The sequence below is a fragment of the Pseudomaricurvus alcaniphilus genome (assembly GCF_011440395.1).
Lineage (GTDB): Bacteria > Pseudomonadota > Gammaproteobacteria > Pseudomonadales > Cellvibrionaceae > Pseudomaricurvus > Pseudomaricurvus alcaniphilus.
The window spans coordinates 171,822-229,492 of sequence record NZ_JAAOIX010000005.1 but is presented as its reverse complement, the minus strand read 5'-3'; the positions used below and the strand labels follow the sequence as shown (position 1 = coordinate 229,492).

Here is a 57,671-nt window from a genome sequence, read left to right as displayed (position 1 = left end):
CGTACTCTTAAAAACGCCATTCGGGCCACCGGTGTGGGCCTGCACACGGGTCAAAAAATCTATTTGACCCTGCTGCCAGCAGCCGTGGACACGGGTATCGTATTTCGCCGGGTGGATCTGGACCCGGTCGTGGAAATCCAGGCCAAGGCGGAGAATGTGGGTGATACTACCCTTTCGACCACCCTGGTAAACGGCAACACCCGGGTATCAACGGTTGAGCACCTGCTCTCTGCCATTGCCGGTATGGGCATCGACAACGCCATTATCGAAGTCAGTGCGCCCGAAGTCCCGATTATGGATGGCTCGGCAGGTCCGTTTGTGTTCCTGATCCAGTCCGCGGGCATCGAAGAGCAGCCAGCGGCGAAGAAGTTTATTCGCATCAAGAAGCCGGTAGTGGTGAAAGACGGCGAAAAAACCGCCAGTTTCCTGCCTTTTAACGGCTTTAAGGTGTCTTTTTCCATTGAGTTCGACCACCCGGTATTCCGGGGCCGAACGCTGGAAGCGGCGGTGGATTTCTCCAGCACCTCCTTTGTTAAGGAAGTGAGCCGTGCGCGCACCTTCGGCTTTATGCACGAAATTGAATATTTGCGCTCCAAGGGCCTGGCCAAGGGCGGTAGTGTCGACAACGCCATCGTGGTGGACGAATACCGGATCCTTAACGAAGACGGCCTGCGCTACGAAGATGAATTTGTGAAGCACAAGATTCTCGATGCCATCGGTGATCTCTACCTGCTCGGCAATAGCCTGATTGGCGAATTCAAGGCACACAAATCGGGTCATGGGCTGAACAACAAGTCCCTGCGCCAGTTGATTGCCCAGAAAGATGCCTGGGAAGTGGTGACCTTCGAGGACGATGCAGAGGCGCCAATCCGCTATATCAAACCGGTTCTGGCCTTGTCCTGAGGTTGCTGCCCGCGCACGCGCTGTCGCAATTGCGAGGCGCGTCGCAACTTATTGGTTGGCAATATTCAAATCCTGTGCCATATTTAATGAACTCTGTCGGATTATTTGACACTTCCGGCAGAGTTTGGCGTGTGTGCCAGGCTACTACCTTAAACAGTTTGTGCTTTAAATAGACTGACGATAAAGAGTGGTGTTTAGCCTGAGAGAAGGTCCTGGGACCTGAGATAGGGTGCTGCCGCAGCGTTGGGCGACCATAGACAGACACGTAAACACTAATTTGATGCCAAAACAATAGTAACCCGATAGCCCATGAAGATTATTCTGGTCGGAAAACATCACGGTCGCAGTCGCAGTTTTACCCTTAGCGGGTGGACGCGATCACTGCTGTCGGTGTGTCTGCTCGGAATTCCGTTTGGGTTGGGGGTGCTCACCAGCGCTCAATTTGAAGGCCAGGATCCGGACGGGTTTCTCACAGAAGATGTGGCCAAGTCCTGGGGCAAGGCGCTGGCAGAACAGAATAGTCGCGTCGCGACCACGCGGCAGAACGCCGAGGAAAAACTGGCCGCACTGACCCTGCGCCTGGCAGAACTGCAGGCCAAGGTACTGCGCCTCGATGCCCTCGGTGAGCGCCTGACCTCCATCGCCAAGCTGGACGAGGGAGAGTTTGATTTCAGCCAGCCGCCGGCGGTGGGTGGCCCGGAAACCGCAGAGCTGGGCGAAGCTTACCTGGCACCGGATTTTATCCAGGTGATCGACCAGTTGACCGAACAGATTGCCGACCGAAAATTGCAGCTGGAAACCCTGGAAACCCTGCTCGCCAGGCGTAAAATCCAGGAAGATGTGTTTTTGGCCGGGCGACCGGTCAAGAAGGGCTGGATGTCGTCTCGTTTCGGCCGCCGCACCGACCCTTTTAAAGGTCATGTGGCCTGGCACAACGGGGTCGATTTCGCCGGTAAACTGGGGTCCGACGTGATCTCGGTGGCCTCCGGGGTTGTGACCTGGTCCGGGGAGCGCAGTGGCTACGGCCAGATGGTCGAAGTCAACCACGGCAATGGTTTCAGCACTCGCTACGCTCACAACAGTGAAAATCTGGTGAATGTGGGCGACGTTATCAAAAAAGGCCAGGTGTTAGCCCTGATGGGCTCCAGCGGGCGCTCCACCGGGCCCCACGTCCATTTCGAAGTCTACAAGCACGGCCGCGCGGTTGATCCCGCCTCCTATATCCACCGCACCATCCGCTAAATCCTATCTTTTGCTTGCTTCCGCGAGCACCTTTCGGTTTACTTGTGCCCTTTGCGCGCCGCCACTGTCGGGATGCAGGGTTACAGCCAGGCAAAATTTATAATTCGGTATTTTCATGTTACAAAAATTGGTTAAGTCCGTATTCGGGTCAAAAAACGACCGCGAATTGAAGCGTATGGGTAAGCTGGTCAAGAAAGTCAACGAGCTTGAGCCAGCCATGGAAGCACTCACGGATGAACAGCTGCGGCAAAAATCCGATGAGTTCAAGGAGCGCTTCCAGAAGGGGGAAACCCTGGACGCGCTGTTGCCGGAGGCCTTTGCTGCCTGTCGGGAAGCCAGTCGCCGGGCCCTGGGAATGCGCCATTTCGACGTCCAGTTGATCGGCGGTATTACCCTGCACGAAGGCCGTATCGCTGAGATGCGCACCGGTGAGGGTAAGACCCTGATGTCCACCCTGGCCGCCTACCTCAATGCCCTCTCGGGGCGCGGTGTACATATCGTCACTGTGAACGACTACCTGGCCAGTCGCGACGCCGAATGGATGCGACCGCTGTACGAGGCGCTCGGACTGCGGGTGGGAGTGATCCAGTCGATGCAGCCGCCGCAGGCCAAGTACGATGCCTACCGCGCGGATATTACCTACGGCACCAACAACGAATTCGGTTTTGACTACCTGCGCGACAATATGGCGTTGCGCAAGGAAGACAAGATGCAGCGGCCACTGAATTTCGCCATTATCGATGAGGTGGATTCAATTCTTATCGATGAGGCGCGCACCCCGCTGATTATTTCCGGCGCCGCTGAAGACAGCTCCAAGCTCTATAAACAGATGAACTTGCTGATTCCCAAGCTCAAGCGGCAAGCGCCGGAGGTGGAAGGGCAAGAAACCGAGCCGGGCGACTACGTCGTTGATGAAAAGAGCCGCTCGGTTGAGCTGACCGAAACCGGTCACCAGAAAGTCGAGGACCTGTTGATCAGCAACGGCCTGCTGCAGGAGGACGACAGTCTCTATGCCGCGGGTAACCTGGGCCTGTTGCACCATGTGTACGCCGCTTTGAAGGCCCATACCCTGTTCCAGCGCGACGTGGATTACATTGTGCAGGATAACCAGGTGGTATTGATTGACGAGCACACCGGCCGCACCATGGCGGGACGGCGCTTGTCCGAAGGCCTGCACCAGGCGATAGAGGCCCGGGAGGGAGTGTCGATCCAGCACGAGAGCCAGACTCTGGCCTCCACCACTTTCCAGAACTATTTCCGCCTGTTTCCCAAGCTGTCCGGCATGACCGGCACCGCGGATACCGAAGCCTTTGAATTTCACCAGATCTACGGTCTCGACGTGGTGGTCATCCCCACCAATAAAGAGATTATCCGCAAGGACTACAACGACCTGATCTACCTGTCGGTGGAGGAGAAGTTCCAGGCCATCGCCGAGGCGGTAAAAGAGCTGCAACAAAAGCAGGCGCCGGTGCTGGTGGGTACCGCGTCCATTGAAGCGTCAGAAGAAATGTCGCGCCGCTTGCAGAAGGCCGGTATCAAGCACCAGGTACTGAACGCCAAGTTTCACGAAAAAGAAGCCCACATTATTGCCCAGGCCGGTCGCCCGGGCACCGTCACTATCGCCACCAATATGGCCGGTCGCGGTACCGATATCGTGCTCGGCGGTAACTTCGAGGCCGAAGTGGCGGAAATGGATAACCCCACTGAGGAGCAGGTCGCCGCGGCCAAAGCGGAATGGGAAAAGCGGCATGCGTTGGTGCTGGAGGTGGGCGGTTTGCACATTATCGGCACCGAGCGGCACGAGTCGCGCCGCATCGACAATCAGCTCCGTGGTCGTGCCGGGCGCCAGGGTGACCCGGGCATGTCGCGCTTTTACCTGTCGATGGAAGACAGCCTGATGCGCATCTTTGCCTCCGACCGGATTCGCGGCTTTATGCAAGCCCTGGGTATGGAAAAAGGTGAAGCCATCGAGCACCGCATGGTGACCAATGCCATTGAAAAGGCCCAGCGCAAGGTGGAAGGGCGCAACTTCGATATTCGCAAACAGTTGCTCGAGTTCGATGACGTTGCCAATGACCAGCGCCAGGTGGTGTACCAGCAGCGCAATGAACTGCTGGAAAGCGAAGATATTGCCGACACCATAACCGCCATTCGCAAGGACGTCGTCGCCGACATCATCAGTGGCTTTGTGCCACCGCAAAGTGTCGAGGAGCAGTGGGATATTCCCGGCCTCGAGAATCACCTGGAAGCCGAATTGGGTGTCTCTCTGCCGCTGGCCCAGTGGTTGGCGGAAGACAAGAAGCTGCACGAGGAGACTCTGCGCGAAAAAATCCAGCAACAGGTGCAGCAGGCTTACGACGCCAAGTGCGATCGTTTTGGCCCGGTGATGCGCGAAGTCGAGCGCCAGGTCATGTTGAATGTGCTGGATATGCTCTGGAAGGAGCACCTGGCCAATATGGATCACTTGCGCCAGGGCATCGGCCTGCGGGCGTTTGCCCAAAAGAATCCGAAGCAGGAGTACAAGCGCGAGTCGTTCGAGCTGTTCCAGCAGATGCTGGACAATCTCAAGTCGGAAGTGATTCGCATGCTGGCTCGGGTCGAACCTGTGACCCATGAAGAAATGGAGCAAATGGAAGAGCAGCGCCGGCGGCAGATGGAGCAGCAGCGCCTGCAGTTGCAGCACGCCGAGACCTCGGCCCTGACCGAAGCGGAAGCAGGCGAGAACGGCCCGGCGGAAGCGCCGCAGGAGCCGGCCAAGCCGTTTGTGCGCGAAGGCAGCAAGGTCGGCCGCAACGATCCGTGCCCCTGTGGCTCCGGTAAAAAATTCAAGCAGTGTCACGGCAAGCTGGGTTGACACAATTACTCTTAAGAACCACCCGTAAGGCGGCAGGCAGGTGTAAGCAATGGCTGTAGGCAGTTATCCGTTTCCAAACATGAGTCCCGTAGCCGGGGTCAAGCTGGGCAGTACCAGCGCCGGCATCAAGAAGCCCGGGCGCCAGGACGTGGTGCTGATGGAATTGGCGCCGGGCAGCCGGGTCGCCGGTGTGTTTACCCGCAATGTCTTTTGTGCCGCGCCAGTAGCGGTTTGCAAACAGCATTTACAGAGCGGCGCCATACGCTACCTGCTCACCAATTCCGGCAATGCCAACGCCTGTACCGGCGATGAGGGGCTCGCTGATGCCATCAAGTCCTGCCGGCAGTTGGCAGAACTGGCCGGGGTCGAAGCGGTGCAAGTACTGCCATTTTCCACCGGGGTTATCGGTGAGCGACTGCCCATGGCGCGCTTGCTGGCCGCCCTGCCCGCGGCGCTGGAAAGCGTCAGCGATGACGGCTGGGAGCGCGCCGCCAAAGGCATTATGACCACCGATACCCGTGCCAAAGGCGCCACGGCGCAGTTTCAGCACGACGGTGAAACCATTGTTGTCAACGGCATCGCCAAGGGCTCGGGTATGATCAAGCCCAATATGGCGACCATGCTCGGCTACGTGGCTACCAATGCCCGAGTCAGCCAGAGTTTGCTGGAGCAGTTGGCGAAAACTGCGGCCGACCAATCTTTTAACCGCATTACCGTGGACGGCGACACCTCCACCAACGACTCCTGCGTATTGATCGCCAGCGGCCAAACCGCGCTGCCAGAGATCAGCGACGCCAGTTCGGAGCTGTTTGCCAAGCTCTCGGCGGCGGTCATCGACGTGCATCGGCAGTTGGCCCACTGCATCGTGGCTGACGGCGAGGGCGCAACCAAATTTGTCACCATCCAGGTCGAAGGGGCGAGAGACAGCCGCGAGGCGGTCACTGTCGGTTATTCGGTGGCGCACTCGCCGCTGGTAAAAACCGCCCTGTTTGCTTCCGATCCCAACTGGGGGCGTATCGTCGCCGCCATCGGCTACGCCGATGTGGAAGGCTTAACCGCGGAGTTGGTCAATGTCTGGCTCGACGATGTGCAGATCGTTGCCAGTGGTTGCCGGGCCGACTCCTACACCGAGGAGCAAGGCCAGGCAGTGATGGACAAGGAAGACATCCTGATTCGCATTGACCTGGGCCGGGGCAGCGCCGCGGAGACGGTCTGGACCACCGACCTGTCCCACGACTACATCAAGATCAACGCCGAATACCGTTCCTGAATGAGCGCCAGCAACCGTAAAACCGTGCACGTGGCCGCCGGGGTTATCGTCGACGGCGGCGGCCGGATTTTGATTGCCAGGCGGCCCGATCACACCCATCAGGGCGGCTTGTGGGAGTTTCCCGGTGGCAAGGTCGATGCCGGTGAAACGGTGGCCGAGGCCCTGTGCCGGGAGCTGTTGGAAGAGCTTGGCATCAATGCCCGGGAGTATAGCCCGCTGCTCGAGGTGCGTCATGACTACCCGGATAAATCCGTGTTGCTGGATGTGTGGCAGGTGACGGCCTTTAGTGGCGAGCCCCACGGTCGCGAGGGGCAGCCGGTGCAGTGGGTGCCGGTAGACGCCCTGGCGGATTATCGTTTTCCCGAGGCCAACATGGCAATTATTGAAAAGATTCTCGCCGGCTAGAGGGCGCCGCCCAGCGGTCCCGGCCACTGCAATTTTTCTTCAACTCTTTAGCCGCTCCTCCTCAGCGCCCCGTTAACGGTGCCTCAATCCGGTTGCTCCAGGTCATCAGACAGCAGGTCGTCGTAAATGGAATTGCCTTCGATCTTGTGTTTTTCGCTGGCCCATTCACCCAGGTCGATCAATTTGCAGCGCTCACTGCAAAATGGTCGGTGCGGGTATTGGTCGGAATATTCGATCACCCGGGTACAGGTCGGGCACTTGATTTTAGGGGCGCTCACGCTGTTACTTTACCTCCGCGTTGGCGAGTTCAAGGTATTTACTGTGCAGGGCTTCCACCTTCGCCTGCATTTCTGCCAGTGATCCATCGTTGACTATAACATCGTCGGCATACTGCAGGCGCTGCTGGCGCGAGGCCTGGGCGGCCATAATGGCTTTGACCTGGGTGGCGGAATTGTGGTCCCGGGCAACGGTGCGGGCCAGTTGCAACTCTTCCGGCACATCCACCACCAGGATGCGTCGGGTCAATTGATTCTGGCCGCTCTCTACCAGCAGTGGGGACACCAGCAGGGCGTAGGGGGAGCTGGCATTTTCCAGGCCGGCGGCAATCTCGGTGCGAATAAGCGGGTGAGTCAGGGCTTCCAGCCAGCGCCGCTCGGCCGGGTCTTTAAACACGGCGGCGCGCAATTTGGCCCGGTCCAGGTTGCCGTCGGCCAGTAGCATGTCGGCGCCAAAATGCTCGGCGATAGCGGCCAGGGCCGGGCGCCCTTTTGCCACTACCACCCGGGCTGCCACGTCCGCGTCCACCACACAGATGCCGAGTGCTTGAAAGTGATCGGACACCGCGGTTTTACCGCTGCCGATGCCGCCGGTGAGGCCTATTACGTAAGTCATAGTCTAACTGCTTGATCAGGGAGGTCAGTATAGGGCGTCAGCTCAGCCCGGCAAAGCCCAGGTAGGCGTCGATCAGGGTGTCACCCCAGAGGAAGGCAATCCAGCCGGCGATGGCAAGGTAGGGGCCAAAGGGGATGGGTATATTGCGGTCCCGCCCCAGGGCCAGGATCATGGCAATACCGATCACCGCCCCAACTACCGAGGACAGGATAATTACCAGCGGCAGGACCTGCCAGCCCATCCAGGCGCCCAGCGCGCCCAGCAGCTTGAAGTCACCAAAGCCCATGCCCTCCTTGCCTGTGAAGATTTTAAACAGCCAGTACACCGCCCACAGTACCAGGTAGCCGGCCATGGCGCCGTACACCGACGACTGCAGGTCGGTAAACAGGCCCTGGCTGTTGACCAGGATACCCAGCCACAGCAGCGGCAGGGTAATGTTGTCGGGCAGTAACTGGTGGTCGACGTCGATCATGGTGAGCGCGATCAGGGCCCAGGTCAGCAGCAGGGCGGCGGCGGCGTGCTCGGAAAAACCGAAGGCGAAGGCGATATAGCCGCTGAGCAAGCCGGTAACCAGCTCGATAATGGGGTAGCGGACGCTGATGGACTGTTGGCAGTTGGCACACTTGCCGCGCAGCAACAGGTAGCTGAGCACCGGAATATTGTGCCAGGGTTTGATCGGGGTGTTGCAGGCCGGGCAGTGGGAGTCGGGTTTCAACAGGTCAAAGCGGGGCTGAGCCGGCTCCGCCTCCATTTCCAGCATCTCGCAACAATCCCGGCGCCAGCTGCGCTGCATCATTTCCGGCAGGCGATAGATCACCACGTTGAGAAAACTGCCCACCAGCAGGCCGAGGACGGTGATGATCGCAATAAAAAAGCCGGCTTGCTCGCCGGCCAAAAAGTCTGGACTCATAGGGATGCTTCTTTGTGGGTGGTTACCGGTACGGGCCTGAACCTCTTGTTTGGTTCATCACACTACTTGGCCGATCTGGAAAATAGGCATGTACATGGCGATCATCAGGCCGCCGACCAGTACTCCCAGTACTGCCATGATCATGGGTTCCAGCAGGGAGGTGAGGCTATCCACCAAATTATCGACTTGCTCCTCGTAGTAATTAGCGACCTTTTCCAGCATCTCATCCAGGGCGCCGGACTCTTCCCCAATTGCAGTCATTTGAAGCAGCATGGATGGAAAAATACCTGTTTTGCGCAAAGATGTATTGAGTTGGATGCCAGTTGTGACATCGTCTCGAACTGTATAGACAGCCTTTTCATACACCGCATTGCCCGTGGCACCCGCCACCGAATCCAGTGCATCGATCAACGGCACACCGGCGGCGAAGGTGGTGGAAAGAGTGCGGGCGAATCGGGCTACGATCGAGTTGTAGACAATGATACCGACAATAGGCAGTTTTAATGTTATTCGGTCGACAGTGGCAGCAAAGCTTTTGCTTTTTCTTCTTGCTGTGGAGAAAGCATAAACAGCCGCAATTAGGCCTAAAACTATCACAAACCACATTTTTTGTACGAATTCTGAGAGGCTCAGTACAAAAAGCGTAAAGGCAGGCAGCTCAGCACCGAAGCCACTGAAAGTTTCTGCAAATTGCGGTACTACTTTTACGAGTAAAATTCCAGTAACGACTACTGCAACACAAACCACCGCGATAGGGTAGGTCATCGCTTTTTTAATTTTTGCTTTTATCGCCTCTGTCTTCTCTTTGTATGTTGCAATTCGATCGAGCATGGTTTCCAGAGCCCCCGATTGCTCTCCGGATTCCACCAAATTACAGAAAAGATCATCAAAATACTTGGGGTGCTTCTGCAATGATGAGGCAAAACTTGTTCCCGAGGCCACGTCCTCTCGAATGGATAAAATCAGTCTGCGCAGTTGCTCACTTTCCACCCCCTCGGCGACAATATCAAAGCTCTGTACTAGCGGCACGCCCGCCTTCATCATGGTGGCCATCTGTCGGGTAAATATGGCAATGTCCTGGGGCTTGACCGCTTTGCCACCGCTGCCAAACAGCGGTTTGGGCTTCTTGCGAACGGTCTTGGGGTTGATGCCCTGGCGCACCAGCTGGGCTTTTACCAGAGCTGAGCTGGTGCCCGTAACCTCGCCTTCGACCTTGACGCCCTTTTTGTCAGTGCCCTTGTAGATAAACAGCGTACTGGTTGCGCTGGCCATAATGTTTTAGTCCTTGGTCACTCGGTTGGCTTCCTCGAGGCTGGTCAGCCCCTGGGCAGCTTTGCGGAGCGCTGAAATCCGCAGGTTGTTAAAGCCCGCTTCGCGGGCGGCATCGGCAATCTGGATGGCATTGCCGCCTTCCATTATAATGCGGGAAATCTTGCTGGTGATGCGAACCACTTCGTACACACCCACCCTACCTTTATAGCCTTTCGAGCAGCTATCGCAACCTACCGGATGAAAAAGCTGGATTTCTTCCCGGGGAATACCGGTCTCATCGAAGCCCTCTTCAGTGAGAATTTCGTCGGGAATGTCGGTAGCGGGCTTTTTGCATTTGGGGCACAGGCGGCGCGCCAGGCGCTGGGCGATAATGATGCTGACCGTAGTGGCAACGTTAAAGGCGGGTACGCCCATATTGAGCAGGCGGGTCAGGGTTTCCGGGGCGCTGTTGGTGTGCAGGGTCGACAGTACCAGGTGGCCGGTCTGGGCCGCTTTAATGGCGATTTCGGCGGTTTCCAGGTCGCGAATCTCACCCACCATCACGATGTCAGGGTCTTGCCGCAGGAATGAGCGCAGCGCCTCGGCGAAGGTCAGGCCCACCTTGTTGTTGACGTTGACCTGGTTGATGCCCTCAAGATTGATCTCCACCGGCTCTTCGGCGGTGGAAATATTGCGTTCCACCGTGTTGAGAATATTGAGGCCGGTATAGAGAGATACGGTTTTACCGGAACCGGTGGGCCCGGTCACCAAAATCATGCCCTGGGGTTGCTGCAGGGCATCCATATAGAGCTTTTTCTGGTCGTCCTCGTAGCCGAGGGCGTCGATACCCAGTTTGGCGCTGCTGGGGTCCAGGATCCGCAATACGATCTTTTCCCCGAACAGTGTGGGCAGGGTATTGACCCGGAAGTCGATGGCGCGGGTCTTGGTAATCTTTAACTTGATGCGGCCATCCTGGGGGATGCGGCGCTCAGAGATGTCCATTTGCGACATGACTTTCAGGCGCGCCGCCATGCGTGTGGCCAGGGCGGTGGGGGGCTTGGCCACTTCCTCCAGGATGCCGTCGGTGCGAAAGCGCACCCGGTAACTTTTCTCGTAGGGCTCGAAATGGATGTCCGAGGCGCCGACTTTAATGGCGTCCAGCAGCACCTTGTTGATGAACTTGACGATGGGCGCCTCGTCGGCCTCTGACGGGCCTTCGTCCTTGCCGCCACCGTCCTCGTCCACCGCCTCGATATCCAGCCCATCCAGGGCCTCGTCATCGAGCCCCCCGAGGGCGTCTCCCAGCGACTCCTCCTGTTGGTTGAGGAAGGCTTCGATAAACTGGGTGAGCTTGTCGCCTTCGACCAGCACGGCATCGGTACTGAGACCGGTATTGAACTTGATCTCGTCAAGGGCGTGTAAATTGGTTGGGTCGGACACCGCCAGGTAGAGGCGGTTGCCGCGCTTGTACAGGGGCAATACCTTGTGTTTCTGGATCAGCTTCAGGTCGACCAGGCCGGCCGGCAGGCTGTCGAGGCTGATGGCGGCCAGGTCGAATATGGGCGAGCCAAATTCGTCCGACGCCGCATTGGCTATGGCCAGCGCGGAAATGTCGTAGTGGGAAATTAATTCGGTGACAAATGTAGACTTGTGGTTGTTGGCGCTGTTTAACGCATTGGTGGCAGTCTCTTCATCAATAGTGCCGTCCGAAACCAGCCGACGGGCCAGGCCGCTTATAATAGTGGGGCGATTCATATGAATTAGCCTGAGTTCCTTCTGTCAATGCTCAGTAAAGCCTAGTTTAAATTATGGCACACCTGCTGTGGCGTAGCTGAGTAATTTGGCGCCACTTGCGGATTAATTTCAGTGCCCTGTGACCAAAATTGTCACTTTAGCAAAAAAATGGGCAGGGTTTAAGTGGCTTGGGCGCCGCGAAATCCGGTTTAAGGCCTGAATTCATTGGCTTGCTTGCTGTTGGCATATCCTGTGCTATACCTATTACGTCAGAGATTATTCTGTTGCACAACAAATTTTTGCTAACCAAGGAGCAAGTCCATGAAACAAGTCCAAAAGGGTTTTACATTGATCGAATTGATGATCGTTGTGGCGATTATCGGTATTCTGGCAGCAGTCGCTTTGCCTGCTTACCAGGATTATACTAAGCGTGCTAAAGTATCTGAAATTATGGTGTTGGCTGCTAAAGATAAAGTGTCGGTGTCCGAATATTTCATGTCCGTGGGTAACATGCCTAATGCCACTCAAGCCGGTGTAAGTACACTTGCGACTCAAAGTGAATACATTACCGCAATTAACTTTACCACCAATACTACAGGCGCCACGTTGACCTACACGGTTGAGCCAAACGCAATTGCAGCAGGCACTATCGTATTTCAAGGTTCAGGAAGTGCGTCGGGCGTGAGTTGGACGTGTAATACTGGAACCTTAGATAATAAGTACCTGCCAGCCAATTGCCGCCAGTAACCTCCGAATAGAAATTTCGTTCGCGTGTACTGCAAAGGCCTTCGAAAGAAGGCCTTTTTTGTTTATATAAATTATTGAGCAGTTATGAATAAATTGGAAAGCTTCGCCTATAGTATCGCGTTGTTTTTGTTGTTGGGTGTTTGTGTATACCTATACTGGCCGGGACTGAATGGGATATTTCTTGTAGATGATATTTACAATTTAAATACCCTAAATGTTAGCGAAAGTGGAGTGACGGATTGGTCAACGATGTTGCAATTCGTTTTGGGAAATCAATCTGGGATGCTCGGTAGGCCGGTGGCCATGTTGAGCTTTCTGATCGATGATTATGCGTATCCAGGCAGTGTGATTGATTATCGCTATACAAATCTAATGATACATTGCTTGTGCGGAATTGTTATTTTTTGGTTTGTAAGGGTGCTTTTGTGTTTAGTTGGTAAGGCCGAAAATCTGGCTACACAAATAGCTTTGTTAGCCGCAGCGATGTGGCTGCTGTTACCTCTTAATGTATCGACAACGCTGTACATTATTCAGCGCATGACCCAACTTGCAACACTGTTTACACTGCTCGGTCTTTCCCTTTTTCTAGTGGGCCGTTCAATGATTTATAGAAACCCATGGAAGGGAAGAGTGTTTGCCTTTTTGGGCTTGTATATTTGTGCCCTATTAGCAGTTCTAAGCAAGGAAAATGGTGCGCTAATATTTGGTTTTGCCTTGATCGCAGAGTTGACGGTTTCTTATGCTAGAAAGGAGAAAAGTGACCCTGTTATATTGGCAGTCACGATTTTCCCATTGTTACTCGGTTTTTGCTATTTTCTGTTCAAGTGGCAATCGTTAACAGGTTCCTCGGTTCGTAATTTTAGTACTACGGAAAGGTTACTCACTGAGTCCAGAATACTCTTGGACTATATGCTAAAAATAGTATCTCCTCTAAGTGGCAAAATGGGACTGGTTCACGATGATATAGAAATTTCAAAAGGTTTATTCTCACCAATAACTACACTTCTTTCGCTAGTAGTACACGCTATATTAATTGGCAGCGCCCTATACTTTAGGAAGAAGTATGTATGGCTATTTTTTGGTGTCATAGGTTTTTACGTAGGGCACCTTCTTGAGTCTACAGTGATTCCTCTTGAGCTCTATTTTGAGCATCGTAATTATACGCCGGCAATTTTTATAGTTACGGCTCTCTCAATTGTATTGTGGACGGGAAGGAGTGTTGCGGGGCGACCAGCAATTTTATTATTGATTGGAATTTTTATAATTTTCTTGCAGCAAAGAGCTGAAATATGGGGAAACCCAAAAGCGCAAATATACATTTGGGCGAACGAACACCCAGAATCCATTCGTGCTCAAACTATGTATGCTAGATCTTTAATAGCAGAAAAGAATTACCTGCTAGCGGAGAAGGAGCTGATGCGAATCCGAGAAAAGTGGCCGAGAGCTATACACAATGATTTAGTGATTTTGAATCAATCATGTGTGGGTAATATGAGCAGAGATTTCGAAATGGAGGAGCTCTATTTAAGGCTGGAGGTCGGAGAGTACGATGGGAGCCTGCCGTCTATATTTGAAGAGACGTTTCGGCTTTATAAGACCGAAGCTTGTGGATGGCTAGACGATGATGCTATGAGAAATCTTTTTTCGCGAATATATGCTTTGAATCGAGCAGCTCATACATTCAAAGCCAAAGTGGCTTTTTGGGAGGTTGAATTTTATGCACGTCAGGGAAATCTAGAGCTTACAATTGAATCTATCGATAAAACCTTCAAGCATCAAAAAGATAGTTATGTTTTATTTTTAAAAAGTGGCATTTTATACAGTGCCGGCCTGCATGGGCTGGCTTTAGAGGAGGTGAGAAAAGCCATAGCAATGGAGCGGGCTAAGCCTCGCTTTATGCAGTTTCATATCGATCAATATTTGATGCTTGAAGAGCGGTTGAAAGCAGAGTTAAACAAAGTCGCAGAAAAGGTTAGGGATCGGAATGTCTCAGTTTGATATATCAATTGTAATACCGGCTAAGAATGAAAGCGACGGGTTGAAAATGTTGTTGCCAGAGTTGTTAGTTGAGTATCCAAACGCTGAGATAATAGTGGTTAATGACGGTTCAGATGATGATACAAGTGAGGTCATACAATCGTTTGGGATAAAGGAGATAAAGCATCCTTATTCTAAAGGTAACGGAGCATCGATTAAGGCCGGTGTTTTGAGCGCTAAAGGTAAACAGGTTGTCTTTATGGATGGAGATGGTCAGCATCAAGCAAAAGATGTGGGTCGTTTATTGGATAAGCTTGCATCTGGCTACGATATGGTTGTTGGGGCCAGATCGACAATTGAGCATCAGGCGAATATTTTCAGGGGGTTGGCAAATAAAATATATAATCGGATTGCATCTTATATGGTTGGACAAACAATTGACGATTTAACTTCAGGAATGAGGGCGGTTAACAAGAAAAAGTTTATACAATTCCTTTCGCTTCTCCCCAATGGCTTTTCCTACCCAACGACAAGCACCATGGCTTTCTATAGGTCTGGTTATACAGTTGGATTTGAAAAAATTGACGTTAAAAAGAGAGTTGGTAAAAGCCATATTAATGTCTTTAAAGACGGTGTTAGGTTTTTCTTGATTATTTTTAAAATTGCGACACTTTACTCGCCATTAAAACTATTTTTTCCGTTTAGTGTAATCGTTTTTGTGCTTGGATTGGTTCGTTATATATATACATACGTACAGTTTAATGCGTTTACGAACATGTCCGCCATTCTATTTATGTCTTCCCTTTTGATATTTCTAATTGGACTTGTGTCAGAGCAGGTTTCCATGCTTACTTATAAAGACGTTTCATTGGAACAAAAAAACCTGGACGCAGATGAGTAAAGTTCTAGTAATAAGCACTTCTTACCCTACAGCCAAGAATCCTTCTGCAGGTGCATTTGTTGCTAATTTGGCTAAAGCTTTATCAAAAAAGCATCAGGTGAAAGTTTTGGCTCCATCATTAAAGGGTGAAGCCCGGCAGAGCCACGAAAACGACGGCCCGGAATTAGTTCTAGTTCGATATGCTCCAAATAGCTTAGAGGTACTAGCGCAGAATGGAGGAGGGATCCCTGCGGCCTTAAAAAAAAATAGGCTCGTTGCTCTGCTTGTGCCAGGTCTTATTCTGGGCTTCTTTATCCAGATTCTTCGCAGGATACATCAGGTTGATTTTATTCAGGCAAATTGGATTGTTTCTGGTTTTATAGTAGCTGTTCCCGCTATGTTGTACCAAAAGCCTTTAATTACTACGCTTCATGGTGAAGATGTAAGAAAGCTAAAGTCTAGTGTATTGTATAGAGTCATGTTTTTGTTAGCATGCAGGGCGAGCCGCAAAATTGTTTGTGTCGGCGAAGAAATGTGCACAAAAGTCATTGCGGAGTTTCCACGATATTCCTCTAAGATTGTCTATATACCAAACGGTGTAGACAAGCATTTATTTCTCCCAAGACAAAAGTCAAGAGAAATAAGAGGGGAGTTCAGGATTCTAATGGTTTCTAGTCTGATTGAATCAAAGTCGATAGATCATGCACTAGTCGCTCTGGCAGAAATAAAAGATGATTATCCAGGCGTCATGCTAGATATTGTTGGAGCTGGTCCAGAAATGAATAAGCTGATCGATTGTTGCGAAAGGCTTGGTCTAGCGGATAGGGTAAAATTTCATGGTGCGATTGCGCAAAATGAAGTATATAAGCAATACCTTGATTCCGACGTATTACTTATTTGTAGTAAAGCTGAAGGTCGGTCATCTGTTGTGCTTGAAGCGTTGGCGCTTGGTGTGCCTGTCATAGGCTCAAGGTCAGAGGGTATCCGAGAGTTGTTAGAGGATGCTCCCGCTTCAAAGATGTATCAATATGGCAGCATCAGTGGTTTGGTGGCTGCCATAAAGGAAATGCATTCGTTATGTTTGAACTGCGAATACGGTAGTGAAAATAGGCGATATCTTGAAAGTTTGTCGCTAACTTGGGAAAGCACTGCAGAAAAATATACAAGCATTTTTCTGAAGAAAGGGTAGCGTTCGGTATTTCATTGAGAAAAAGTCCAGTCCTTGAGTTGGGTGCTGTCTCGATCAGGAGCTTATCAAATACTTTGGGTTGAGCAATCTCACGATGCTGTCTTTTCTCCGTCGATTTTAGCCTCGGTCAGGCAGCCGGGACTCTACTTTTAGTAGAATGGCATAGTCAAATAAAGCGTGAAAAACCAACTTGATACCGAATTACTATCGTCCGCATCCAAAATTCTTGGGAATCTATCGTGGCTGATAATTGAGCGCCTATTTGCTCTGCCCATGGTTTTGATCGTGAACATCGCCATCGCCAGAGACTTGGGTGCGTCGCTTTTTGGTACTCTGAATTACCTTCTGGCTATTACATCAATTATTCCGCCATTGGCAGCGTTAGGCTTAAATTCGATCATCATTCGCGAATTATCTGGTGCCGGTAGTGCTAAAGATGAGGCCAGAATACTAGCCAGCACACTGGTGTTTAGGTTGGGTGGAGCTGCTGTTGGGTGTCTTCTAAGTTTTCTATTATTGCCCTATTTGCGGATTCCGGGAGATCAAGTATATCTCTATGTTTTATTGGTGTTATCTAATTCGTTTTATTTTCTTCAGTTGTTCGACTTTTGGTTTCAGTACAAGGTTAAGTCAGCGCCAGTTTCTAGGTGTAAAATTTACATTGTTATAGCTTTTTCAATTCTCAAGTTGGCGGCTCTTTGGCTGGGTCATGGCCTGGAAGCTATTGTCGTTCTTCAGTCAGTGGAGTTAGTCGCTGTCAATTTGTCTTATGCTATTTTGTATCGCCTGTACAGTGGCGCATTAGATCTTCGTTTGGCCAATACGTCTTATGGAGTTTCGTTGCTTAAGCAATCCTACTGGTTGATATTGTCGGGCGTTGCCGCTGTTGTCTATCTCAAAGTCGACCAATTCATGCTGGGGCAGATGCTCGGAAGTGTGGAGGTCGGTGTGTATTCAGCGGCTGCACGGTTGTCAGAAGTTTGGTATTTTCTTCCAGTTGCGATAGTGCAGTCATTCTTTCCTCGCCTTTTAGAGATTGAGCGTATTGATGGGAACGCATATCGTCATAGCTTGCAGAAAATATGCGATCTGCTATTGGTGATTGCGTTTGTCTTGGCCGTTTTGGCTTCATTTTATTCAGAATTAATAATCGGCATTGTTTACGGTGAACAATATAGTGGTTCTGCTATGGTGTTGGCTGTGCACATATGGGCTGGCGTCTTTGTATTTATGCGCGCCCTTTTGAGTAAGTGGTTGATAGCAGAAAAGTTACTGTTTTATTCATTTGTAACCCAAGGGGTGGGCGCATTAGCAAACGTGCTGCTAAATTTGGTGTTGATTCCGGATTATGGGGTAGTGGGCTCAGCCTTTGCGACACTGCTTTCCTATGCGGGCGCGTCTTACTTTTCCTTGTTCTTGAGTCGAAAAACTATGCCTATGGCACGAATAATGACCTGCTCATTAATGTTGATTCCGACATTGGGGCGGCGGTACTGGGTCAGGTGATAAAGATATGAAGCGTTATATTAGGAGCTTAGTAGGACAAGACAAGATCAACAAATTCTTGGCGGCACTTCGATATGCTCGGCTAAGGATAGATCTCTCATTGATCAGACTATGTTCTTTAACTCGCTTTAGTGCTGGTTTGTATTACTTGTTCTTTAATCATGGATTTAAACGCGAACAGCAATCTGTTTTATGCGCAAGGCTGGCGTATCACAAGGAGGACGCAGCATCATTACAGACCTCAGCGTTGCTGAGAAGGAATACCCATAGGCTTGAAAAAGGCCTGATTATGCGTCCAAGAAAGTCTATTTTTGCTGAATCTTATATACGTGAAACTGTCGAATGTTATGCTCAGAGTATAAAGATTCCTGGCTTTTCTATTGAAGAGTTGAAGTGGGCCGGTGATGTGTTGCGAGAATACTTTCAGGTAGTAGATGACCCGTCTGTGGATGAACCCAGGACACTTTTTATGAGGTTGGATGTCGTCAGTAAGGAGCCCAGCATTTTATACTCGCCTTATGAGCGAGAGAGAGTGGCCCAATCTGGCATTAACTATGACAATCTTTTGGTGTTGTTTAAGCAGCGTAGGTCAGTGCGGTGGTATGAGGATAAACCAGTAGAAATTAACTTGATAAAGCAAGCTGTTACTGCCGCGAGCTATGCGCCGTCTGCTTGTAATCGTCAGTCATTTTATTTCTATCTGGTAATAGAGAAGGACAAGATTAAAGCTGTGGCTGATTGTGCGATGGGGACAGTAGGTTTTGCAGATAATATTCCTTGTCTCATTGTGGTCGTCGGGGATTTATCAGCTTATCCAGAGGATAGGGATAGGCACATCATCTATATAGACTCGGCTTTGGCCAGTATGCAACTAATGCTTTCATTTGAAGCTCTTGGCTTGAGTAGTTGCCCAATTAATTGGCCTGACATAGAAAGTCGTGAGGCACGACTGCAGAGGTTATTGGCTTTGCCGGATAGTTGTCGCCCGACTATGATGATTTCGGTTGGTTATGCCTTGGGTAAAGGTGGAATTCCCTATTCCCAGAAAAAGAATGCCGATACGCTGATAAAGGTGGTTGAGTGATAATTGAAGTTAAGGGCGTTCAGTTTGTTAATAAGGGCGCTGAGTTAATGTTGCTCGCTGTAGTTGAAAATCTACGGCGCACAAAATCCAAAATTGTTATCGCGCTCACACCGTCGAGAAATTCTCCCTATTTAAAGCGTTGCGAGCACTTGGCTCTGCAGAAAGTTTCGCTCAGAAAGGGCAGGTTTGATTTTAACTTTCTGTCATACTGGCTACCGAAGGGCGGCAGGCGCTGGCTGATGGATTCTCTTGGTATAGTGCTCGAAGCAGATATTGATATGGTGCTAGATGCATCGGGTTTTGCCTATGGAGATCAGTGGCGCAACGATTCGGTGCGTTATCTTTGCAGTGAAATTTTACGTTTTAAAAAAAATGACAAACCCTACATTTTTTTGCCGCAGGCTTTTGGGCCTTTTAGCGATAAAGCTGATGTAAAGCGATTAAATAAATGTTTTGGAAGTGCTGCCCATGTGTTTGTTCGAGATGAGGCAAGTTTGCAATTTGTTAAAGCAGTGATTGATTCGCCTAACGTCGAGCTGTTCCCCGATTTTACGAATTTACTAAACCCATCTAAAGGCTTAGGCTTCATCGATTCTCAGTATTCACTTGTGATTCCAAATGGCCAGATGCTTTCATCTAGAAATCTTTCTAATTCTCAATGGTTGGGTAATTACATACGTGTATTGGGTAAGTTTATTGAGGTCTCTCTGGAGAAGGGTTATCTGCCGGTTGTACTTAATCATGAAGGCAAGATAGATGACGAGATTTGTTCTGCTTTGATAGAGAGTTATGGTGATAGAATTAGTTATTTGGAGTTGGATAATGCTTTGGACGTTAAGCGGGCTATTCGTGATTCGGCTATAGTTTTTAGCTCACGTTTTCATGGGTGCGTGAGTGCGTTAACGCAAAAAGTGCCTTGCCTTTGCACTTCCTGGAGTCACAAGTATGAACTGTTGTTCAAAGATTATAACAAGGATAAATTTGTAGTTTCTCACAATGTAAGTCATTCAGATATGGTCGAACTATTTCAGGCAGCAATGCAAGAAAAGAGTAATGAAGCCTATTTGGCGCGGTGTGAGTATGATAAGGATAAATCACTTCAAATGTGGTCCAAAGTTCACGCGGTTATCGAGCATTACTCAGAGAATAGGGTTGAGAATCAAGTGTCCTGAAATTGTTTCCGCAGTTTGAAAGCCAAGCGCTCAATTGCCGGATAATTTTTTCGGAGGTAAAGAATGGTCAGGTTTTTATAGAGACCTGTATTTTTACCATACTCAAAAATCTTCTTTACGCTTATCTTAACATTTCTATTGCAGAGATCTCTGACGATGAGTTTTCGGCAGTCTGTTTCTGATAATAAATTCTTGTGCTTTTCCAGAAATTTCTTGCAGCCACTTCCTTCCGTGTCATAGGTTGTAATTCTTTCTGCTGAATGGGCCTTGTTGACGATCATAGAGTTGTTGCCAATCTTAATGGCAGGGCCATACTGATGGATGAGCCTTATCCACAAGTCATAGTCCTGCCACGCTGTCAATTTAGTGTCAAACATGCCTGAATTGATGAGTCTTTGCCGCGAAATAAAAATCTGATTACCGATTCTATTTTTCGATTTTACATCGCCCAGTGCTACTTCCTTGCTTTTCTCTTGGCTATGAAACATTCCGTAAATGTTTTTTTCGATTACAGTGCTGCAAAGAAAGCTGTAGCGTTTGTCGTGGTTATTTATAAAGGACTGGATTCGGAAGGGCAGCATGGTGTCATCGTCATCCAGGCCGGTGATGAATTCTCCGCGACTTTCTATGATTGCTCGGTTTCTGCTGGCGGGGGCGCCGAGGGGTGTTTCATTTTTCAGGTAGACAATATTGGAGTGCTTTGACTGGTAGTGTCGACAAAGAATTTCCGTGTCATCCGTTGATCCGTCGTCGACGATAATAATTTCGATGTTGTGGTAGGTCTGGGCCACGCATGAAGCCAAAGCCTGGTCCAGGAGGTCTTTCCTGTTGCGAGTAGGGATGTAAATGGAGACTAGGGGTTGGTTGCTCATGGAGTAAGTTCGTTCAGGAAGCTCTTAATTTTCAGGCTTCGCCGCTTTCTTTGGTGAGCGATAATATTTCGGGCTGGAGCCGAAGCGATAAGAGCGGCCAGTGTTTTAGTGAGCGATAGGCTAAGGGCGTATCGGTCTCTTTTGCGATCTTTCAATAGTATTGCTAACAATTGAGCAGCAAGCGATGGTTTCGATTTGCTATTTCCTGGTGTTATTGGCGTGAGCATTTGATTCAAATTATCAATCACTTCGCCCGCGTCTCGGAGCCCGTCCTGACGCTGTAAATATAGAGCGTAGGCAATATCTGTGCTGATGGCAGAGAGGCCAGAGTTGTGGGATTTGCTTATCGAGCCCTGGTGTTGCCGGTAGTAGTATAGGGTAGCCGGTATGTTGCACGCTTTCCCCACGTCCAGTGCACGCAGATACCAGTCGATATCCTCTGCACCGATCCGATCGAAGAGTTCCCTATAGCCGCCTACTTGCTCAAGTAGTTTCCGCCTAAACATAATGCTCGCGCCACAGAATAGCGAGGTCCTTCCTCGTGCTAACTGTCGACGTATGTCCTTGTCCGTAACGGGGTAAGTGTATTCAGCCTCGAGTTTCGGATTGAAGACCTTGGCACAAAAAGTGCCGCAAAAAAGAATGTCTTCATTTTTCTGAAGGTGTTGTAGTTGGGTCTCAAGGCGAAGTGGCGCGCTCCAGTCATCGGCATCTTGAAAGGTAATAAACTGGCCTTGAGCGCTCGAGAATAGCTTGTTGCAGGTTTTCAGGTATCCCAGGTTACCTGGGTTTTGGTAGCATTTGATGCGTTGGTCGGATAGCTCTTGTATTTTTTCCCACGTGCTATCTGTGGAAGCATCGTCAATGATAATTAATTCCAAATTGCTGTAAGTCTGGCTAAGGATGCTGTTGATAGCTGTTTGTATATAATGCTCAGCATTGTATGCAGCCATAAGCACGCTGATTAGTGGTTGGTTGTTTGCGGGTGTTTTGGGCTGGGTCATTGTCGGCTTGCGTTTAGTTTATATCAGTCACACCCTGCCATTTCAGGTGGTCCATCAACAGGTTTCGGGCCAGATTGTAAGTGTGTTCTAACGCCAGTTCGACGCACTGTTTTTCCAGCGCTAGCTGGCTCATGAGCTACATGGCGTAATCGAATTGGGCAAAGGCCAGGCAGCTTTTGCCCAGGCGTTGCAGCCTGCGCATATCTGCCAGGCCACGGCGGTCTACTTCCCACTAAACCGCATCGACAAATCCACCGCCTTGCAATCCTTGGTCAGGGCGCCGATGGAAATATAGTCCACGCCGGTCTCGGCGATGGGGCGCAGGGTTGCATCGGTGATGCCACCGGAGGCCTCCAGCTTGGTTTTGCCGCCAAATTCGCTCTTGTTCAGGGCCACTGCGGCGCGCAGGTCGGCCATGGAAAAGTTGTCCAGCATAATGATGTCGGCACCGGCACCCAGGGCTTCGCGCAGCTCCTGCATGTTCTCCACTTCTACTTCCACCGGTTTGCCGGGCTCCTGCTGGCGCGCGGTGCTGATGGCCGGGGTGATGCCACCGCAGGCGGCGATGTGGTTTTCCTTGATCAGGAAGGCATCGTAGAGGCCAATACGGTGATTGTAGCAGCCGCCACAGGTGACTGCGTATTTTTGCGCGGTGCGCAGGCCGGGGATGGTCTTGCGGGTGTCGAGCAGGCGCACCCCGGTGCCGTCGACCAGGTCGGCGTATTTGCGACTGACGCTGGCGGTACCGGACAGCAGTTGCAGGAAATTGAGGGCGCTGCGCTCGCCGGTGAGGAGTGAGCGGGCCGAGCCCTGCAGGCTGAACAGGTGGGTGTTGGCGCTGACCCGGTCGCCGTCCTTGACGTGCCACTGCACGGCGACGCTGTCGTCCAGCTGCCGGAATACTTCATCCACCCAGGCCTGGCCGGCGATGACGCAGTCGTCCCGGGTGATGATGGTGGCCGTGGCAGCTTCCTGCTCGGGGATCAGGCGGGCGGTGATGTCGCCGTCCTTGATGTCCTCGGCGAGGGCGATTCTGACACTGTTGACTCTGTCCTCGGCGAGACCGGGAATGGTATTAATCATGGGTGAAGCCTGTTTTTTTCGGGTTTGAATGTGCACCGGCCAGGGCGTGGCCGGCTGGAATTCTAGCAGTTCCTGGCTCAGCGGGCATCCGTTGGCTGGCGCAGGATCAACTGGCCCTGGCGCTGGCTGAATTCGATGTTGCGCAGTGCGCTCATACCCAGCAGCACGCCGTCGCCGCTCATGCCGGGGTTGATGCTGGCGGCCACATCGTAGAGGCGAATGCTGCCCAGTTGCAGGTTGTCCAGCCGGGTGCTGTAGACCGTCACCAGGCCGTTGGCGGTCATGGCGCGACCCGCCTGGCCGGCCTGCAGTTGCAGGCGCCGGGCCAGTTGCGCGGGAATCACCACGTCGGTGGCGCCGGTGTCCAGCAGAAAGGTGACCGCTTCGCCGTTGATCAGCCCGGAGGCGACGTAGTGATGCTGGCGGTTACTTTCCAGAATCACCTCCCGGTACTGACCGGTGTCGGCGCTAACGGGTTGTTGGTTGGGGTTGAGGAGCTGGCCCTCCCAGCTGCCAAACCACCAGGTCAATATACCCATCACCAACAGCCAAAAGACGATTAGCATACCCCTGCCCATGCCACGGGTGTCGGGTGAATTATCGGGGCTTTGCATCATTCCCTCATTTTAAGCATCAATCGCTAGGTGTTTTGGTAAAACTAGATCAAATAATTCTAACTGAAAGTGAATATTAGATCTTTTTGTGAAGTTGATCGCGAATGAGTAGTTTGGCACGACTCGCGGATATTTGCTGTTTTATACTCAGTACAAGTGAAAATCTATTGCCAGGATGTTGGGGTGACCGACCCGCACAGCCTGGTGTTAGCTCGGAGGAGCCCAGGTGTTGCAGAATTCGAAAAGCGCAAAGGTAGTGCCCATCGTCACAGGTGCTGTGCCTCGTCCGGTAGTGTCCCTGGCGCGTTTGCCGGCCGCGGTGCACCGGGTGCGGGAGAAAACGGCCCAGATTCTGCAGTTGGCCTTCAAAAACCTGTTTGAAGGCGCCGATGATGCACTGTTCGACCTGGCAGACAAAGCCACCAGCAATCAGGACCAGAACCTCTATTTCGAAGCCATGCGGGAAGTGCGGCTGCAGCGCCGGGATATCGAGCGGGACTTCTTCCTGGCGCTCGACAAGGCCTACGCGGTGCTGCTCAGTTCGTCCCTGCGCGAAGACGATGATGCCTCCCTGGATGTTTCCCTGGACGACCTGGCGCTGCTGGGCAACGACCAGCTTGAGTACCAGGTGGCGATTGACGGGATGGTGGCAAAGGCGCTGGAGAAGGTGGCCGAGCCGTGCCAGCACATTGCATTGCGTATCGATAGCCTGGTGCCGCGCAAGGTGTACCAGCAGAACAACCCGCTCGGGCCGGCGATTCTGTGCAAGAGCTACTGGTCGGTCATCGAGCCGCTGGACGTAGATATCAAGGCCAAGCTGATCCTGCTGAAACTGTTCGACAAGGCGGTTATTTCCCAGCTGGATAAAATATATACCGTCATCAACAACCTGCTGATTCAGCAAAATATCTTGCCCTCGCTTACCATCAAGTCCCAGCACCGCTCCCGCGGCAGGTCCATTTACCAGGTTAGCAGTGCCACCGCCGGTTCGGCCCGCAGTCCCGCGGCGAGGGGCCAGGAGCCGGAAACGCAAATGCTGTCCCAGTTGCGGCAGTTGTTGGGTGCCCATCAGGGTGGCGCTCACGGGGCCGCTCTGCCCAGTGAAACCCTGCTGCAGGGCGGCCAGGTGCTCGACACCACCCAGTTGACCCAGGCGCTGACCTCGGTGCAGCAAGCAGTGCCCGGCGGCAGCGTATCACACAGCCAGGCGCTGCTGGACAGCGCGCAGATTTTAGGGCTGATTCAGCGCCAGGGTTTGCCCGAGGCAAATTTGTCGTCAGTGGACAAGGACGTTATTCACCTGATCAATATGCTGTTCGAGTTTATTCTCGACGACAGGAACCTGCCGGCGCCCATGAAGGCCCTGCTGGTGCGCTTGCAAATTCCCCTGTTGAAAGTAGCGGTGGAAGACAAGAACTTCTTCAATGTTTCCGGCCACCCGGCCCGCCGACTGTTGAATGAGCTGGCAGTGGCCGCGCTGGGCTGGCAGGCCCCCGCTGAAGGGGAGCCGGACGATCCCTTGTATCGCAAGATCGCTGCCACGGTAACCACGGTACTGGCTGAATTCGAGTCGGATGTGGCTGTGTTCGAGACCTTGTTAACCGACTTTATCGCCTTCGTGGAGAAGGAGCGGCGCCGCGCCGGGGTGCTGGAAAAGCGTACCCTGGATGCTGAGGACGGCAAGGCCAGGGCGGACCAGGCCCGGGCCCGGGTGACCGAACAGTTGGCCGCCAGCACCCTGGGGCGGGCTCTTCCAGAGTGCGTCACCGAGATCCTCGAGGGCCCCTGGCATAACTATATGTTCCTGCTGTTGCTGAAATTCGGCGAGCAGAGCGAGCAGTGGCTCGCAGCCTGTGATACCGTCGACGACCTGATCTGGTCGGTGACCGCCGAAATGGATACCGATGGGCGAGGGCGCCTGATGTCGTTGTTGTCCGACCTGCTTGGCCAGCTGCGAGAAGGGTTTGAGACCATCGCCTACAACTCATTTGCCACCGGCCGAATGTTGAAAAGCCTGGAGCGAGAGCACCTGGCGCGATTGCGGCAGGAGGATGTGCCCAGGCCAGTTGCCGAGGACGCGGAGAAGCGTGCCTTGACGCCCGAGCAGCGCGCAGCTGCCAGCAGCAAGGCGGCGGGGACTGCCGCAGCAGACCGCGACGCCGTGGTGCTGGCGCCGGTTGCGAGCGGCCAGGGTGGGGTTGCCAGTGCCGGGGCTAGTGCCGGGGATAGCGCAGCGGAAGCTGCCGAGATTGAATCTGCTGCTGTGGCGGAAAACCGGCAGCATGTGGCGGAAAGCTGGCTTGAGCACGTCGACCGCCTGACCCAGGGTTCGTGGTTCGAAGCGGCAGAGCCTGGCAAGGCTCCCTATCGCTGTCGCCTGGCGGCGATTATCCGCTCTGTCGACCGGTTTATCTTCGTCAACCGCAACGGCATGAAAGTGACAGAGAAAAGCCGCGCTGATCTGGCCTGGGCACTGCAAGAGGGCCGCTTCCGTCTCCTCGATGAGGGGATGCTGTTCGATCGGGCGCTGGAGTCAGTGATCGGCAACCTGCGCGCCAGCCGCAACCGCCCGCGCTAGGAGCCTGTCGGACTTAGGTGCCCGTAGCGAGAGAAAGTCCGATTTGAGTCAGTTTTTAACCATTTTTGAGGCGAATAGTGGTTCTATTTAACGAGAAAATGGTTAAAAAATGGCCAAACTCGGCTTTTTCGCAGCAGGGCAACCCTAAGTCCGACAGGCTCCTAGTGCCGCCTAAGATATAGATACTCTCCGGCTCCACTGGTACTCGCTAAAGACAGTCATCCCCGCGCAGGCGGGGATCCAAATTCTGACATACGCTTAACCCATGGCATCCGGTGCCGGGCCGCAGTCTTTGCGGCATTACTAACCGGATTGCTCGCCGCATAAGCAAGTGCCACTTCTTTCCCAGCCACTCTTTCTTCAAACCAACGCCCCGCAGGACTTGGTAAGCGCCCCGCAGTGTGTAACTATTGTCCCGCATGGGTAGCCGCAACCGGCGGCTTCATGGATAGCCTTAACCGAAACCCTGAACTGAACCCCTGAATTGAAACTACAATGGGTCGCATGGCGGTCGCTTGAGCGGAATGCAAAATTTCACCCTGGATGACGATGGCTGGCTTGCCAGCCAAGCCAGGATTATTCCCTCCCCCAATTGCAATGAGCGCCCGGCCAGTTCGGCGGTGAGTTTGCTGGTGATACACAATATCAGCTTGCCACCGGGGCAATTTGGCAGTGGTTGTATCGAGCAGTTTTTCTGCAACCGGCTCGACCACGATGCCCACCCCTTTTTCCAGGAGATCAGGGGGGTCGAGGTGTCAGCCCACTTTCTTATCGACCGGGCCGGGCAGGTTACCCAGTTTGTACCGGTGACCCGACGGGCGTGGCACGCGGGGGTGTCGTCGTTTGCCGGCCGAGATGCCTGCAACGATTTTTCCATTGGTATCGAGCTGGAGGGTGAGGATAACCGCGCCTATACCAGTGCCCAGTACCAGAGCCTGGTGGCCCTGACGCAAACGCTGCAGCGGGCGTACCCGGCCATTACGTCCGATCGTATTGTCGGTCACAGCGATATCGCCCCCGGGCGCAAAACTGACCCGGGGCCAGCGTTTGACTGGCAGCGGTACCGCGCTGGCTTGCGGTCTGCGTCGGGTTAATACAAGTACCCAGAGGGCATCAGCGGCGCCATTATTGGCGCACACTAATTTTTTCGGCATGGAGTGGATGGCATGACATTTTTGGCAGTAGTGGTAGTGTTTCTGATTGTCCAGCTGGTGGACTCGGTGGAGGCGCTGCACGCAGACGGCTGGTATCGGGACTGGTCGGCGCGCACCCGGCGCTGGTTCGACAGCGCCAGGTTGATCCTGCTGGCCCAGCTGTTGCTGCCAGTGCTGGGGCTGTGGTTGTTGCTCGACCTGGTCGATGGCGTCTCCCTCTTGCTGTTGTTCCTGCTGACCGTGCCGCTGCTGATCTACAGCCTCGGTCGCGGTGACTTTCTGCCCTGGGTGAAAGGTTACCTGACGGCAGTGCAGCGCAACGATAACGAGATGGCGGCCGACTACGCCGAGCGCCTGGGGGCGGATATCCGCAGCGTGGATGACTGGCGGCAGCTGCACGCCAGGGTGCTGTGCCGCGCTGCCTACTGTGGCTTTGAGCGCTGGTTTGCGGTGCTGTTCTGGTTTGTACTACTGGGCCCGCTGGGGGCGGTGTTCTATCGGCTGGCGGCGCTGTCGTCACTCAACAGCAACAATCCGCTCGAAACCCGGGTGCTGGCTCTGCGTTTGCTGTGGTTGCTGGAGTGGCCGGCGGTGCGCCTGCTGGGGCTGAGCTTCGGCCTGACTGGCAACTTCTCCAGTTGTTATTCGCGCAGTCTTGGTACCTTGCTGGACACTAACAAGGGCTCGGCGGAGGTGTTGGAGTCGTATGTGCACGGTGCCCTCAACGTCAATGAGCAGGACCTCGCCACCGACGGAGTCACCGATCGGGAGATCGAAGCCCTGCAGCCACTGCTCAGTCGCACCCTGATACTGTGGATTTGCGCGCTGGCCATCCTGTCCTTGATCTGAGTGGCCTTTGATCTGGGCGGCCCTTGATTTACTCCGCCCGCCACTTGAATATAGCGGCCGAGATGGACAGGAACAGGGCGGTCATCCCCAGCATGGCCAGCAGGTGGTGGCTGACGTCCATCAGGCTGGCACCTTCGATCATCACGCTGCGCGCCGCCTGCACCATGTGGGTCAGGGGCAGCAGTTGCGCCGCCGAGCTCATCCAGGCGGGGGCGCCGTCCAGTGAGAACCAGACTTCCGATAACAGCAGCATGGGAAAGATCAGGAAATTCAGCAGGCCGTTGGCCAGTTCCTCGTTGGCGGTGCGGCTGGCGATGATCAGCCCCAGTGACAGCAGGCACAGGTTACCCAGCACGGCGATAAGAAACAGGGTGAAATAATTGCCCAGCATCAGGAAATTGAGAAAGAAGTCGGTGGCAACGTAGACGATGCAGCTGACTGCCAGCATGATGATCAGGCGCGATAGCATCTGTGCGGCGAGAAATTTCAGCGGCGACACCGGCGCTGCCTGCAACCGTTTCAGGACCCCGTTTTTGCGGTAGCGCACGATCACATAGCCGACCCCATAGAGGCCGCTGAACATCAGGTTCATGCCGAGAATGCCCGGTATTACCCAGTCCACATAGCGCACCTTCTGGCCGCTGACGGCCTCGCTGTGCCAGGGTTCGGCGCCGCCTTGCAGCAAATCGCGCAGCACCTTGGCCGGCTGGGACTCGGGATTGTACAGATAGCTGTGGCGCTCATCGTTGAGAATCAGCAGGTCAATCTGGTGGTGGCGCACACGCTGTTGAGCGGCGGCCAGATCGCTAAACACCACGGTCTCTATATAGTCGGCCTGCTGCATTGCTGCGGGCACGCTGTCGCTGGGGTAGAGGCCCACCTTGAACAGGGCCGGTTCGCTGCGGGAAAATGCCAACGCCACCACCGCGATAATCAGTGGCGGCATAATAAATGACCAGGCCAGCGAGCCGCGATCCCGGTAGTACTCCTTGTTGCGCGCGTAAAATAACGCCAGCAGTTGTTTCACTTGTTACCTCTTTCCATATCTGTCGGTTGCCCGTAATGGGGGAGCGCAGGCTGTCTGCGCCGCCTATTCGCGCAAACTGTGCCCGGTCAGTTTTAAAAACAGATCGTCCAGGGTCGGGTTGCGCACCTGCAGTGAGTTCAGGCGAGCGCCCTGCTCGATCAGCTGTTTCAGGGTCCGCTCCACCGAGGTGCTCTCGAAAATGACCTGGCCATTGTCGGCGTTGACCTTGCCCTCGAACTGGAAGTCGGCGGGCACATCGGCCTGGTTCAGGCAGACGAAGATGTGGTTAAAGTGCGAGCGCAACAGGGACTGGGGCGTGCCTTCGGCGATCACCTGGCCGCGATCCACGATTACCAGTTGGTCGCAGAGGCGCTCGGCTTCATCCATATAGTGGGTGGTGAGGACGATGGTTTTGCCGCGCCGTTTGATGCCCTCGATCAGGCTCCAGAAATTGCGCCGCGACTGGGGGTCGAGCCCGGTGGTGGGCTCGTCGAGGAAGATAATATCCGGGTCGTTGACCAGTGCCACCGCCAGCAGTACACGCTGGCGTTGGCCGCCGGACAGCTTGGCCGCCTGGTGGTGGAGAAACTCCTGCAGGTGGCAGAGCTTGGCCAGCTCGGTGATGGCCATGGGGCGCTGGTAAAAACTGGCGAACAGTTCCAGTACTTCCCGCACTGTGAGGTAGTCCATCAGCGAGGTGGACTGGAACTGAATGCCCGCTTCCTGTTTGAAGGCCGGGTTGTCAATCTGGCCCTTGTACAAAATTTCGCCGCTGCTGGGCTTGCTGATGCGCTCCATCATTTCGATGGTGGTGGTCTTGCCGGCGCCGTTGGGGCCCAGCAGCCCGAAGCAGGTACCGGCGGCAATGCTGAACGATATGCCGTTGACGGCTTTGACGTTTTTGAATTGCTTGTTGAGGTTTCTTACTTCAATGATCGGTGTCATCTGGCGCGCGGTGCAGGGTGAGAGAGCCGGCAGTATAGCAGGGCCAATTGAGAAACCAATTTTTGCCTGTGTCAGCGCCCGTGTCGGTGGCGGGCAGAAGGGCAGGCGGGGGCGGCAGGTTGCGGAATTGCCCCGCCGCGCTCGCACTGCCGCAGTTGTTCTGCTACCTTTGCCGGGTCTTCAGTTGCCAATCCCGTTATGACCCAAACAAGCCCATCCTGGTCCGAGGCCTTTCGGGTCTATCTGCACCCCCGCGTCATCACCATGTTTTTTCTGGGGTTTGCCGCCGGCCTGCCGCTGCTGCTGGTGTTTTCCACCCTCTCGGCCTGGCTCAGCGATATGGGCGTCAGCCGCACAGCCATCGGCTTTTTTGGCTGGGTGGGCATTACCTACTCGGTGAAAATATTCTGGGCGCCGATTATCGACCGGCTGCGTTTCCCGCTGCTGACCGCTCGCCTGGGACAGCGTCGCAGCTGGATCCTGCTGGGCCAGTTGGGGGTGATCGCCGGGCTAGTGGGTATGGCCATGCTCGACCCCCGGCAGCAGTTGCTGGCCGTGGCTGGCTGTGCGCTGCTGGTGGCATTTGCCTCGGCTACCCAGGATATCGCCATCGATGCATTTCGGATTGAGGCGGCAGTGCGGGAGTTCCAGGGCGCCATGTCCTCCACCTATATTCTCGGCTACCGCATCGCCATGCTGGCGGCCGGGGCCGGCTCGCTCTATATCGCCGAGTTTGGCAGCTGGGCGCTGGCCTACCTGGGCATGGCGGCGCTCATGCTGGTGGGGGTGGTTACCGTGCTGCTGGTGCCGGAGCCGCAACGAGCGCTGGCGGAAGGGGTGCAAGCGCTGGAACAGGAGCTGCATCGGCGCTTGCACCTGAGCGGGGCCAGCAACTGGCGTGCGCGGCTGGCGGCCTGGCTGGTGGATGCGGTGGTGGCACCCTTTGTGGATTTCTTCCGTCGCAATGGCAAGTTTGCCCTGACCGTGCTGCTGTTTATTAGCCTGTTTCGGCTCAGCGACATCGTCATGGGGATTATGGCCAACCCGTTTTACCTGGATATCGGCTTTAGCAAGGCGGAAATCGCTTCGGTGGGTAAGGTGTTTGGTTTCTTTATGACCATTGCCGGCTCTTTCCTGGGGGGGCTGCTGGTGGTCAAATACGGGGTCTTTAAGCCGCTGCTGGCCGGTGCAATGATGGTGGCGGGTACCAACCTGCTGTTCGCCAAGCTGTCTTTGGTGGGGCCGGAGCTGAGCTGGCTGGCGCTGGTGATCAGCGCCGATAACCTCAGTGGCGGGTTCGCCAATGCCGCTTTTATTGCCTACCTGTCTGGCTTGACCAACCGCGCCTACACCGCCACCCAGTACGCCCTGTTCAGTTCCCTGATGACGCTGCCGGGCAAGTTCACCAGCGGCTTTTCCGGCCTGGTTGTGGATGCCAGCAGTTACACCTCATTCTTCGTCTATGCCGCGGTGATGGGCTTGCCGGCCATCTGGTTAGCCATCGTGGTGATGCGCCGGGACAGGGCGTTGGCGCACCAGTAGCGCACATTCGGGAAGGTCGGCGGAATATTTACGTATTCCCTTTCAAATTAACGCTTCAATTCGATAGAATTGCCCGCTCTGCAAATTCTCAAGAGTTCACCCCATGCGATTTTTTACCGCAGCATCCACCTTGATGCTGGCCTGTTTTCTATTTTCTGCCGCTGCCAGTGCGGGTGAGCTGCTGCTCACCAATGGCGATCGGCTGGAAGGTAACCTGGTCCTGATTGACAAAACCACCGTCACCTGGAAGTCGACGGTATTTGGCAACCTGACGGTTGGCAAAAACCGGGTCGCCAACCTGAAGCTCGACAAGCCGGTGGTCATCCAGGGCCAGCGCGATCCCTGTGTCGTCGAGGGTATGACCGACTACTTCCTGGCCTACCGCTGCGGCAAGAGTACCTATATACAGCGCACCGAACTGTTGACCCTGGCGTCGGTTGAGCCTTACGTAGAGGATAAGGATAAGACTTACGAATACAACGGCGCCATGTCTGTGGCCGGTGTGCTCTCCCGTGGCAACAAAGTCGAGGATGACCTCGACGTCGATGCCATCGCCACGTTCCGGCACGGCAATTTCCGCCACATCAATGAAATAGACTACGAAGCCCTGTCGCGCAATGACCTGCCGGCGCTGGAAGACTACGAGTTGAGCTACCGCCTGGACTGGTTCTTTGACGAGAAGTGGTTCTGGTACAACGCCCTCGGCATGGGTATGGAAGAGTCGAAGAACATCAAGGAGCGCTACGAGTACGGTACCGGTCTGGGTGTACAGATGTGGGAAAATATCAATTCCGCGCTGGCGCTGGAGAGCGGTATCGACTTCGTCAAGGAGCGTTACGAGCAGGTTGTGAGCGATGACAAGGAGGCCGCTGCCTGGCGCTTTGCCACCCGCTTCCGCCACAAATTGCCGTTCAACATGGCGTTGGTGCACAGCAACGAAGTGCTGTACTCCCTTGAAGACAGTGGCGACTGGGAGTTGTCAGCGGATGTGGGCATCAGCTTGCCGCTGGGGCCGGGCCTGTTCTCCGAGTACAAGATCGAATACGACTACGACAACCAGCCGGCCGAGGGTACCAAGCGTGACGATACCAAGCTGACCATCGGTATCGGCTATAAGTGGTAGTCGGCCGGTTTAAAAACCGGTCCGGTGCCCCCATATTTCCTGTTTGAGCTTCAATAATCAGGCGACGCCTGGGGACATCTATGCCATTACTGCTGCTGTTTATCATTGTGCCCGTGGTCGAAATGTGGGTGCTGATCCAGGTCGGCAGTAAAATCGGCGCGCTCAGTACTATCGCCCTGGTTTTGCTGACGGCCATGATCGGCCTGGCACTGCTGAAACGGCAGGGCTTGGCGACCTTGCTACGGGCCAACCAGCGCATGGAAGCCGGTGAGTTGCCGGCCCAGGAGATGGTAGAGGGAATCTGCCTGGCGGTGGGTGGCGCCCTGCTGTTGACCCCTGGCTTTATCACCGATGTTATCGGTTTCGCCTGTTTGATCCCCGGTATTCGACAGTTGCTGTTCGGTCGCCTGTTGCAGCGAGTGATTACCGATGCGCTGGCCTCCGGCGGCCGCTTTTACTCCTATCGTCGCAACCCGGACGGCTCGGAGGAAATTATCGAAGGTGAATTTACCCGCCAAAACGACCCCGCTGAACCACTCGATCACCTGCGCGACCCCAATAGCCAAAAAAATAACTTAAAAAAGTAATTTTTTTTGCCCGGGGGTGTTGAAATCCGGATTCCGGGCCCCATCTCCCTACACACTTGGATTCTTTGCCCGGGAGCTCGTTTCCCTGGCTGGTCTTCCGCAAATGTTCATCCGGACAGGCGCGGGATTATCTTAAGCAACTGGGCTGTTCGCAGCCTGAATATTGTTCCAGAAACAGACGTTTTGGAGAGAAATAAATGAAAATTCGTCCTTTACATGACCGTGTTGTGGTTCGCCGTCAGGAAGAAGAAGCTACTTCAGCTGGTGGTATCGTGCTGCCAGGTTCTGCGAAAGAAAAGCCTAATCAGGGTGAAGTGGTAGCTGTGGGTAGCGGCCGCATTCTGGACAGTGGCGATACCCGTCCTGTCGACGTGAAAGTCGGTGACAAGGTTGTTTTCGGCAAATACGCCGGCAGCGACACCATTGAGGTTGATGGCGAAGAGCTGGTTATCCTCAGCGAAGGCGATATCAAAGCCGTAATCGAAGGTTAAGGGTTGGGCATTTCTGCTCAATCTGTTGAATTCATAAAAGTGCTTTAAAGAAGGAGCTACAAGAATGGCTGCTAAAATTGTTAAGTTTGGCGACGAAGCTCGTCAGGGCATGCTGGCCGGCGTAAACGTCCTGGCTGATGCGGTAAAAATCACTCTGGGACCAAAGGGTCGCAACGTAGTACTGGACAAATCTTTCGGTGCTCCTACTGTCACTAAAGACGGTGTTTCTGTTGCCAAGGAAATCGAACTGAAAGACAAGTTCGAAAACATGGGCGCACAGATGGTCAAGGAAGTTGCTTCCAAGGCTTCTGACGACGCCGGTGACGGCACCACCACTGCTACCGTTCTGGCTCAGTCCATTGTCAACGAAGGCCTCAAGTCTATCGCTGCTGGTATGAACCCGATGGATCTCAAGCGCGGCATCGACAAGGCGGTAATCGCTGCAGTTGCCCACATTAAATCCATTGCCCAGCCCTGTGCCGACGGCAAGTCTATTGCCCAGGTCGGTACCATCTCTGCCAACTCTGACTCCTCTATCGGTGACATCATTGCCGAAGCGATGGAAAAAGTAGGTAAAGAAGGTGTGATCACCGTTGAAGAGGGCAACTCCCTCGACAACGAGCTGGACATCGTTGAAGGTATGCAGTTCGACCGCGGTTACCTGTCTCCTTACTTCATCACCAACCAGGAAAACATGAGCGTCGAGCAAGAGTCGCCCTACATCCTGCTGGTTGACAAGAAAATCTCCAACATCCGCGAGTTGCTGCCAACTCTGGAAGCCGTAGCCAAAGCTGGCAAGCCGCTGGTTATCATCGCTGAAGACATCGAAGGCGAAGCCCTGGCGACCCTGGTGGTTAACAACATGCGCGGCATCGTTAAAGTTGCGGCCTGTAAGGCACCTGGCTTCGGCGACCGTCGCAAGGCCATGCTGCAGGATATCGCTACCCTGACTGGCGCTACTGTTATCTCCGAAGAAGTGGGCCTGGACCTGGATTCCGCTACCTTGGAGCACCTGGGTACTGCCAAGCGCATCACCATGAGCAAGGAAGTTACCGTGATAGTTGACGGTGCTGGCGAAGCTTCTGAAATCCAGGCGCGCGTTGCCCAGATCCGTGCCCAGATCGAAGAGTCTACTTCCGACTACGACCGTGAAAAACTGCAAGAGCGCGTAGCCAAGCTGGCTGGCGGTGTTGCTGTGATCAAGGTTGGTGCCGTCACCGAAGTGGAAATGAAAGAGAAGAAAGCCCGCGTTGAAGATGCCCTGCACGCTACCCGTGCTGCGGTAGAAGAAGGTGTGGTTCCTGGCGGTGGTGTTGCCCTGATTCGCGCTGTGGCTGCCATTGCTGACCTGACCGGTGACAACGAAGACCAGACTGCTGGTATCGCTATCGCTCGTCGCGCCATGGAAGCACCTCTGCGCCAGATCGTGACCAACGCTGGTGAAGAAGCCTCTGTTGTAACTGACAAGGTCAAGCAAACCACTGGCAACCAGGGTTACAACGCTGCCACCGGTGTATACGGTGACATGCTGGAAATGGGTATCCTGGATCCTGCTAAAGTAACTCGCACCGCGCTGCAAGCTGCCGGTTCAGTTGCTGGCCTGATGCTGACCACTGAGGCTATGGTTGCCGACGCACCGGAAGAGAAAGGTGCCGGCGGTATGCCTGACATGGGCGGTATGGGTGGAATGGGTGGAATGGGCGGCATGATGTAAATCATGCCCGGAGGGTTGACTTTTCTCGCTTCGATTTGAAGTGAAAATTACGCCCTCTGAACAGACATCCCCAAAAAACGGCTCACCTCGGTGGGCCGTTTTTTTTTACTTCACCACGTAGCCGCGGCCTTCCAGGCAGGCGCTGATGGCACGGCGGTAGTCTCCGGCCTGACTAGGAGCCTGTCGGACTTAGGGTTGCCCTGCTGCGAAAAAGCCGAGTTTGGCCATTTTTTAACCATTTTCTCGTTAAATAGAACCACTATTCGCCTCAAAAATGGTTAAAAACTGACTCAAATCGGACTTTCTCTCGCTACGGGCACCTTAGTCCGACAGGCTCCTAGGTTCCCTGAATTCGGCGCAGGGGGCGTAGTCGGTCTGCTCCACTGCCCACAGGTAGCATTGCGTTTGGCGGGGGCCTGTCAGGAGCAGGGTCCGGTTGTGTGCAGTGGGCTTATTGGGCGTTCTGCTTGCTCTGGCGCTTCTCCATACGCTCCAGGATGTGCTGGTATTTATCCAGCGGCATGCCGTTTTTGGCGAGCGCCTTTTCTTCCACCAGCGAGCCGTCCCGAGTGAGAATGGTAACGCTGTAGCCAGTGTCGGTCGCTAGCACCTGGCCGACCATCAGGTTCTCGTTGCCGTGCATGATCAGTTTCGCTTCGGCCAGGGTGCGAATCTGGTCGGCGTTGAACTCACGTTCCATCATCTCCCCGCGGTCTTTCTTAAAATGGTGGCCGCCTTGCATCATATGGTGGCCGCCGCGCTTGCCGCGATCGCAATCACCTCTTTCACCCTTCTCTCCTTGCTCGGCGTAAACCAGGCCGGTGGTCAATAGGGCGGAAAATACTCCGGCAATAATCAGTGACTTTTTCATAACGCTGCTCCTTTGCAGTGATTGGTTAGTGTGGCTATTCAATCACGAAGATGTATACGCAGTGTCTCGGCCTGGTCATAAATTGTATCAAAGTGTATCAAGCTCCAGTTTGGTGGCGGCCTGGCCCTGGCGGCCGTTACACTTTGATACAACCCCGCCAGTTCCGGCCTGTATAATGGAACTTGTCATTATTGGCGCTGAATCGTCTATACGCACTGAAGCTGTCTATAAATACTGAAACCCTGGCCAGGAAGTATCCAGACCCATGTCCCAAAAGCATATTCTAGTTGTCGACGACCACCGGGAAATCCGGGATTTGCTGTCGACCTACCTGCAGCAACACGACTACAAGGTCTCCCAGGCCGAGGGCGGTGAGCAGATGCGCGCCCTGTTGCAGGACCATGGCGCCGACATCGACCTGGTGGTGCTGGACTTAATGATGCCCGGTGAGGATGGCCTCAGCCTCTGTCGTTTCGTGCGCGAAAGCGGCGGCCCCCCGGTGATTATGCTCACCGCCATGAGCGAAGATGCCGATTGTGTGGTGGGGCTGGAGATGGGTGCGGACGACTACGTCACCAAGCCGTTTGTGCCCCGGGTGCTGCTGGCGCGCATCAAGGCGGTACTGCGCCGCCAGCCGCAGGGGGCTGCGCCGGTCGCGGGGGAGCAATCCGCGGTAGTACGTTTTAACGGCTGGGGTTTCGACCCGGACCAGCGCCACTTGATCAGTGCCGACGGTCTGCTGGTGCCACTCAGTAATACTGAATATACACTGCTCAAAGTTTTCCTCGAGCACCCGCAGCGGGTCCTGAGCCGGGACCAGATCCTCACCTTGACCAAGGGGCGGGAAGCCGACCCCTTTGATCGCAGCATCGATAACCAGGTCAGCCGCTTGCGCAAGAAGCTGGAGCCGGATCCGCAGCATCCGGCACTGATTAAAACGGTGTGGGGTGGCGGCTATATGTTTACCGGCAAGGTTGAATCGTGACCATTTCACCCACGGCCTGGTGGCAGCGGCTCTCGCGCCTGCTCTGGCCACGCACCCTGGTGGGCCAGATGGTGGCGTTGATCGTAGTGGCCCTGTTACTGGCCATGATCGCCAACGTCTGGGTCCTGTCCCGGGCGCACCAGAACTCCCAAATGGTGGCCAATGAGCGTTTTGTGGTGCGCCAGTTTGCCTCCCTGGTGCAGCTGCTGGAAAACACGCCGCCGGAGTTGCACGAAAAGGTGATCAAAGCCTGGCGCCAGCCGGGCCGGCAGTTCGGCTTTTCCCCGCAGCCCCCCATCGACAACAGTGGCGATGAGGCCGCACGGCGGGTGCTGCGTTCACTGCAGCAGGCGTTGGGGCAGGAGGCCTACCGCGATCGGGTTCGGGTTGACCTGCAGCTGGCCCGACAGCAGCCGGAACGAGGTGAGCGCTGGCCCCGCGGGGACGACGAGTATCGCCATCACAGGAATCGCCCGCACCAGATCGAGGCCGATGAGAGTGAGGGCGCGCCGTTTTGGCGGCGACCACCGAAGCGGGCCTTCGACCATTTCTCCATGGCGGTGCAGTTGAGCGATGGCCGCTGGTTTGTCAGCCGCCTCGCGGCGCCGGGTATCTCGCCGCTGGCAGCAATGCAAACGCTCACCTTCCTGTTACTGGCTGCCGTGCTGGTACTCTTGCCGGTGATTTGGCAGATGCGCCGCATCGCGCGGCCACTGCGGGACCTGGCCCAGGCTGCCAGTGATCTCGGCCGCGGCCGCAGCGTGGCGCCGCTGCCACTGCGGGGGCCGCAAGACGTGCAGGATACCGTGGCGGCCTTTAACACCATGAATGAACGGCTGGATCGCTTTGTTTCCGAGCGCACCCGCATGCTGGCGGCCCTGTCCCACGATTTGCGTACCCCCATGACCAGTATGCGCCTGCGGCTGGAATTGATGCCGCCGAGCGAGGAGCGGGACAAGTTGATCGCCAGCCTTGAAGAAATGCAGCAAATGGCCGAGGCGACCCTGTCTTTTGTGCGCCAGGCCGGCGACCAGGAAGCGCTGCAAAAAGTCGATTTGAACGCACTGCTGGGCAGCTTGTGTGATGACCTTGCCGCCCTGGAGCAGCCGGTCAACTATGCCGATACAGGTGCGCAGACACTGATGTGCCGGCCGGTCAGCCTCAAGCGCGCCCTGCGCAACCTGATTGAAAACGCGGTGCGCTACGGCGGTGCCGCCGATGTGTCGCTCAAACGCCAGGGCAACAGCCTGGTGGTCGCTGTGCGTGACTCCGGGCCGGGGATTCCGGAGGCGGAGATGGAAGCAGTCTTCGACCCGTTTTATCGGCTGGAGTCGTCCCGCAATCGGGAGACCGGGGGCATGGGGCTGGGGCTGTCCATCGCCCGCCAGATCATCCACAGCCACGGCGGTCAGCTTACTCTCACCAATACCCACCCCGGTCTCAAGGTCAGCGTATCCCTGCCGGTGCAGTAGGCGGCGGCAGAGGGCGGCGGCACAGGCAATTGGCACAGGTAATTAAAGTTAAAAAATACCGCCTGATTGCCTTATACTAGGCGCAGTTCCGTAGATTTGACTAATCACCGTGGCCTGATTTTTCGCCCTGGGTTGTTGCACCTCCTCCCGCAGAGCTCGCTACTGCTCGTCGGCGCGCCCAGCCTGACAACAGAACCTGACAACAGGGCCTGGCTTAAAATCACTACTGCCAATTTACGGGACGGAAGACGAGCAAACGGATTCTACATTCAGTAAACCAACGAGGAATCGATTAATGTCATTCGAATTACCGGCTTTACCCTACGCCCAGGATGCTCTGGAACCCCATATCTCTGCTGAGACCCTGGAATACCACTACGGCAAGCACCACAAAACCTACGTCGATAAGCTCAATGGCCTGGTGCCTGGCACCGAGTTTGAGGGTAAGTCTCTGGAAGAAGTGGTCAAGTCTTCCTCTGGCGGAGTCTTCAACAACGCTGCGCAAATCTGGAATCACAGCTTCTACTGGAATTGCCTCAGCCCCAACGGCGGCGGCGAAGCCACTGGTGCTGTAGCGGCAGCCATCGACAAGGCCTTTGGTTCCTTTGCCAAGTTCAAGGAAGAGTTCACCAACAGTGCGATCAACAACTTTGGTTCTTCCTGGACCTGGCTGGTGAAAAAAGCTGACGGCAGCGTGGCAATTGTCAATACCAGCAATGCCGCCACTCCGCTCACCGACGCCAGCGTAACCCCAATCCTGACCGTCGACCTGTGGGAGCACGCCTACTACATCGACTACCGCAATGCCCGGCCGAAGTATATGGAAGCTTTCTGGGCGCTGGTTAACTGGGAGTTCGTCAACGCCAACTTTGCTGGTTAATCATTTCGTCTTAGTGATAGACTCTCGCCATACTCTGGGCGGCCGCCAGCCGGCGGCTGCCCGGATATCTCACTTATACCGCAATTAGAACGTCTCGATGGCAACTGGGGAGCTATCTATGGAAAGCATGCAATTTATTAATTTTTTGGCGCGTTGGGGGCATGTGCTGTTCGGCATAACCTGGATCGGCCTGCTCTACTACTTTAATTTTATCCAGGGTGGTTATTTCAAAAAGGCCACCCCGGAGGCGCTGGCGGACGCCAAGGCCAAGCTGGCGCCAGAAGCGCTGTGGTGGTTCCGCTGGGGCGCCATGTTCACCTTTATCACCGGTTTGATCCTGCTGGTAGGCCTGGCCAAGCAACAACTCATCAACACCTACATCACCGCTGGTGCGATTATGGGCACCCTGATGTTCCTCAATGTCTGGTTGATTATCTGGCCCAACCAGAAGATCGCCCTGGGGCTGGCTGATGGTGATGGCCCATCTGCGGCGGCCAAGGCGCTGCTGGCGTCGCGCACCAATGTCCTGTTTTCCGGCCCCATGGTGTTCTTTATGCTGGCCGGTCCGCACTTTGTCAATGGCGGTGGCTACGGCAATAAGGGCATCACCACCGGTTTGCTGGTGGTGCTGGCAATTGTCGCCGCGCTCGAGGCCAATGCCCTGGTTGGCAAGCAGGGCCCCATGACCACCGTCAAGGGCGTGATTCACTGCAGCCTGGGCTTGACCGCCGTTTTGGCAGCCCTGCTTGTCTATTTGTAAAAGGCTTACCTGTAAAAGGTTTACCTGCAGATGACGCACCTGTGACAGCTTGCCTGTAATTCCGGCTCGCTGTTGCAGTAGAATAAAAACCGGGCGCTAAAGCCCGGTTTTTGCTGTCTACATGTTAATTATTGTTTGGCTTTGATATAAAACACCACACTGAATTGCTTTACCGGACACTCTTATGACCAATAACCGCAAGGAACCGACCTTCTCCGCCACGCCGCAGGATGATCTGCCGCCGGAGCGGCCGTCGGCCTCCAAGCCTTCCGGCGCCACGGCCAAAACCGCCGCCGGCGGAACGCAGAAAGCGCGACCAGCGCCAGTATCCGGCGCCCCGGTGGCGAAATCGTCGCCGCTGGTGCCGCTGGCGTTGTTGCTGGCGCTGACCGGGCTGGGTTTGGCCGGCTTCACCTACTTGCAGTTGTCCAAGTCGCAGCAACAGGTGAGCTTGGCGGAAAAACGCATCGCTCACCTGGAGAGCCGTCTGCAGCTGTCGGACAGTGAATCTACCCAGTCGGTGGCAGCATTGCAGGCAAATCTGCGCGAGGCGAAAGAGAGCCTGGAGCTGGCCCACGTTGAAATTCGCAAGCTGTGGGATACCCGCAACGTCAATAAAAAGGCGATTGCCGATAACAGCGAGCAGTTGGAGTCCGTCGCCAAGACCGCGAAGGCTGCCTCCACCGCCGCATTAGCGGCGCAGAAGCAGGTCCAGGAGCAGATGCAAAACTGGAAGGCGCTGAGCAGCGAAGTCTCCCTGCAAGTGGAGCAGTTGCGAGTAATTTCCGACCTGAGCCAGAATCAGCAAAAACGGCTGCGGGAGCTGGTGGATTCATCCACCCGACTGGAGTCGCAGTTTGCCTCGTTAAAAAGTGATGTGTTGGGCCGGCTCAAGACCAACGAGGAGGCCATTCAATCCATCGATAATTATCGCCGCATTGTGAATCGCGATATCCTGCAAATCAAAGAACAGTTGTCGCCGAGCAGGCCATAACTTGCTCTCGTTCACCCGCTGAGCCTGGCCGCTGCCGTTTGCTCGGCTGCGGTTGCTAATCCGGCTAGCCAGTCAGGCCAGCCGGCTCAGTTCAGGCTGGCGCGGGCCGACTTTACGCGCAGGTAATACGCGCCGGGAATACCCTCAGTTAAAAAGTTACGCCCCGGCAAGATGTCACACCGTCGTACAGTGGTGCTCCGGCTCCAGGGTGTCCGGGCTTTGGCCCAATTCACTGGCGAGGTTGCGCACAGCGTTCTCCAGGTCGTGCAGTCGCCCGCGCAGGCGGGCCGACTCGCTGGCCCGGGCCTTGCTCAGCAGTCTGGACGTCAGGTTCCACTCTGCCAGGGCTTCTTCCAATAATTTCTTCTGCGGCCCCGAACCTTTGCAATTTTGGCATGACACCGAGTGTGACATCGGCTGCTGGCTAATGTGCAGCTGCATGCTCTCGCAAAAGGGGCAGGGCTCTAGCATAGTCGCCATGGTGGTCTCCATTGAGGCGCTGGGGAATGGGCGAAACAGGTTCGCACCGGGGAATATAATTTCACAGGGGGGTGGCGCTGGCTTGCAAAGACAAGCTGGTTGGAAAACAAACAAAGATGGTCAGTAAACAGGCGAAGCTGGTTGGTAATTAAACGAAGTTGGTTGAAAAGCAAACAGGTGTGGTGGATAAATAAACGGAGCTGATTGGAAAATAAACAAGGGTGATTGATAAATAAACAGGGCTGGATTTTTCGGGGGGAGACTGTGCCCCGCCGAAGCGGACTTCGGTTGCAGCACGATAATTTGGCGGTTGCTGGACAGGAAGTCATTCCTCAGCAAATACCTCTATTATTATTAGGCAGCTTTCAGTCTAAACCTATATGCCCGGAAAGCAACCCCGGCGTGGATTCGGGACCGGACAAACCGTCGCGGCTGGTGTAAAATTGGTCCCTTAACTTGCCTGTGACGAAGAGAAATATTGACCATGACTACGGTAATCCGCCAAGACGACCTGATCGCGAGTGTCACCGATGCTCTGCAGTTTATCTCCTACTACCACCCCAAAGATTTTATCGATGCGGTGCATGAAGCTTACCAGCGCGAAGCTAACCCAGCTGCGAAGGACGCCATGGCCCAGATCCTGATCAACTCGCGCATGTGTGCCGAAGGTCACCGCCCCATTTGCCAGGACACCGGTATCGTCAGTGTATTCCTGAAAATCGGTATGGATGTGCAGTGGGACGCAGACATGAGCCTGGAGGACATGGTCAATGAAGGCGTGCGTCGCGCTTACAATCACCCCGACAATGTACTGCGTGCATCGGTCCTGTCCGATCCGGACGGCGCGCGTAAAAATACCGGCGATAATACCCCCGCCATGATCACCTACAAGGTAGTGCCGGGCAATACCGTCGACGTACATGTCGCAGCCAAAGGTGGCGGCAGTGAGGCGAAAAGCAAATTCGCCATGCTCAACCCCTCCGACTCGGTAGTCGATTGGGTGCTGCAAGTGGTGCCCACCATGGGCGCCGGTTGGTGCCCGCCGGGCATGCTCGGTATCGGTATTGGCGGCACCGCCGACAAAGCCATGGCCATGGCCAAGGAAGCCCTGCTCGACCCCATCGATATTCACGAACTGGAAAAGCGCGGTGCGCAAACCCGCGCTGAAGAGCTGCGCCTGGAGTTGATGGACAAGGTCAACAGGTTGGGCATCGGCGCCCAGGGGCTCGGCGGTCTCACCACCGTGCTCGACGTCAAGGTCAAGGATTGCCCCACTCACGCCGCCAACAAGCCGGTGGCCATTATTCCCAATTGCGCCGCCACCCGGCACACCCATTTTGTCCTCGACGGCAGCGGTCCCTCTTTCCAGACCCCGCCGAAACTGGAAGACTGGCCGGAAATTACCTGGGAAGTGGGCGCCGCCCGCCGTGTCAACCTGGATACACTGACCAAGGCCGATATCGCCGAGTGGCAGCCGGGTGAGACCGTATTGCTGTCGGGCAAGTTGCTGACCGGTCGCGACGCCGCCCACAAGCGTATGGTGGATATGATCGCCAAGGGTGAAGAGCTGCCCGTGGACTTTACCAATCGCATGATTTACTACGTCGGCCCGGTGGATCCGGTGGGCAATGAAGTGGTTGGCCCGGCCGGCCCCACTACTGCCACTCGCATGGACAAGTTCACTCGCACCATGCTGGAAAAAACCGGTTTGATCGGCATGGTCGGCAAGGCCGAGCGCGGTCCCCTCGCCATTGAGGCGATCAAGGACAACAAGGCGGTCTACCTGATGGCTGTCGGCGGCTCTGCCTACCTGGTGTCCAAGGCCATCAAGGCATCGAAAGTGGTGGGCTTTGCTGACCTGGGTATGGAGGCCATCTACGAGTTCACCATCGAGGATATGCCGGTGACCGTGGCCGTTGACGTCAATGGTGAATCCGTACACCAGACCGGCCCGAAAATCTGGAAGGCCAAAATCGAAGAGGGCGTGCTGGAAGTCCAGTAACGGTCACACGTCCCCGCAATTGGCCAGCCTGAGTTTATCCAGGCTGGCGCGGGCGGTTGTTGTAGTTGTTGCTAAATCAACAGCAGCCCAAGCCAGCCATGCGCGTTCCGGCCCTTGTACATGTGAAGTGTAAGGCCTGACCCCATTGGTTTCATTGGTTTAACCGCGGGAGTACGATTATGACAAATCTGGCTGGTGAATCCTGTTCTGCCTGCAAGCCCGGCGCACCCACAGTGCCGGGGGCGGAGCGGCAACAATTGCTGCAGCAACTGCCCGACTGGCGCATTGTCGCCTGTGACGATGTTGAGCAACTGCAGAAAACCTACAGCTTCAAGAACTTTGACGACGCGCTGGATTTTGCCAATGCCATTGGTGAATTGGCGGAGGGCGCCAACCACCACCCGGCGATCCTGATTGAATGGGGCAAGGCCACGGTCAAGTGGTGGACCCACGCCATCGGCGGCTTGCATCGCAATGACTTTATCATGGCGGCAAAAACTGACTTCCTGCACAATAAATAGTAAATGCCCCGTGAGATTCAGGGCAGCAAAGATGTTGTCCGTCCTATTATTCTGCCCAGGACCTGACCTTTGCAAGAGCTGGCCCAAGGCTATTACCTGGCAAATTTCAGCGCCGTGACCCACCGGGTCGCCGAGGTCTACGCCGATCTGCTGAGCCCACAAGAGCTGCAATACTACCGGGAGTTCCATCGCCTGCAGCAACCGGCCCAATACCTGTATGTGCGCATGTTGATGCGCAAGGGCAGCCTGTTCCGGGCCAGTAAATTGCGCTACGCAGAAATCCCGTCGCGCTCGGATGCCAGCCGCGAACTGCAAGACAAGGGGTTTATCGCCATCGATCCGGCGCTGCCGGTGAGTGACTGGCTGCCGCTGTTCAACAAGTCCGAGAGTCTGCAGTGGCTGGCCCAGGCCGGGGTAGAGACAGAGACCCTGCGCGCGTTAAAGGCGAGCAAGCGGGCAGCACTGGATCAGTTCGCCGCGGCTCACTTTGCCCAACCCGAAGTTTACCAAAACAGCGATAGCGACCAGGAGACCGGGACCCCGGCCGATTCGGCTGCCGTGCCGGCGCCGCCGGAAACCTGCTACCAGCTGCTGGACCCGGAGGCGTTTGAAGTTTTTAAGCTGCTCTATTTTGGCAACCCGCGCCAGGACCTGACAGACTTTATCCTGCGGGACCTGGCCATTACCCGCTTCGAGCAATACAGCCTGGCCCGGTCGGAGCGGCTGTTTGAACAGCGACGCCAGATCGACCAGCAATTGGCCTTTTATCGCCTCACCGCCGAGCTGGAGACAATCCTCCAGGCCGACGCCGCCACTATTTTGCAGTTTCACCAACATCTGCCCCAGCCGGCGGCGGATGACGCGCGCCTGCAGCGCCGGGTGCAGCGGGTCACTTTGCAACTGGCGCGGCAACTGGAACGCTTGCAGTGTCCCCAGCAGGCGCTGCAACTTTACCGGGGCTGCCCCCAAGCGCCGAGTCGGGAGCGCCAGGTACGCATATTGACGGCAGAGGGAGATGTTGATGCGGCCCTGCAACTGTGCGGCGATATAGTCGCCAGCCCGCAAACTGATGAGGAGCTGGAGTTTGCCCAGGCTTTTGCCCATCGCACCGCGAAAAAACACCGCCTCCCACTCGAAGCCTGGCCCGGGCTGGACTGCTACCAGCCGCCGCAGCGCACCCTGGAATTGCCACGCCCCAGCTTAGAGGTGGAGGGCGAGCGGGTCGAACGCCTCGCCGCAGCCTGGTACGGCCGGGACGGCGAATGCTATTACGTAGAAAATGCCCTGTTCCTGACGCTGTTTGCGCTGGTTTTCTGGGACGTGATCTACGCCCCGGTGGCGGGCGGTTTCAGTCACCCGTTTCAGTACCGGCCCCACGACCTCTACGATGAGGACTTCCTCGCCCGCCGCCGGCACTGGTATGAGCAGGCCCAGCAAACATTCGCCGCTGAGCACTGCCCTGATGGCCTGGTGCAGAGCGGGCCGCTGCTGGAGCGTTACGCCGCCAAGCAGGGGGTGGCCAATAACCTGGTGTTTTGGCAGGCGACGTCGCCCGAGTTACTGGAGCTTACCCTGCAGCGAGTACCGGCCGCGGACCTGGAAAAAATCTGCGCCCGTCTCTGGCAAGACCTGCAGCACAACCGCAATGGCTTGCCGGACCTGATCCATTTTCCCGCCGCCGATGGCTATCGCCTGGTCGAGGTCAAGGCCCCCGGCGACCGCCTGCAGAAAAACCAGCGCCGCTGGATGGCCTGGTTTGCACGCCAGCAGATTCCCCACGAGGTGGTGCAGATTGACTGGTGCTGAGCCGCTGCAACTGAAACTGTCGGTGCGTGAACTGGTGGAGTTCAGCGCCCGCGAGGGCGACCTGTTCAATGAAGCGCCGGCGGGGCCGACGGCGCTGGCCGGCTTGCGCGGGCACCAGAAACTCCAGGCCCGGCGCGACCCGGACTGGCTGGCGGAATACAAGGTGAGCAGCAGCCTGCGGCTGGACAATTGCGAGGTGACCCTGGGCGGGCGCATCGACCTGTTCAACCCCAGGCACAGCCCGGCCCAGGTGGAGGAAATTAAAACCACCCTGTGCCGACCGCAGCACCTGGCCGACAACCAGCGCCAACTGCACTGGGCCCAGGCCAAGGTCTACGGCTACCTGGCCTGCTTGCAATTGGCCGACGTGCACCTGGCCGACTTGAACCTGACCGATGGGGGCGCCGGCGAAAGCGAACAACAAATTTTACTGCGCGTCAGTTGGTACGACCTGCTCAGTGACACGGTCAGCAGTGAGGAGCGACTGGTGTCAATGCCAGAGCTGGAGCAATACACCCGCGACCTGCTGCGCCTGTACATCGACTGGTACCGGCAAGTGCAACAGCAGCGCCAGCAACTGGCCGCCAGTGCCCGCCAGCTGGATTTTCCCTTCGCCAGCTACCGGCCGCAACAGCAGCAATTGGCGCGCTTTGTTTATCGCTGTATGCGCGACAAGGACAACCTGCTGCTGGAGGCGCCCACCGGCAGCGGCAAAACCATGAGCGTGCTGTTCCCGGCAGTGAAAGCACTGGGGGAAGATTTACTGGAGCAGGTGGTCTACCTCACCGCCAAGGGCTCCTGCCAGCAGGGGGCCGAAGCGGCGCTGCAACAGTTGAGCGCGGCGGGTTTGCAAACCAGTTACCTGCGCCTGCAGGCGAAACAGAAAACCTGTCCCTGCCAGCAGCCCGGCAACAGTTGCCTCGATCAGGAGGGGCGCTGCAGCCGCACCCTGGGTTTCTACGATCGCCTGCCGGAAGCCCGGCGCCAGTGTTTGCAGCGGGGTTTTCTCGACCCCTCGCAACTGGCCGCGATCGCCGCCGAGTTTGAGCTCTGCCCCTTTGCCCTGGGGCTGGAAATGTTGCCCTGGTGCAGCCTGGTCGTCTGCGACTACAACTACGCCTTCGACCCGCTGGTCAAGCTGGCGCACTTCGAGCAGGGCGGCGCGCGCCGCGCACTGCTGGTGGACGAGGTGCACAACCTGCCGGACCGGGCCCGGGCCATGTATTCCGCCACACTGTCGGCGGCCCAGTGCAAGCGTATGGCAGCGCGACTGGAGCGGCATACAGGCCTGCAGGGAGCGGCCCGGCAGGCGCGCAAGCTGGGGCGGGCACTCAATGCCCTGGGTAGTAAAACGGTGGTGCCGGACGCGCCCCCCAAGACGGTGCTCAAGGCGCTGGAAGAGTTGATCCTGGCCTTGCAGGATGCCCGCCAGGAGCCACCCGCCAGCGGCTCGCTGTCCTCGTTGCCAGCGTCGGCCGACGACGAGCAGCGATCCTTGCTAATGCCCGCCGCAAGCGAGCAAGTGTCGCGCTCCGGCCAGCAATTCCCGCATGTGCCATCGTCGCCGGTGGACGTACAGCCGTCCCTTCTGGACGAACAGCCCGCTCTTGCTGGCGAACAGCCCAGCCCCCTCGACAGTGCCGCCGATGCCCAGTGGTCCACCGAGCTGGCGGACTGGAGCAAGCAGCTGTATCGCTACGCCAGGGTAGCGGAGCTGTTTTCCAGCGAACACCGCCACCTGGTGCAAGTGCTAGCCACCGACAAGTTCAAGGACACCGAATCGCAATTGCTGTGTCTCGACGCCCGCAATTTCCTGGCGGCCATTTGCGCCCGGGCGCGCAGTGTCAGCGCCTTTTCCGCCACCCTGCAACCGCTGGCGTTCTATGCCGATCAACTGGGCCTGGAGCAGGAGCAGCAGCTGCAGTTGCCGTCGAGCTTTGCGCCGCAAAACCAGCTGCTGCTGATCGCCGACTACATCGACACCCGCTGGCACTACCGGCAGCAATCGGTGGCGCCACTGGTGCAGTTGATCGCCGCTACCAGCGGCGCCAAAGCCGGCAACTACCTGGTGTTTTTCCCCTCCTACCAGTATTTGCAAACGGTGCAGGAGGCCTTTGCCGCGCGCTACCCGGAGGTCTTGCTGGTAGTGCAGGGGGCCGCCGCCAGTGAAGCGGCGCGGCAGGAATTCGTGCAGGCGTTTATGGCTGACGACAGGCCCAAGGTGGGCTTTGCTGTGCTCGGTGGCATCTACGCCGAAGCGGTGGACTACGCCGGCGAAGCCCTCAGTGGTGCCATAGTGGTGAGCCCAGGCTTGCCGCAACCCGGCGCGGCGCAAAAGCTGTTGCAGCAGTATTACGACCAGCGCGGCTTGAACGGCTTCGGGTACGCCTTCCAGTTCCCGGGCTTCAGCCGGGTGCAGCAGGCGGCCGGGCGGGTGATCCGCTCCGCCAGCGATCGCGGCGTGGTTATCCTGGTGGACCCGCGCTATCGCCAGCCTCGCTACCAGCGCTTGTTCCCGGCCCACTGGCAACCCGTGCCGGGCAGTAACCTGGTGTTGCTAGAGCAAGCGCTGGCCGACTTCTGGAAGGCGGAATAAGAGCGAGTGCCTGTCCAGAAGCTCGTTTTTTCGAGTTTCTTCACGGCGGGGACCCAGTGCTGAACGCCTTAGGCTTGCCGAGGCTTCCAAAGTCATCCCCGCGCAGGCGGGGATCCAGTCAGCGCGGGAACTCTGGGCTTATCGGCGCACTGCACCGCCGCCTGATTCGCCCAAATAAACCCGGCTTTGCCGGTGACAGGAATTGACGCGGATGGCTAAGCGACTACCGGCCACCCGTTGGCAGGCAACGAATTCCAGCTCTTTCCAGGCGCAAGGCAAAGGCCGGCATATCACGACTGGAGAATCGACTTGTAGGTGTCGCGCAAAACGTTCTTCTGCACCTTGCCCATGGTATTGCGCGGCAATTCGTCCACAAACACTACTCGCTTTGGCACTTTAAAGCTGGCCGCCTGCGCCTTCACCGCACTGATGATGCTGTCCTCTGCCAGAGTTTGCCCGGGCAGCGGTACCACTACGGCCACCACCGCCTCGCCGAAGTCGGCGTGCGGCGCACCGATCACGGCGGATTCCTTAACGCCGGGCAGGTCGTCGATCAACAGCTCGACCTCCTTGGGGTAGACATTGAGGCCCCCGCTGATCACCAGGTCCTTGGCCCGCCCGACGATGGTGACATAGCCATCGTCATCGATTAAGCCCTTGTCGCCGGTATTAAAGAAGCCGTCGGCGGTAAAATCTTCGGCGGTTTTTTGCGGCAGCTTCCAATAGCCCTTGAATACGTTGCGACCTTTTACCTGCAGGTTGCCAATCTCGCCGGCCGCGAGTGGCTGGTCATTGGCATCGGCCACCCGTATCTCAACCCCGGGCAGCGGCGGCCCCACGGTGCCCGGTTTGCGCTCGCCGTGCAGGGGGTTTGAGGTGTTCATATTGGTTTCGGTCATGCCGTAGCGCTCCAGAATGCGGTGGCCGCTGCGCTCCGCAAAGGCGGTAAAGGTCTCCTGCAGCAGGGGGGCAGAGCCGGACACAAACAACCGCACATTGGCGCAGGCGTCGGCCGTAAAACGCTCGGACGCGAGCAGCCGCGTGTAGTAGGTCGGCACTCCCATCATCACCGTACATTCGCGCAGGTAGTCGATCGCCCGGTCGGTATTGAAGCCGGGCAGCCAGCGCATACTGGCGCCACTGAGTAGCGCGCAGTGGGTAGCGACGAAAAGCCCGTGCACGTGAAAGACAGGCAGTGCGTGCAAGAGGCGGTCTGCACTGCTGAAGCCCCAGGCCTGCACCAGGGTCTCTGCACTCACCAGCAGATTCTGGTGGGTCAGCATAATGCCCTTGGGTACACCGGTGGTCCCGGAAGAGTAGAGCAGCGCCGCCAGGTCATCGGCTGCCCTGGGCACGTCGCTGAAATTGGCGGCACTGGCCCGGGATTGCTCCATCAATGAGCCGGACTCATCGGCGTCCAGTGTCAGCAGGTGCTTGACCCCGGCGGCGTCAGCCAGGGGTTGCAGCTGGTCCTGCCTGGCGCTGTCGCACACCAGCAGGGTCGGCTCGGCATTGCCGAGAAAATATTCCAGTTCACTCGATTGGTAGGCGGTATTGAGCGGGTGGAACACGAAGCCGGCGCGCAGGCAGGCGAGGTAGAGCCACAGTGCCGCGGGGGATTTTTCCACCTGCACCGAAACGCGATCACCCGGCGCCACCCCGAGGTCAGTCATAAAGCGAGCCAACCGTGCCGATTCCGCGTCGGCATCGCCATAGGTGTAGCGCTGCTGCTGGTCAGTAATCAGCAGCACTTCTGCGGCGCGGGAGGTCATTTGCTGGTGAATCTGGCGGAAGAAATTTGCGTCGTTTGATGTCATTTACTCACTCTCTTGCGGTAGGCCTCTTTGTTTAAGCCTCGCTATTCTAGCAACTATTCCTCCGCTATAACCGAATTAGACAGTACGCCCACATTTTCCACTTCGACTTCGGCGACATCACCGGCTTGCATAAATACCGGTGGCTTGCGCGGATAGCCGACCCCCGCCGGTGTGCCCATGGCGATACAGTCGCCGGGCTGCAGGGTCATGCATTCGGTGATCTCCACCAGGGTGGTTACCACATCGAACACCATGTCCCGGGTATTGGCGTCCTGCATGACTCGGCCGTTGAGACGGGTCTGGATTTTCAGGCCCTGCGCGCCCGGCGGCAATTCATCGGCGGTGACGATCCAGGGGCCAAAGCCGCCGGTTTGGTCGAAGTTTTTGCCCAGTGTCCACTGGCTGCTCCAGCGCTGGTAGGTGCGCATGGAACCGTCATTAAACAGCGAATAGCCCCACACATGATCCAGGGCATTGTCGCGGGTTAAATATTTGGCCTGCTTGCCAACAATCAGCATCAACTCCCCTTCGTAGTCGAATTTTTTATTGACCCTGGGCAGTAGCAGCGGCTGGCGGTGGGCGGCCAGGCTTTGGACGGTGCGCATAAAGATAGTGGGGTGATCGGGAATGACATTATTGCCCTCCTTGGCATGGTCCACGTAATTCAACCCCAGGCACAGTATCTTGTCTGGATCGGCAATCGGCAGCGCCCAGTCGAGGGCGTCCATATCAAGTACCGCGCCCTGGTAGTTGCCCAGGGCGGCGGCAATCTTTGCAAGAGTTTCAGTTCCGGCGCTGATCAGGGCCTTCATATCACCGGGCAAGTTGGTGTCCAGTGCAGCCACCGGCACCACATGGCCATCGCGTTCAACACCCAGCTTGATAGCACCGCCCTGCTTATACTGCATAAATTTCACTATACTTCCCCGCTTATTTTCTCAGACAGAACTGGTGGTCTATGATCTGGGTTTTGCCCCGCTCGGTAGCTTCATAGACCGGCTCGTGAACCAGGCTCGAGCGTACACCAGCCACCGCATCCGTGTCGATGTGCTCGCAATCGCTGAAAAACAGCTCGGTGGTGATGGGCTCATAACCCTCGGCGCTGGCGATAATATGAAAGTGTGCGCTGCGCCAGGGGCTGCCATGGATTCGGGTGTTGCCACTCGTCCGCTTGCGGATCTGGAGGCCTACAATTTCTCCCGGTTCATTTTTTCACGTAAATCGTGAGCCATTTTTTCATGCAATTCAGCAAGATATTATGAACGCGCCACCCACAGGTGCAGCTGTCTTACTGGTTTGGTATCTTTGTCGGATATTGACATTATTCGACAGTAGTACTAGAGTCCTCTGGAATACTCTATGGAGGTACTCAAAATGGCGAGTAGCATGAACCTATCTCTAACCGATGAGTTGAGAGACTTCGTCAACAGCCGTACTGGCGATGCTGGCGTCTATGCCACACCTAGCGAGTATCTTCGAGATTTAATCCGCCGTGATATGGAGGCTCAATCAATAGTTTCTCATGTGGCGGGTGGCCTGGACGATCTGGCCAATGGCCGATTCTCCAGCAAATCGATTCTTGATATTGCGGAAGAAGACTGATTGTAGTGGCAGGGAAGCGCAGACACTATATTCTGACTGAAACAGCCGAGCGAGATTTTCGAGAGGCGCGCCGCTGGTCTTTGTCCAGGTGGGGCAAGGAGCTAACCCGGCAGTATTTTTCTGATCTGCATGAGAGTGCTGAATCGATAGCGCAGAATCATCAACGTTTTACTTCAGCAGAGCACATAGCTCGCACTCAATTGAGTATTCATCCCGTCCGTGAACACTACGTTGTGTACGTACCAATCACTGGTAAACGTATCGTGATTGTTTCTTTAATCCGACAAACTCGCGATGTTCCGGCGATTCTTGAAGCCTCTGGTTTTATGATTCAACGGCAATTGAAAGAGATTTTTGAAAAGCTGGAGCGGGGAAAGATACCCAACCTGAAAGGCTGAGAGGTTTTCTATATTCTCTGGGCTAGGAGCCTGTCGGACTTAGGGTTGCCCTGCTGCGAAAAAGCCGAGTTTGGCCATTTTTTAACCATTTTCTCGTTAAATAGAACCACTATTCGCCTCAAAAATGGTTAAAAACTGACTCAAATCGGACTTTCTCTCGCTACGGGCACCTAAGTCCGACAGGCTCCTAGTGGGTTCACGTCGATTTTCCGCAGTAGAATAGTCTCCAGTCCGACAGGCTGCTGGACAATACTTGCCATAATTACTAGGCTTCCACCTCACCTGTGGCCGTGGGCCGCATCACTCTCCTCTCGCTGTATCGCATAACTAATGTCGTTGAATATGACCAAAGCTGTCCCACATTCCCTGCCCGTATCCGTACCCCGCGCCCGCAATGATGAAAACCTGTTCCGGCGCATGCTCAAGGCGCGCAAGAACCTGCTGGCGATCTGGTCGGACAAGGATTACGGGGTTAAGTCGCTGGAGTTCAGCCTGCTGCGGCAGCAGTACATTCTCTGCAATTCGCCGGATATGGTGCGGCGAGTGTTTCTCGAGGAGCACGACAACTACGATCGCAAGAGCCCGCAGATGCGCCACGCGCTGGAGCCGCTGCTGGGGGATGGCCTGTTCGCCAGTGACGGCGAACTGTGGCAACAGCGGCGCGAATACTGCGCGCCGGCCTTTGAAAAAAACCTGATGCCCGACTTTGCCGGCATTATGACCGAGTCCGCCGCGGCCCTGGTGGAGCAGTGGCAAGCGCTGCCCGCCGGAGCGCCGGTGGATATGCTCAATGAAATGGCCCGTCTCACCGCTCGCATCATCGGCCGCACCGTATTTGGCGACAACACCTCCGATGCCGAGGCCGCCCGTATCGTGCAGGGCTTCACCGACTACCAGCGCCAGGTGGACCAATTGGGCCTGGCCGATACCCTCGGCGTGCCGCTGTTGCGCTTGTTGCGCAACCCGACCCGCGAGGCCCAGGCCCGGCTGTCCGCCCAGCAGGTGCACGGGGTCATCAACGATATCATTGCTCGCTACCAGCAGGACGACAAGCGCCAGCGCTTCTCCCTGATCTCGCTGTTGCTTGAGGGCAAGATGCACAAGCCGGGAGTGGCGGATGTCTGCCCGCTGGGGGCCGAGGCGGCCCGCAATGAAGCCATTGTCATGTTTATGGCCGGTCACGAAACCACCGCCAATGCGCTGGCCTGGGCCTGGTACCTGCTCGACCACTCCCCGGCGGCCATGGCCAAACTGCAGGCGGAGCTGGACCAGGTGCTGGGCGGCCGCCACCCGACCCTGGAGGATGTGGACAACCTGCCCTATACCCGCGCGGTGTTTGAGGAGACCATGCGCCTCTACCCACCGGTGCCACTGCTGAGCCGCCAGGCCCGGGCCGCCGACAGCATGCGCGGGCGCAAAATCAAGCCGGACGCCATCATGCTGGTGCTGCCCTGGCTGCTGCACCGCCATGAAAAGTACTGGGACCAGCCCAACGCCTTCCTGCCGGAGCGGTTTATGCCTGGCCAGCCGCGCCCCAACAAGTTTCTCTACCTGCCGTTTAGCGTTGGTCGCCGGGTCTGCCTGGGCAAACGCTTTGGCTTGACCGAAGGCATTATCTGCCTCGCCACCCTGGCGCAACAGTTCACCCCCCGTTTGGTGCCGGGTCACAAGGTGGCCATCGAGTGCCGCCTGACCCTGCGCCCGGAAGGTGGCCTGCCCATGCTGCTGGAGCGGCGCTGATGTCGTCCGAGCGGTTTCGATTGACCCCGAAGAGCGCCATCGAGCTGTTGTTCGCCAGGCTGCTGGCCTGCTTGCCCTTCAGCTGGACCTCCGCCATTGGCGCCTTTCTGGGGGAGCTGGAAGTGCGCTACGACGCCCGCTGCAACAAGCTCTGGGTGCAACGCTTCTACCGCAATATGGCGACGCTCTGCGGCGCCACTACGGCGGCGGCGCAACGGCGCTGCCTGATCAACTACGGCCGCCAGATGGGGCGGGTGTACGCCGAGTACACGGTTCTGCACAAACTGGAGCGCGGCGATCGCATTGAAATCAGCGGCCTGGAACACATCGCCAACCAGCAGCGACCGGTGATTTTTGTCGCTCCGCACATGGCCAACTGGGAGGTGAACGCCAAAATTGCGTCGCTGATCAACTTGCCCTGTTGCGGCCTCTACGAACCGCGGGAAAGCACGCTGCGCATGGCCATTGCCAACCGCGCCCGCAAGTCCTGGGCGCCCAACATCGAGCTGGTCTCCACCGCCTCGCCCATGGCCATCAGGGATCTGACCCGCAACCTGCTGAACGGCTACAACTTGTTAATTTTGCCCGACGAAGAGCGCCAGGGCTATGTCTGGGCGCCGTCGCTGGGGCGCAAGCTGCCCGACGCCGGCAATCGCTGGCTGGCGGCGCGGCTGGCGGTCAAGCACGGGGTGGATATCGTGCCGCTGTGTGCGGAGCGGCTGGCCAATACCCGCTTTAAAGTGATTGTGGGCGAGCGCCTGAGCCCGTCCGGGGAGGGGAATCGCCAGGCCCAGGTGCAGGATCTGGCCGCGCGGATTGACACGGTGCTGGAGGCCTGGGTGCGGAAAAATCCCGAACACTGGTTTTGGCAGAACGCCCTCAACCTGGACAAACCCTTCCCGGCCCACTTGCTGCGGCAATCCGCCGCTGCGGGCAAGCCCTGAGTCCCACGGATTCCTTGCGCGGCTAGAACTGGTAAGTTTGCGGGTGCTCGTTTTTCGGGTAGTCGTAGAAGCCGAAGCGCCCCTTGCGAACTTCCGCCCAACTGCTGACGGCAAAGGAGATGCCCACCACCCCGGCGGTGGGGATATTGTCCAGGTAGTAGGGCGAGAGCATATTGGCGAAATCGGTGATGGCCTCGTTGTGACCAAACAGCATGATGGTGTGGTAGCGGTCGTCCTGGGCGCGCAGTACCCGTAGCATGGTGCAGGCGCCGGACAGGTAGAAATCAAACTCTTGCTGGATCGCCTCGAGCGGATAGCCCAGCTCCTGGGCGATGGCGGTGGCAGTAGAGAGGGCGCGACGGGCGGGGCTGGAGAGCAGCAGGTCGGGCTGGATGGCCGAGGCCAGCAGGCGCCGCCCCATCTCCGGTGCGTTGCGCTCACCGCGCTTGCTCAACGGCCGGTCGAAATCATCCAGGTCTGCTTGTTCCCAGCTGGATTTCGCGTGCCTTATCAGGATCAGCTTTTTTTTCATGGGGCTGGCGGCGCATTTTTCATGGGGCTGGCGGCGCAACATGCCGCTGGTAGATCGGGGTTGGGGCAACAGTACCATTAGCCGGGGCGAAAATGCTCATAGATTTTAACCATGAAGGTGCAGGCCCCGCTCCCTGTGGCCCTGCACCCGGAGATCAGGCGCCGCTCAGGTAATCTGGCCGGTGGTGCGCACGCGCTTGCTACCTTTCACCACGGGAGCGGCGCGACGGGCTTTCTCGCGCCGCTCCAGCTCCGCGTCGATGACATTCTTCAGGGCGATCAGGAACCCGGTCACAATAAAGGCGCCGGGCGGCAGGATGGCCACCAGCAGGCCGGAGTAATCCTCCACCAGGGTCAGGGTCCAGTTTTCCGCCGCCGGGCCGAGCAGCAAGTGCATATTGGCAAACAGGGTGCCGCTGCCGAGGATCTCGCGAATGGCACCGATGGTGAGCAGCACACCGGCAAAACCGCAGCCCATCATCAGGCCGTCGAAGGCCGAGGGCAGTACACTGTTTTTGCTGGCGAAGGCATCGGCGCGGCCGAGGATGGCGCAGTTGGTGACAATCAGCGGAATAAAAATCCCCAGAATCTGGTAGAGCTCGTAGGTGAAGGCCTTCATCAACAGCTCGGTGCAGGTGGTAAAGGAGGCGATGATCATCACAAACGCCGGCAGCCGCACCGCGTCACTGACGGTTTTGCGGATCAGCGACACGGCGATATTGGAGCCGGTCAGGACCAGCATGGTGGCCAGCCCCAGTCCCAGTGCGTTGACCACACTGCCGGTCACCGCCAGCAGTGGGCACAGGCCCAGCAGCTGCACCAGCGCCGGATTGTTGTTCCAGAGGCCGTTTTTGCTGATTTCCCGGTAGTCTGCACTCATGATGATTCAGCCTGTTGCTGGGTCGGTTGGTCGGTGTGTTGCCGCGACTGTTGGTCGCTGCCCTGCTGCTGCGCAGTGGCGGTGACAGCGGATGTGGTTTCGCCCGGTAACTGCTCCTGCGGCGCTGGCGTCGGCTGTGGCGTGTGCGGTTGGCGCTGCTTTGGCTGCGCTGGCTGCAGGGGTTGGGTGAGGGCGAAGTACTCGAGGCTGCGCTTGACCTGGTTAACCACCGCCCGGGGGGTAATGGTGGCGCCGGTGAACTGGTCGAACTGGCCACCGTCTTTCTTCACTGCCCACTGCTCGGGGGCGGGGTTGGTCAGGGACTTGCCATTGAAATCCAGTATCCAGTTGCTCTTCTTGAGGTCGACCTTGTCGCCCAGGCCCGGGGTCTCGTTGTGGGCCAGGGCGCGCACCCCGGCGATGCTGCCGTCGCGGTTGATGCCGATTATCAGTTTGATATCGCCGCTGTAACCGTCGTGGGCGATGGCGGGAATGATGGCCGCCACCGCTTTGCCATCGGCGCGGGCGATATTGATTTCACCGCCGCTGCGCAGGCCCAGCAACTCCCAGTGCTCGGGAGAAATGGTGATGGTGTCCAGCAACAGGTCATTGTCGTGCCGCTCCAGCGGCACAATTTCCAGCAGCGCGCGCTGGGCTGCCTCGCGCTCCGCGGCGGCGATGCGATCGGCGGTACCCGCCTGGGTGGCGGCCAGTATGGCTGCGGTAACCAGCGCAAACAGGCCCAGCAAGAGGCTGTTTTTGCTGATGGAAACGCCGAGCATATTCATAGGGTA

At 56.2% G+C, this 57,671-nt stretch carries 51 protein-coding genes and 1 pseudogene (1 of these 52 only partly in view); 33 read left to right on the top strand and 19 right to left on the bottom strand.

From position 1 onward, the window contains the following. From lpxC to mutT, 5 genes are all read left to right on the top strand, one after another. A protein-coding gene (lpxC, locus tag G8764_RS12460) for a UDP-3-O-acyl-N-acetylglucosamine deacetylase (protein ID WP_166164962.1) crosses the window boundary here: on the top strand, positions 1-903 show its 3' portion. 12 nt of this gene lie to the left of the window's left edge; only the last 903 of its 915 coding nucleotides appear in the window; its start codon lies off the left edge, out of view; its stop codon occupies positions 901-903. Between the two features lie 309 nt (positions 904-1,212). Beyond that, complete coding sequence (locus tag G8764_RS12455; protein WP_166164961.1) at positions 1,213-2,145, top strand: M23 family metallopeptidase; 933 nt, start codon at positions 1,213-1,215, stop codon at positions 2,143-2,145. Between the two features lie 115 nt (positions 2,146-2,260). After that, a complete protein-coding gene (gene secA, locus G8764_RS12450; RefSeq protein WP_166164960.1) occupies positions 2,261-4,999 on the top strand; it encodes a preprotein translocase subunit SecA in 2,739 nt (912 codons plus the stop codon). A 49-nt stretch (positions 5,000-5,048) separates the two neighbouring features. Continuing rightward, positions 5,049-6,269: a bifunctional glutamate N-acetyltransferase/amino-acid acetyltransferase ArgJ gene (argJ, locus tag G8764_RS12445; protein ID WP_166164959.1), complete on the top strand. Its 1,221-nt coding sequence runs from the start codon at positions 5,049-5,051 to the stop codon at positions 6,267-6,269. Further along, a complete protein-coding gene (gene mutT, locus G8764_RS12440) occupies positions 6,270-6,674 on the top strand; it encodes an 8-oxo-dGTP diphosphatase MutT (protein ID WP_166164958.1) in 405 nt (134 codons plus the stop codon). 83 nt (positions 6,675-6,757) lie between these two features. On the opposite strand, the gene G8764_RS12435 is transcribed toward mutT, so the two are convergent. The 5 genes from G8764_RS12435 to pilB are packed head-to-tail and all read right to left on the bottom strand — an operon-like array spanning position 6,758 to position 11,481. Further along, positions 6,758-6,952, bottom strand: coding sequence for a DNA gyrase inhibitor YacG (locus G8764_RS12435; RefSeq protein WP_166164957.1), 195 nt, complete (start codon positions 6,950-6,952; stop codon positions 6,758-6,760). A gap of 4 nt (positions 6,953-6,956) precedes the next feature. Beyond that, positions 6,957-7,565 (bottom strand): dephospho-CoA kinase, encoded by a 609-nt coding sequence (coaE, locus tag G8764_RS12430; protein ID WP_166164956.1) that lies wholly within the window; start codon positions 7,563-7,565, stop codon positions 6,957-6,959. 37 nt (positions 7,566-7,602) lie between these two features. Continuing rightward, on the bottom strand, positions 7,603-8,475 hold the full coding sequence (locus G8764_RS12425; protein ID WP_166164955.1) for a prepilin peptidase: 873 nt from the start codon (positions 8,473-8,475) through the stop codon (positions 7,603-7,605). 57 nt (positions 8,476-8,532) lie between these two features. Continuing rightward, positions 8,533-9,747, bottom strand: a complete 1,215-nt coding sequence (locus G8764_RS12420) for a type II secretion system F family protein (protein WP_166164954.1) — start codon at positions 9,745-9,747, stop codon at positions 8,533-8,535. A gap of 6 nt (positions 9,748-9,753) precedes the next feature. Continuing rightward, positions 9,754-11,481, bottom strand: a complete 1,728-nt coding sequence (gene pilB, locus G8764_RS12415) for a type IV-A pilus assembly ATPase PilB (protein ID WP_166164953.1) — start codon at positions 11,479-11,481, stop codon at positions 9,754-9,756. Positions 11,482-11,781: 300 nt separating this feature from the next. On the opposite strand from pilB, the gene G8764_RS12410 reads away from it, so the two are divergent. From G8764_RS12410 to G8764_RS12380, 7 genes are all read left to right on the top strand, one after another. Next, complete coding sequence (locus tag G8764_RS12410; RefSeq protein ID WP_166164952.1) at positions 11,782-12,207, top strand: pilin; 426 nt, start codon at positions 11,782-11,784, stop codon at positions 12,205-12,207. A gap of 84 nt (positions 12,208-12,291) precedes the next feature. Further along, positions 12,292-14,205: a hypothetical protein gene (locus G8764_RS12405; RefSeq protein WP_166164951.1), complete on the top strand. Its 1,914-nt coding sequence runs from the start codon at positions 12,292-12,294 to the stop codon at positions 14,203-14,205. Further along, entirely contained in the window at positions 14,192-15,085 is an 894-nt protein-coding gene (locus tag G8764_RS12400; RefSeq protein ID WP_166164950.1) for a glycosyltransferase family 2 protein, read from the top strand. The genes G8764_RS12405 and G8764_RS12400 overlap by 14 nt, the downstream gene beginning before the upstream one ends. Next, positions 15,078-16,253, top strand: a complete 1,176-nt coding sequence (locus tag G8764_RS12395; protein WP_166164949.1) for a glycosyltransferase family 4 protein — start codon at positions 15,078-15,080, stop codon at positions 16,251-16,253. The genes G8764_RS12400 and G8764_RS12395 overlap by 8 nt, the downstream gene beginning before the upstream one ends. Before the next feature lie 177 nt (positions 16,254-16,430). Continuing rightward, a complete protein-coding gene (locus G8764_RS12390) occupies positions 16,431-17,759 on the top strand; it encodes an oligosaccharide flippase family protein (protein ID WP_166164948.1) in 1,329 nt (442 codons plus the stop codon). Between the two features lie 7 nt (positions 17,760-17,766). Next, on the top strand, positions 17,767-18,843 hold the full coding sequence (locus tag G8764_RS12385) for a nitroreductase family protein (RefSeq protein ID WP_166164947.1): 1,077 nt from the start codon (positions 17,767-17,769) through the stop codon (positions 18,841-18,843). After that, the gene (locus G8764_RS12380) at positions 18,840-20,015 is read left to right on the top strand and encodes a polysaccharide pyruvyl transferase family protein (RefSeq protein ID WP_166164946.1); all 1,176 of its coding nucleotides are present in this window, start codon (positions 18,840-18,842) and stop codon (positions 20,013-20,015) included. The genes G8764_RS12385 and G8764_RS12380 overlap by 4 nt, the downstream gene beginning before the upstream one ends. On the opposite strand, the gene G8764_RS12375 is transcribed toward G8764_RS12380, so the two are convergent. The 4 genes from G8764_RS12375 to G8764_RS12360 all read right to left on the bottom strand — a co-directional run bounded on the left by G8764_RS12375 (position 20,003) and on the right by G8764_RS12360 (position 23,591). Beyond that, on the bottom strand, positions 20,003-20,887 hold the full coding sequence (locus tag G8764_RS12375) for a glycosyltransferase (RefSeq protein WP_166164945.1): 885 nt from the start codon (positions 20,885-20,887) through the stop codon (positions 20,003-20,005). The two genes, G8764_RS12380 and G8764_RS12375, sit on opposite strands and share 13 nt — an antisense overlap. Continuing rightward, entirely contained in the window at positions 20,884-21,891 is a 1,008-nt protein-coding gene (locus tag G8764_RS12370) for a glycosyltransferase family 2 protein (RefSeq protein WP_166164944.1), read from the bottom strand. The genes G8764_RS12375 and G8764_RS12370 overlap by 4 nt, the downstream gene beginning before the upstream one ends. Positions 21,892-22,113: 222 nt before the next feature. After that, positions 22,114-22,974: a carboxylating nicotinate-nucleotide diphosphorylase gene (nadC, locus tag G8764_RS12365; protein ID WP_166164943.1), complete on the bottom strand. Its 861-nt coding sequence runs from the start codon at positions 22,972-22,974 to the stop codon at positions 22,114-22,116. A 77-nt stretch (positions 22,975-23,051) separates the two neighbouring features. Then, positions 23,052-23,591, bottom strand: a complete 540-nt coding sequence (locus tag G8764_RS12360) for a retropepsin-like aspartic protease family protein (RefSeq protein WP_243748770.1) — start codon at positions 23,589-23,591, stop codon at positions 23,052-23,054. Between the two features lie 226 nt (positions 23,592-23,817). Between G8764_RS12360 and G8764_RS12355 the strand changes: the two genes are divergently transcribed. The 3 genes from G8764_RS12355 (at position 23,818) to ampE (ending at position 28,169) form a co-directional block, all read left to right on the top strand. Continuing rightward, positions 23,818-26,166, top strand: a complete 2,349-nt coding sequence (locus G8764_RS12355; RefSeq protein ID WP_166164942.1) for a DUF1631 domain-containing protein — start codon at positions 23,818-23,820, stop codon at positions 26,164-26,166. A gap of 524 nt (positions 26,167-26,690) precedes the next feature. Further along, complete coding sequence (ampD, locus tag G8764_RS12350) at positions 26,691-27,260, top strand: 1,6-anhydro-N-acetylmuramyl-L-alanine amidase AmpD (RefSeq protein WP_166164941.1); 570 nt, start codon at positions 26,691-26,693, stop codon at positions 27,258-27,260. 72 nt (positions 27,261-27,332) lie between these two features. Continuing rightward, positions 27,333-28,169, top strand: coding sequence for a regulatory signaling modulator protein AmpE (ampE, locus tag G8764_RS12345; RefSeq protein WP_166164940.1), 837 nt, complete (start codon positions 27,333-27,335; stop codon positions 28,167-28,169). A gap of 28 nt (positions 28,170-28,197) precedes the next feature. Here the strand turns inward: ampE and G8764_RS12340 are convergent, their stop codons facing one another. After that, complete coding sequence (locus G8764_RS12340; protein WP_166164939.1) at positions 28,198-29,196, bottom strand: ABC transporter permease; 999 nt, start codon at positions 29,194-29,196, stop codon at positions 28,198-28,200. A 63-nt stretch (positions 29,197-29,259) separates the two neighbouring features. Then, entirely contained in the window at positions 29,260-30,141 is an 882-nt protein-coding gene (locus G8764_RS12335) for an ABC transporter ATP-binding protein (protein WP_166164938.1), read from the bottom strand. A 198-nt stretch (positions 30,142-30,339) separates the two neighbouring features. Here G8764_RS12335 and G8764_RS12330 point away from each other — a divergent pair, with 198 nt between their 5' ends. The 5 genes from G8764_RS12330 (at position 30,340) to groL (ending at position 35,598) form a co-directional block, all read left to right on the top strand. Next, positions 30,340-31,683, top strand: coding sequence for an AmpG family muropeptide MFS transporter (locus tag G8764_RS12330; RefSeq protein WP_243748769.1), 1,344 nt, complete (start codon positions 30,340-30,342; stop codon positions 31,681-31,683). A gap of 103 nt (positions 31,684-31,786) precedes the next feature. Next, a complete protein-coding gene (locus G8764_RS12325) occupies positions 31,787-32,806 on the top strand; it encodes a DUF481 domain-containing protein (protein WP_166164937.1) in 1,020 nt (339 codons plus the stop codon). 80 nt (positions 32,807-32,886) lie between these two features. Next, a complete protein-coding gene (locus tag G8764_RS12320) occupies positions 32,887-33,393 on the top strand; it encodes an FxsA family protein (protein ID WP_166164936.1) in 507 nt (168 codons plus the stop codon). Positions 33,394-33,590: 197 nt separating this feature from the next. Continuing rightward, the gene (locus tag G8764_RS12315) at positions 33,591-33,884 is read left to right on the top strand and encodes a co-chaperone GroES (protein ID WP_166164935.1); all 294 of its coding nucleotides are present in this window, start codon (positions 33,591-33,593) and stop codon (positions 33,882-33,884) included. Between the two features lie 64 nt (positions 33,885-33,948). Beyond that, complete coding sequence (gene groL, locus G8764_RS12310; RefSeq protein ID WP_166164934.1) at positions 33,949-35,598, top strand: chaperonin GroEL; 1,650 nt, start codon at positions 33,949-33,951, stop codon at positions 35,596-35,598. 451 nt (positions 35,599-36,049) lie between these two features. Here the strand turns inward: groL and G8764_RS12305 are convergent, their stop codons facing one another. Further along, entirely contained in the window at positions 36,050-36,469 is a 420-nt protein-coding gene (locus tag G8764_RS12305; RefSeq protein ID WP_166164933.1) for a hypothetical protein, read from the bottom strand. 265 nt (positions 36,470-36,734) lie between these two features. On the opposite strand from G8764_RS12305, the gene G8764_RS12300 reads away from it, so the two are divergent. The 5 genes from G8764_RS12300 to G8764_RS12280 all read left to right on the top strand — a co-directional run bounded on the left by G8764_RS12300 (position 36,735) and on the right by G8764_RS12280 (position 41,560). After that, positions 36,735-37,454, top strand: coding sequence for a response regulator (locus G8764_RS12300; RefSeq protein WP_166164932.1), 720 nt, complete (start codon positions 36,735-36,737; stop codon positions 37,452-37,454). Continuing rightward, entirely contained in the window at positions 37,451-38,926 is a 1,476-nt protein-coding gene (locus G8764_RS22960; protein ID WP_166164931.1) for an ATP-binding protein, read from the top strand. The genes G8764_RS12300 and G8764_RS22960 overlap by 4 nt, the downstream gene beginning before the upstream one ends. Before the next feature lie 295 nt (positions 38,927-39,221). After that, positions 39,222-39,806, top strand: a complete 585-nt coding sequence (gene sodB, locus G8764_RS12290; protein WP_166164930.1) for a superoxide dismutase [Fe] — start codon at positions 39,222-39,224, stop codon at positions 39,804-39,806. A 118-nt stretch (positions 39,807-39,924) separates the two neighbouring features. Beyond that, positions 39,925-40,566, top strand: coding sequence for a urate hydroxylase PuuD (locus G8764_RS12285; protein ID WP_207951853.1), 642 nt, complete (start codon positions 39,925-39,927; stop codon positions 40,564-40,566). Positions 40,567-40,750: 184 nt separating this feature from the next. After that, a complete protein-coding gene (locus G8764_RS12280; RefSeq protein ID WP_166164929.1) occupies positions 40,751-41,560 on the top strand; it encodes a hypothetical protein in 810 nt (269 codons plus the stop codon). A gap of 174 nt (positions 41,561-41,734) precedes the next feature. Here G8764_RS12280 and G8764_RS12275 read toward each other — a convergent pair whose 3' ends face one another. Then, on the bottom strand, positions 41,735-42,040 hold the full coding sequence (locus tag G8764_RS12275; RefSeq protein WP_166164928.1) for a Lar family restriction alleviation protein: 306 nt from the start codon (positions 42,038-42,040) through the stop codon (positions 41,735-41,737). A gap of 484 nt (positions 42,041-42,524) precedes the next feature. On the opposite strand from G8764_RS12275, the gene G8764_RS12270 reads away from it, so the two are divergent. The 4 genes from G8764_RS12270 to G8764_RS12255 all read left to right on the top strand — a co-directional run bounded on the left by G8764_RS12270 (position 42,525) and on the right by G8764_RS12255 (position 48,965). Further along, positions 42,525-44,042, top strand: coding sequence for a fumarate hydratase (locus G8764_RS12270; protein ID WP_166164927.1), 1,518 nt, complete (start codon positions 42,525-42,527; stop codon positions 44,040-44,042). 179 nt (positions 44,043-44,221) lie between these two features. After that, positions 44,222-44,563, top strand: a complete 342-nt coding sequence (locus G8764_RS12265) for a 4a-hydroxytetrahydrobiopterin dehydratase (protein WP_166164926.1) — start codon at positions 44,222-44,224, stop codon at positions 44,561-44,563. 69 nt (positions 44,564-44,632) lie between these two features. Beyond that, positions 44,633-46,369, top strand: coding sequence for a VRR-NUC domain-containing protein (locus tag G8764_RS12260; protein ID WP_166164925.1), 1,737 nt, complete (start codon positions 44,633-44,635; stop codon positions 46,367-46,369). After that, a complete protein-coding gene (locus G8764_RS12255) occupies positions 46,356-48,965 on the top strand; it encodes an ATP-dependent DNA helicase (protein ID WP_166164924.1) in 2,610 nt (869 codons plus the stop codon). Before G8764_RS12260 ends, G8764_RS12255 begins: the two co-directional genes overlap by 14 nt. 290 nt (positions 48,966-49,255) lie before the next feature. Here the strand turns inward: G8764_RS12255 and G8764_RS12250 are convergent, their stop codons facing one another. The 3 genes from G8764_RS12250 to G8764_RS23060 are packed head-to-tail and all read right to left on the bottom strand — an operon-like array spanning position 49,256 to position 51,892. Continuing rightward, a complete protein-coding gene (locus tag G8764_RS12250) occupies positions 49,256-50,782 on the bottom strand; it encodes a malonate--CoA ligase (RefSeq protein WP_166164923.1) in 1,527 nt (508 codons plus the stop codon). 53 nt (positions 50,783-50,835) lie between these two features. Further along, the gene (locus G8764_RS12245) at positions 50,836-51,690 is read right to left on the bottom strand and encodes a fumarylacetoacetate hydrolase family protein (RefSeq protein ID WP_207951852.1); all 855 of its coding nucleotides are present in this window, start codon (positions 51,688-51,690) and stop codon (positions 50,836-50,838) included. A 22-nt stretch (positions 51,691-51,712) separates the two neighbouring features. Next, positions 51,713-51,892 carry a peptidase associated/transthyretin-like domain-containing protein gene (locus G8764_RS23060; RefSeq protein ID WP_425049210.1) on the bottom strand — a complete coding sequence of 60 codons (180 nt, stop codon included), beginning with the start codon at positions 51,890-51,892 and terminating at the stop codon, positions 51,713-51,715. Positions 51,893-52,141: 249 nt separating this feature from the next. Here G8764_RS23060 and G8764_RS12235 point away from each other — a divergent pair, with 249 nt between their 5' ends. From G8764_RS12235 to G8764_RS12220, 4 genes are all read left to right on the top strand, one after another. Further along, the gene (locus tag G8764_RS12235) at positions 52,142-52,384 is read left to right on the top strand and encodes a ribbon-helix-helix domain-containing protein (RefSeq protein WP_243748767.1); all 243 of its coding nucleotides are present in this window, start codon (positions 52,142-52,144) and stop codon (positions 52,382-52,384) included. A gap of 5 nt (positions 52,385-52,389) precedes the next feature. Further along, positions 52,390-52,782, top strand: a complete 393-nt coding sequence (locus tag G8764_RS12230) for a type II toxin-antitoxin system RelE/ParE family toxin (protein WP_166164921.1) — start codon at positions 52,390-52,392, stop codon at positions 52,780-52,782. A gap of 342 nt (positions 52,783-53,124) precedes the next feature. Then, positions 53,125-54,522: a cytochrome P450 gene (locus G8764_RS12225; protein WP_207951851.1), complete on the top strand. Its 1,398-nt coding sequence runs from the start codon at positions 53,125-53,127 to the stop codon at positions 54,520-54,522. Continuing rightward, complete coding sequence (locus G8764_RS12220) at positions 54,522-55,466, top strand: lysophospholipid acyltransferase family protein (RefSeq protein ID WP_166164919.1); 945 nt, start codon at positions 54,522-54,524, stop codon at positions 55,464-55,466. Before G8764_RS12225 ends, G8764_RS12220 begins: the two co-directional genes overlap by 1 nt. Positions 55,467-55,488: 22 nt before the next feature. Here the strand turns inward: G8764_RS12220 and G8764_RS12215 are convergent, their stop codons facing one another. From G8764_RS12215 to rsxG, 3 genes and pseudogenes are all read right to left on the bottom strand, one after another. Further along, the gene (locus tag G8764_RS12215) at positions 55,489-56,067 is read right to left on the bottom strand and encodes a SixA phosphatase family protein (protein ID WP_207951850.1); all 579 of its coding nucleotides are present in this window, start codon (positions 56,065-56,067) and stop codon (positions 55,489-55,491) included. A gap of 96 nt (positions 56,068-56,163) precedes the next feature. Beyond that, positions 56,164-56,877 (bottom strand): electron transport complex subunit E, encoded by a 714-nt coding sequence (locus G8764_RS12210; protein WP_166164918.1) that lies wholly within the window; start codon positions 56,875-56,877, stop codon positions 56,164-56,166. Positions 56,878-57,029: 152 nt separating this feature from the next. Beyond that, positions 57,030-57,659 (bottom strand): annotated as a pseudogene (rsxG, locus tag G8764_RS12205) (electron transport complex subunit RsxG); the annotation flags it as partial. Positions 57,660-57,671 lie beyond the last annotated feature (12 nt).

Coding starts and splice junctions, on each gene's coding strand:
- G8764_RS12305 (WP_166164933.1), bottom strand. CDS start 36,469: ATGAAAAAGTCACTGATTATTGCCGGAGTATTTTCCGCCCTATTGACC.
- mutT (WP_166164958.1), top strand. CDS start 6,270: ATGAGCGCCAGCAACCGTAAAACCGTGCACGTGGCCGCCGGGGTTATC.
- G8764_RS12385 (WP_166164947.1), top strand. CDS start 17,767: ATGAAGCGTTATATTAGGAGCTTAGTAGGACAAGACAAGATCAACAAA.
- G8764_RS12285 (WP_207951853.1), top strand. CDS start 39,925: ATGGAAAGCATGCAATTTATTAATTTTTTGGCGCGTTGGGGGCATGTG.
- G8764_RS12265 (WP_166164926.1), top strand. CDS start 44,222: ATGACAAATCTGGCTGGTGAATCCTGTTCTGCCTGCAAGCCCGGCGCA.
- sodB (WP_166164930.1), top strand. CDS start 39,222: ATGTCATTCGAATTACCGGCTTTACCCTACGCCCAGGATGCTCTGGAA.
- G8764_RS12375 (WP_166164945.1), bottom strand. CDS start 20,887: ATGAGCAACCAACCCCTAGTCTCCATTTACATCCCTACTCGCAACAGG.
- G8764_RS12280 (WP_166164929.1), top strand. CDS start 40,751: ATGACCAATAACCGCAAGGAACCGACCTTCTCCGCCACGCCGCAGGAT.
- G8764_RS12360 (WP_243748770.1), bottom strand. CDS start 23,591: ATGATGCAAAGCCCCGATAATTCACCCGACACCCGTGGCATGGGCAGG.
- G8764_RS12245 (WP_207951852.1), bottom strand. CDS start 51,690: ATGCAGTATAAGCAGGGCGGTGCTATCAAGCTGGGTGTTGAACGCGAT.
- ampE (WP_166164940.1), top strand. CDS start 27,333: ATGACATTTTTGGCAGTAGTGGTAGTGTTTCTGATTGTCCAGCTGGTG.
- ampD (WP_166164941.1), top strand. CDS start 26,691: ATGCAAAATTTCACCCTGGATGACGATGGCTGGCTTGCCAGCCAAGCC.
- G8764_RS12330 (WP_243748769.1), top strand. CDS start 30,340: ATGACCCAAACAAGCCCATCCTGGTCCGAGGCCTTTCGGGTCTATCTG.
- G8764_RS12335 (WP_166164938.1), bottom strand. CDS start 30,141: ATGACACCGATCATTGAAGTAAGAAACCTCAACAAGCAATTCAAAAAC.
- argJ (WP_166164959.1), top strand. CDS start 5,049: ATGGCTGTAGGCAGTTATCCGTTTCCAAACATGAGTCCCGTAGCCGGG.
- G8764_RS12370 (WP_166164944.1), bottom strand. CDS start 21,891: ATGACCCAGCCCAAAACACCCGCAAACAACCAACCACTAATCAGCGTG.
- G8764_RS12420 (WP_166164954.1), bottom strand. CDS start 9,747: ATGGCCAGCGCAACCAGTACGCTGTTTATCTACAAGGGCACTGACAAA.
- G8764_RS12405 (WP_166164951.1), top strand. CDS start 12,292: ATGAATAAATTGGAAAGCTTCGCCTATAGTATCGCGTTGTTTTTGTTG.
- G8764_RS12235 (WP_243748767.1), top strand. CDS start 52,142: ATGGAGGTACTCAAAATGGCGAGTAGCATGAACCTATCTCTAACCGAT.
- G8764_RS12455 (WP_166164961.1), top strand. CDS start 1,213: ATGAAGATTATTCTGGTCGGAAAACATCACGGTCGCAGTCGCAGTTTT.
- G8764_RS12315 (WP_166164935.1), top strand. CDS start 33,591: ATGAAAATTCGTCCTTTACATGACCGTGTTGTGGTTCGCCGTCAGGAA.
- G8764_RS12250 (WP_166164923.1), bottom strand. CDS start 50,782: ATGACATCAAACGACGCAAATTTCTTCCGCCAGATTCACCAGCAAATG.
- groL (WP_166164934.1), top strand. CDS start 33,949: ATGGCTGCTAAAATTGTTAAGTTTGGCGACGAAGCTCGTCAGGGCATG.
- G8764_RS12275 (WP_166164928.1), bottom strand. CDS start 42,040: ATGGCGACTATGCTAGAGCCCTGCCCCTTTTGCGAGAGCATGCAGCTG.
- pilB (WP_166164953.1), bottom strand. CDS start 11,481: ATGAATCGCCCCACTATTATAAGCGGCCTGGCCCGTCGGCTGGTTTCG.
- G8764_RS12395 (WP_166164949.1), top strand. CDS start 15,078: ATGAGTAAAGTTCTAGTAATAAGCACTTCTTACCCTACAGCCAAGAAT.
- G8764_RS12225 (WP_207951851.1), top strand. CDS start 53,125: ATGACCAAAGCTGTCCCACATTCCCTGCCCGTATCCGTACCCCGCGCC.
- G8764_RS12220 (WP_166164919.1), top strand. CDS start 54,522: ATGTCGTCCGAGCGGTTTCGATTGACCCCGAAGAGCGCCATCGAGCTG.
- G8764_RS12425 (WP_166164955.1), bottom strand. CDS start 8,475: ATGAGTCCAGACTTTTTGGCCGGCGAGCAAGCCGGCTTTTTTATTGCG.
- coaE (WP_166164956.1), bottom strand. CDS start 7,565: ATGACTTACGTAATAGGCCTCACCGGCGGCATCGGCAGCGGTAAAACC.
- G8764_RS12210 (WP_166164918.1), bottom strand. CDS start 56,877: ATGAGTGCAGACTACCGGGAAATCAGCAAAAACGGCCTCTGGAACAAC.
- G8764_RS12410 (WP_166164952.1), top strand. CDS start 11,782: ATGAAACAAGTCCAAAAGGGTTTTACATTGATCGAATTGATGATCGTT.
- secA (WP_166164960.1), top strand. CDS start 2,261: ATGTTACAAAAATTGGTTAAGTCCGTATTCGGGTCAAAAAACGACCGC.
- G8764_RS12320 (WP_166164936.1), top strand. CDS start 32,887: ATGCCATTACTGCTGCTGTTTATCATTGTGCCCGTGGTCGAAATGTGG.
- G8764_RS12300 (WP_166164932.1), top strand. CDS start 36,735: ATGTCCCAAAAGCATATTCTAGTTGTCGACGACCACCGGGAAATCCGG.
- nadC (WP_166164943.1), bottom strand. CDS start 22,974: ATGATTAATACCATTCCCGGTCTCGCCGAGGACAGAGTCAACAGTGTC.
- G8764_RS12325 (WP_166164937.1), top strand. CDS start 31,787: ATGCGATTTTTTACCGCAGCATCCACCTTGATGCTGGCCTGTTTTCTA.
- G8764_RS12400 (WP_166164950.1), top strand. CDS start 14,192: ATGTCTCAGTTTGATATATCAATTGTAATACCGGCTAAGAATGAAAGC.
- G8764_RS12270 (WP_166164927.1), top strand. CDS start 42,525: ATGACTACGGTAATCCGCCAAGACGACCTGATCGCGAGTGTCACCGAT.